Consider the following 56,913-nt stretch of genomic DNA (forward strand, 5'->3'; position numbering starts at 1 on the left):
CTACAGCGTTACACGCTGCTGTCAACACCTCTTTTTCTCCGCTTTCGACCGAGAAGATCGAAACGTTAATAGAGCCAAACAACCCTGCTCTACCAACTCCTTCCAGGCTTCGATGAACTGAAGCAGGTCGCTGTCGAATCTCGTGTAACTCTTTGTTTACCAAGGAGTTTTCCGCTTCAACTGCGCCGGAAGTGGGGCGAATTATAGACGTCCAGGATTTGCCGTCAACCTTTAATTTGGTTTTTCTATCAAACAGCGGAAAACCTCCAAATCCACTCTATATAGAAGGTAGAAAACTGATAATTGAGCAATATATTGCTCAGCGACACACACTTAAGCATCATAGGGCTCTTTGCTACTCAAATATGACCTCGGACGAACACCCCAATGACCACCTCCCCTCGCAGCCTGGCCTCGGCACTGTTTCCTGTCGGCCTGCTGTTGATCGCCATGGCTTCCATCCAGTCCGGCGCTTCGCTGGCCAAGACCATGTTCCCTATCGTCGGCGCTCAAGGCACCACCACGCTGCGCCTGATTTTCGCCAGCATCATCATGTTGCTGATATTGCGCCCATGGCGGGCCACGCTGACGGCCAAATCCCTGCGCACCGTGATTGTTTACGGAATGGCGTTAGGCGGCATGAACTTCCTCTTCTATATGTCGCTGCGCACAGTCCCTCTTGGTATTGCGGTAGCCCTGGAGTTCACCGGGCCGCTCGCCGTCGCCCTCTATGCATCGCGCCGCGCGGTGGACTTTCTGTGGATCGCCCTCGCGGTTGTCGGTCTTCTGCTGTTGATCCCCACGGGAGAAGCCAGCACGGGGATCGACCTGGTCGGTGCGGCTTATGCACTAGGCGCAGGTGTTTGCTGGGCGCTCTACATTCTGTTCGGCCAAAAGGCAGGGAATGACAACGGCGTGCAAACTGCTGCCCTCGGCGTCATGATCGCCGCCTTGTTCGTCGCACCGATCGGCATCGTTCATGCGGGCGCGGCATTGCTGACGCCTGCGCTGATTCCAGTTGCCATCGGCGTCGCCATCCTGTCCACGGCGCTCCCCTACACCCTGGAGATGGTCGCGCTGACTCGCCTGCCCGCCCGTACTTTCGGCACCTTGATGAGCATCGAGCCCGCATTCGGTGCGCTCTCGGGCCTGTTCTTCCTGCAGGAGCATTTGTCGCTCGCACAGTGGCTGGCCATCTCCTGCATTATCCTGGCCTCCGTTGGCGCCACGCTGACCATGCGAAACGAGGCCAAACCTCTAGTACCAGCCGATTAATCATCTTTGACGGTAACTCTGGTATTTGCCGCTCATTTGGGCCATGTTTAGGCCGCAAACAAATGTCATTCATGGAGAGTTTCGACAAGGACAGCGCGAACGCTACAATCGAGAGCGAGTAAAGCCAGCTTCAGGCAATTTTTTCGAAGCGGCTATTAAGGATGGGAATGAAGCGAATTTTGATACTGTTAATGGTCGTGGCCATTGCTGGCTGTGCCGCGACCACCAAGACAGAAGTGAAACGGGGCAAAAAAGGGCTGCATATCAACTGTTCCGGGCTGTCCTCCTCCTGGGACCAGTGCTACACCAGTGCAGTCAACTCATGCGGCGCCAAGGGCTACCGGGTTATCGCCAAGTCCGGTGACAACTCCGAAGAGCCTGGGGACTACCCCTTCGGCCTCAACCCTGCCGGCTACACCAGCCGGAGCATGATCGTCATCTGTAAATAGCGGCCCGAGCAGTCCACTTCCGACTGCTCCGCAGCGCCCACCGAACGCCTCGACCCCGCGCAGCCCTTCGCGACGCTGCGACCGGCCGCCTGCGCGTAAATCACAAGCGGCACTTGCCGAGCAGCGACCGATCAAATAGCCGCGGTGCGTACCTGCAACCACTCCAGCGCAGCGCCACTGAGCAATGGGCTCAAACGCTGACACACCTCGGCATGGTACGCATTGAGCCACTGGCGCTCCTCAGCCGTCAGCAACGACGGTTCCAGACAACGGGTATCGATCGGGCACAAGGTCAGGGTTTCGAACTCGAGGAACTCACCGAACTCGGTCTTGCCCGCTTCGCGATTCAACACCAGGTTCTCGATACGCACGCCCCAACGCCCCGGACGGTAAGTACCCGGTTCAATGGAGGTGATCATGCCCGGCTGCATCGCGGTTTGCGGCGCAGTAGCGGCCTGGTAGGCGATGACCTGCGGACCTTCATGCACATTGAGGAAATAACCTACGCCGTGCCCCGTGCCATGGCCGTAGTCCACACCTTCGGCCCAGATCGGCGCGCGCGCGATGGCATCAAGCAGTGGCGACATAATGCCCTTGGGAAAATGAGCACGGGACAGGGCGATCACCCCCTTGAGCACGCGGGTGCAATCACGCTTCTGTTCATCACTCGGCGCTCCGATAGGCACCATCCGCGTGATATCGGTAGTACCGCCCAAGTACTGGCCACCCGAGTCGATCAGCAGCAGGCCATCGCCTTCGATCAGCGCATGCTCTTCTTCGGTGGCGTGGTAATGCGGCATCGCGCCATTGGCATTGAACGCAGCGATGGTGTTGAAACTCAGCGACACATAACCGGGACGGCGGGTACGTGCGGCAGTCAGGTGTTCGTCGATGGTCAGTTCAGTGATGCGTTCACGGCCCAGCGCACTCTCCAGCCAGGCGAAGAATTCGCACAAGGCCGCGCCATCCTGCTCCATGGCCAGGCGGATATGTTCCGCGTCGGCCAGGCTCTTGCGGGATTTGGCAAGCGTCGTCGGGTTCAGCCCTTCCACCAGCTTGACGCTGGCGTCCAGGTGTTCCAGCAAACCGGCGGTCACGCGTGCCGGATCAACCTGCACACTCGCGCCCGATGGCACCGCGCGCAGGGCATCGGCGACTTCGCTGTAATCGCGCAAGGTCACGCCATCCTGCTCAAGCACCGCCCGCAGCGCGGCATCGACTTTGCTCAGCGCCACAAACAGCGTGGCCTGTTGCGCATTGATCAGGGCGAAGGATACAAACACCGGGTTGAACGATACATCGGCACCGCGCAGGTTAAACAACCAGGCGATGTCATCCAGGGTGGCGATGAAGTGCCAGTCGGCGCCCTTTTCTTTCAAGCTGGCGCGCAGTGCAGCGAGTTTTTCGCCACGGCTGACGGTGGCCTGCGGTGGCAGGTGCTGATAGATCGGCTGATTCGGCAACGCCGGGCGGTCGCTCCAGACTTCATTCAACAGGTCGATATCGGTACGCAGGCGAGCACCGCGCTCCGCCAGTTTACCGCCCAAGGTACGCGCCGACGCCACGGCCATTACCGCACCGTCGACCGCCACCACGGCGCCCTGCGGCGTCTGTTCGGCCAGCCACTCCAGCGGGCCAGGTTGCCCCGGCTGCAGCTTCACCAACTCGATACCGCTGCCCTTGAGTTCCTTGGTCGCTTGTTCCCAGTAGCGGCTGTCGGCCCAGACACCGGCGAAATCCGCGGTGACGATCAGCGTCCCCACCGAGCCGTGGAAGCCCGACAACCATTGACGCCCCTGCCAGTAGCCCGGCAAGTATTCGGACAGGTGCGGGTCAGCGGACGGCACCAGCAAGGCATGAATGCCTTCGCGGCGCATCAATTCACGGGTATGCGCCAGGCGCTGGGGAACCGTTCCATGGGTCAAAGGCTGCGTACTCATTGTGTCTCCTGCTAACCACGAATAATTGTTATGGATTACGAATGAAGAATCAGACCGCCCAGAACGCCGGCGCACTGGCAAGGGAGGCCTTGATCAACTGCACGGCCTGGTCGATATCCTGCTCGGTGGTGAACCGCCCCAGGCTCAAGCGAATGGTTCGACCGGCGCTGCGGGCATCATGCCCCAGCGCCAGCAGCACATGGGAGGGCGCATTGCTCGCCGAATTGCAGGCCGAGGTGGCGGAAAAAGCAATGCCCGCACTCAAGGCCGCGGCGTTGAACTCGCCTTCACCGAAGGTGAGGCTGAGGGTGTGGGGAATGCGCTGGGTGGCGCTGCCATTGAGACGCACACCGGCGACCGACGCCAGTTGATCGAGCAAACGCTGGCGCAAGGCCACGATCGCCGCCTGCTCTTCACTGAACGCCTGCGCCGCCAAGGCGAACGCCGCGCCCATGCCCGCAATCTGGTGGGTTGCCAGTGTACCGGAGCGCAAGCCGCCCTCGTGGCCACCGCCGTGAATCTGTGCCAACACCTTCCGCTGCGCCCGCGGCCCGACATACAGCGCGCCGATCCCCTTGGGGCCATACACCTTGTGCGCGGAAAACGACATCAAATCCACCGGCCATTGCGCGAGGTCGATCGCCACCTTGCCCGCACCCTGTGCCGCGTCCACATGCAACAACGCGCCGTGTTCACGCACCCGCGCGCCAATGGCGGGGATGTCGTTGAGGGTGCCCAACTCGTTGTTCACCAACATCAGCGATACCAGGAAGGTGTCCTCACGCAGTGCTTCACTCACCGCCTCGGCACTGATCAACCCATCGGCGTCCGGCGCCAGGTAGGTCACCGCCACTCCGGCCTCCTGCATCTGCCGCGCGGTGTCCAGCGTAGCCTTGTGCTCGATCTGGCTGGTGATGATATGCCCACCCGCCAAGCCCCGCGCTTGAGTCACCCCCTTGATCGCGAGGTTGCTGGACTCCGTCGCGCCGGACGTCCAGACGATCTGCTCCGGCTCGGCACCGACCAACTCGGCCACCTGGCGACGCGCCTGTTCAACCGTTTGCCGGGCCGCTTGGCCGAAGGCGTGGGAACTGGACGCAGGGTTACCGAAATTGGCGTGCAAGCCCAGACACTCGACCATCACCTGGATGACCCGCTCGTCCACCGGGGTGGTGGCGGCGTAGTCGAAATACAACGGACGTTTATTCATAACCTTAGGGACTCGCAGAGCAGGTTCCCGAGAGCAACGTCTCAGGGGCATCGACCGGAACAGAGGTCGTCAGGTTTACCCGATCGAATGCCATTAAAAAAGGACCACTTGACGTAAATGTGCGTAGGAACGCTCCTGAAATTCAGCTTAACAGGCTGACATAGCGCCATGGCAAACAAAAAGCCCGAGGCTTCTTGAGAAACCTCGGGCTTTTTGCCACTGAGCACCGGCTCAACTGGGGCGGCCATGCAGGGTCACATTACGTTCGGCGTTCATTTCGCCCTGGTGAGCAAAACTGAAAGGTTGTTGTGCCTGACCGGTCAGGGCAGCCCGCTGGCGTTGATACTCGTCAAACGACAAGCCGCGACGGCTCAACGCCTCCAGCGCCAGTTCCCGGGTTTCTTGCGCCGTGTAAGGGCGTAATTCAGGCGAAGGATGGGTCGCACAACCGGCAACGACAGAAGTGACGAGTAATAAGGAAACAGCAAAAAATCGGTTCATGGCGACGGCTCTGCGAAGAAGGTCTCAAGTCAATGAACACAGGCTACTCCCGACCCTGGACAGTGAAAAATCACCATCCGTGATAGTCGCTATCACCCGTCGCCACACCCTCATCAGCGCCACCTTTATATTCCTTTAAGATCTATAAATATAGAAATACGTTCATTTACGGAATAACCATAACCCTCTATAAATGGCTCCACGCGAATTCGACACTGTTCGCCAGGCAACTGTTGCGCAGGCAACAGCCATTCAACAAAACACCAGGCAGACAACAGCAACGTTTTTCAGCAGTGAGCCCGCAGCCCAGGCGGATCAAGGCCTGCAGCCGTTGGTACAGCTCTTGCTCAGACCGGCTCACTTCCCCTGCTATGCCACTGTTGAAAAAGGAACTGTTCATGACCCGTCCCCTGAATGTCGTTGCCCTCTCCGGCGGAACCTGGCGCCCGTCCCGTACCCTGGTGTTGACCCAGGCCGTGCTGGCCGAACTGGCGACGTTGTTGCCGATCCAGACGACCCTGATCGAACTCGGTGATATCGCCCGGCCACTGGGCGGCGCACTGTCGCGCGATGAGTTGCCGGCCGAGGTCGAATCCCAACTGTTGGCCATCGAACAGGCCGACTTGCTGATCGTCGCCGCACCGGTCTATCGCGGTTCTTATCCAGGCCTGCTCAAGCATCTGTTCGACCTGGTTGGCCTCAACTCGCTGATCGACACCCCTGTGCTGCTGGCCGCCACCGGCGGCAGCGAACGTCACGCGCTGGTACTCGATCACCAGTTGCGCCCGCTGTTCAGCTTCTTCCAGGCCCTGACCTTGCCGATCGGCGTATACGCCACCGAAGCCGATTTCACCGATTACCAAATCACCAACGAAGCCTTGAAAGGCCGTATTCGCCTTGCGGCAGAACGCGCAGCCCCTTTGTTCGCCGCGCACGCCCCCTCACTGTTGAAAATCGCTTAAGGATTCGTCATGGATGTTTTCTGGTTTCTGCCCACTCATGGCGACGGTCATTACCTGGGCACCACCCAAGGTGCCCGTCCGGTCACCCTCAATTATCTGAAGCAAGTCGCCCAGGCCGCTGACAGCCTTGGCTACTACGGCGTGTTGATTCCTACCGGGCGTTCGTGCGAAGACTCCTGGGTAATCGCCTCGGCGCTGGTGCCGCTGACAGAACGCTTGCGCTACCTGGTGGCAATTCGCCCTGGCATCATCTCGCCCACAGTGTCGGCGCGCATGGCGGCGACCCTGGATCGCCTGTCCAACGGCCGCCTGCTGATCAACGTCGTGACCGGCGGCGACCCCGACGAAAACCGCGGCGACGGCAGCTTCCTCGACCACCGCGAACGCTATGAAGTCTCCGACGAATTCCTCAAGATCTGGCGCCGCGTATTGCAGGGCGAATCGGTGGACTTCGAAGGCAAACACCTGCGTGTGCAGAATGCCAAGGCACTTTACCCACCGGTGCAGAAGCCTTACCCGCCGCTGTACTTCGGCGGTTCCTCCGACGCCGCCCACGACCTCGCCGCCGAACAGGTGGACGTGTACCTGACCTGGGGCGAACCACCCGCCGCCGTCGCCGAAAAGCTCGCGGATGTACGTGAACGGGCCGCGCGCCACGGGCGGACCGTGAAGTTCGGCATCCGCCTGCATGTGATCGTGCGCGAGACCGAAGAGGACGCCTGGAAAGCCGCCGACAAACTGATCGAACACATCAGCGACGAGACCATCGCCGCCGCGCAAAAATCCTTCTCGCGCTTTGATTCCGAAGGCCAGCGCCGCATGGCCGCCTTGCACGACGGGCGCCGCGACAACCTGGAAATCGCCCCCAACCTGTGGGCCGGTGTCGGCCTGGTCCGTGGCGGTGCCGGCACGGCGCTGGTAGGCAACCCGCGGCAAGTGGCCGAGCGGATCAAGGAATACGCGGATTTGGGCATCGAGAGTTTCATCTTTTCCGGCTACCCGCACCTCGAAGAAGCCTATCGCTTCGCCGAGTTGGTGTTCCCGCTATTGCCGGAACCCTACGCCAGCCTGGCCGGGCGCGGTGTCACCAATCTCACCGGACCGTTTGGCGAGATGATTGCCAATGATGTGCTGCCGGCCAAGGCCTGAGAATGCTGAGATCGCACCGTTGATCTGCATTGCCCAATAGACAGCACACGGCATTAGAGCCCTATGAGGAACACCGCGTGACAGCCAACCCCCACAGCGTCCTGCCCTCACCTTTGCAGACCGCCAGACAGCTCGCCGCCGAATTCGCCCTCACCGCCGTCGAACGCGACGAGCGCGGCGGCACGCCAAAAACCGAACGGGATGCCCTGCGCCAAAGCGGTCTGCTGGCCCTGAGCATTCCCACTCAATACGGCGGCCTTGGTGCGCGCTGGAGCGACACCCTGGCCATCGTGCGTGAATTCGCCAAGGTCGACAGCTCCATCGCTCATGTCTTCGGTTTTCACCACCTGATGCTCGCTACGGTGCGCCTGTTTTCGCGGCCGGACCAATGGCAGCCGTGGTTCGAACAGACCGCACGCAAAAACTGGTTCTGGGGCAACGCCCTCAACCCGCTGGACACGCGCACGCAGGTCAAGGATTTCGGCGGTTGGCGTGAGTTCTCCGGCAAGAAGAGCTTCTGCTCCGGCGCCAGCGACTCGGAAATGCTGATCGCCTCGGCGGTGGATGAGAGCGCCGGCGGCAAGTTGCTGATCGCCGCCATCCCCAGCGGGCGCAGCGGCATCACCTTGCACAACGACTGGAACAATATCGGCCAGCGCCAGACCGACAGCGGCAGCGCCAGTTTCGAACGGGTGCGCGTCGAGGAGTCGGAATTGCTGCTCGACCCGGGCCCTCTGAGCACACCGTTCGCCTGCCTGCGCCCACTGATCGCGCAGTTGACCTTCACGCACATGTTCCTCGGCATAGCCGAAGGTGCCTTTGATGAAGCGCGCAACTACACCCTCACCGAAACCCGTGCGTGGCATAAATCCACCGCCGAGGATGTGCGCCAAGACCCTTACGTGCTGCACCACTACGGCGAATTCTGGGTGGCCCTGCAAGGTGTGCGCCTGTTGGTGGAACGCGCCGCCGCGCTGCTCGATCAAGCCTGGGCCCAGGGGCCGAACCTCAGCGAAAACGAACGCGGCCAACTAGCCATCGCCATCGCCACCGCCAAGGTCGCCGCCAGCCGCCAGGGCCTGGAGTTGTGCAGCCGCCTGTTTGAAGTCACCGGCGCGCGCTCCACCCATGCGTCACTGCGCCTGGACCGGCACTGGCGCAACCTGCGCACGCAAAGCCTGCACGACCCGGTGGACTACAAACTCCACGAACTGGGGGACTGGGCGTTGAACCAGTCCCTGCCGACTCCTACGTTCTATTCATAAAGAGGTGCCCATGCAGCTTTTAACCTTACCGCCCTCGCCCGCCCTCGCCACCTCGATCCGCGCCACGGCCCAGGTCTTCGAAGACCCGAAATCCCAGGCACTGCTCGACCATATCCAGCAAGTGGCGCCCAGCGAAGCCAGCGTGTTGATCATCGGCGAAACCGGGACCGGTAAAGAGCTGGTGGCGCGCCACATTCATAACCTCAGCGCACGACGCAACCGGCCCTTCGTGGCGGTGAACTGCGGGGCGTTTTCCGAATCGCTGGTGGAAGCCGAGCTGTTCGGCCATGAAAAAGGCGCCTTCACCGGCGCCCTCAGCGCCAAGGCCGGCTGGTTCGAAGAGGCCGACGGCGGCACCTTGTTCCTCGATGAGATCGGTGATTTGCCGATGGCGATCCAGGTCAAGTTATTGCGCGTACTGCAAGAGCGGGAGGTGGTACGTCTGGGCTCGCGCAAGAGCATTCCCATCGATGTGCGCGTGCTTGCGGCGACCAACGTGCAGCTGGAAAAAGCCATCAACGCCGGGCACTTCCGTGAAGACCTCTACTACCGTCTCGACGTGGTCAGCCTGGAACTCAGCCCGTTGCGCGAGCGTCCCGGCGATATCCTGCCGCTGACCCGACACTTCATCGAAGCCTACAGCCAGCGCCTGGGCTACGGCCCGGTCACCATCAGCCGCGAGGCCGAACACAAGCTGAAAAACTACAGCTGGCCAGGCAATATCCGCGAGCTGGAAAACGTGATTCACCACACCTTGCTGATCTGCCGCAATGGCGTGATCGAACGCGACGATTTACGCCTGTCGAACCTGCGCATCGAGCGTCAGGACGACAGCCCGCACGGCACCGACAACAGTGCCGAAGCCTTGCTGGAACGGGCCTTTCAAAAGCTGTTCGAGGAACAGGCCGGTGCCCTGCATGAAAAAGTCGAGGACGCGTTGCTGCGTGCCGCCTACCGCTTCAGCCACTACAACCAGGTCCACACCGCCAACCTGCTGGGCCTGAGCCGCAACGTCACACGCACGCGCCTGATCAAGATCGGCGAACTGGCGGTGAACAAGCGCCGCCCGGGGGAAAACGTTCAGGGTGAGCGCATGCTGCACCTATCCATTTAAACGGCAGTGCAACGCATTGTCATGGCTGCGCTCGAAACTGTGCAGCACCTGGAACGAACCGAAGGTCACGGCCGTCGCCTGGTGGGCGCGTATCAGTGTCCAGAAATCTTCCTCGCCGTGCTCAACGCACTGGAAGGCCGCCTCGCCGTCCTCGCGTGAGCGCCATTGCAGATAATTGAGTACCCGCCGCCCGTCATCGCTGACCTGCACACTCGCATTGAGAAAGCCGCCGTGCCCTTGGGCCAGGCGCTCGCTCTGGATGGACAATGCCGCGACCAGGGCGAGCTGTTGCTGGGGCTCGACCTGAAACTCGATCAATTGAGTGAAACTGCGATTCTTCTCTGATACCTGCATGAACACTCCCCTTTCTCTGTAGGCAGAATCTTGTGATTCGATACCACGCAGGGTAAAACCTCTAGTTAAGTCAAGGTCAAGGGTTAATCCGGAGTTTTTCATGGTTACCAAGGAGCTTACTGTTGGCCAACTGTCGGCCCGCAGCGGCGTGGCGGTCACGGCCCTGCATTTCTACGAAACCAAGGGGCTGATCAAAAGCAATCGCAATGCCGGCAACCAGCGGCGCTACCCGCGCGATGTACTGCGCCGGGTGGTGGTGATCAAGATCGCCCAGCGCCTGGGGATTCCGCTGGCGACGATTGGTGAAGCGTTGCAGGCCCTGCCGGATGGACGCACGCCGACGGCTAAAGATTGGCAGCGTTTGTCGGCATCGTGGCGGGCAGACCTGGACGAGCGCATCAACAAGCTGATGCTCCTGCGCGACAAGCTCAATGGCTGTATTGGCTGTGGATGTCTGTCGCTGGAAGCCTGCCCGTTGCGCAATCAGGGCGACCTGCTCGGTGAGCGGGGGCCGGGGGCTCAGTTGTTGGAGCCCAGTTGAAAAACCGCTCCCTGTGGGAAATGTTCACCTTAACCCCCTGGGACAGCGCCGCGCCCTGAAACCCGTGGTGTCGCTGCGGCTGGCGCCCGCCGCAGCACTGATGGCGGAACGATCTGCCGGTTCACTGTTGCCTGGGCAACACCTCGTCGGTTGCCCGCAAGCCACGGCTGGCGTGGCCTATAGTGAAAGGGCCGTCCCTTCATAAACACAATTCAGGGAGAATGATATGAGCGTAAAACCAATCCCCGAGGGCTATCACAGCATCACGCCCTACCTGGGCGTCGAAAAAGCCGCCGAAGCCATCGAGTTCTACAAAAAAGCCTTCAACGCCACGCAAGTCATGCGCCTGGACATGCCCGATGGCAAGGTCGGCCACGCTGAACTGCGTATCGGAGACTCGGCGATCATGCTCGCCTCGCCCTGCGGTGAAATGGCCTTCGGCAGCCCGCGCGATGGCCACACCAGCGTCGGCCTGCATTTATATGTGGACGATGTCGACGCGCAGTATCGACAAGCGGTCGCAGCCGGCGGCCTGTCCATTTCCGAACCCAAGGACCAGTTCTACGGCGACCGCTCCGCCACGCTGAGAGATCCGTTCGGTCATGTGTGGTTCCTCGCCTCCCGCAAGGAGAATCTGAACGAAGCACAAATCCGCCAGCGCGCCGAAGCGCTGTTCAAGCAAGGCTGAGCCTGGGACCGGGCTTGCTCGCGATGGCGGGGTGTCAGGCGGTGCCTGACCGAGCGCCATCGCGGGCAGGCCCGCTGCCACTGTTTGATCGAGGGTCGGCTTGAGACGGGGGCTGCCCAGCACCGAGGCCTCAGCGCCACGAATGTGAATCTGAAACATTTGCTTTCATATCTGGGTTAGGGATTTCTCATTCTCATCCGTCTTAACTTAGATACAGCCTGTCGCGTCAGCAAAAGCTACGACTGGCCTTTTCCGGGCCCTCATTGCCCCCTCCGATCAAGACTCCCATTCACATGTCGAAGAAGTCGCGCTCAAAACTCTGGTTTCTCGTACACAGCTGGCTGGCATTACCCATCTGGTTTTTTGTACTGATCGTCTGCGTCACCGGCACCCTGGCGGTGGTCAGCCAGGAAATCGTCTGGCTGGCCAACCCGGAAATCCGCGCCAGCAAGCCGTCGGACGACGCAGAACCGCTGAGCTATGACCAGGTGATCAACGCCATCAAACGCGCCGAGCCCCTGGTGATCGTGCAATCCATCATCCGCCCGGACGAGTCGCACTTCGCCCTGAGTGTCACCCTCAGCTACCCCGACGGGCGCTCGGTGGAGGTCTATGTCAACCCTTACACAGGGGCGATCCAGGGCATCAGCCCGGCGTTCGACTTCAAACAATTCACCCGCGCCCTGCACGGTTGGTGGCTGGTGCCATTCACCAATGGGTTCAGTTGGGGCTGGTACCTGGTCTCCGCGCTCGGCCTGCCGTTGCTGGCGTCGTTGATCACCGGGCTGGTGGTGTACAAGCGCTTCTGGAAGGGCTTTTTGCGCCCGACCCTGCGCATCCGCCATGGCGCGCGGATCTTCTGGGGCGACTTCCACCGCCTGAGCGGTATCTGGTCGATCTGGTTCATCGCGGTCATTTCCATCACCGGCACCTGGTTCCTGATTCAGGCGATCCTGGGGGATAACCAGATTTCCATCTCCAGCGAGCCCATCGTGCCGGTGATCGCCCGGGAGAACGTGCCGACGTCCGCCCCCGGCGTGCCGGCGCCGATGATTGCCCTGGACGACGCGATCGAAATCGCCAGCCAACGGATTCCGGGGCTGGAGACCAGCTTCGTGTTCCTGCCACTCAATGCCTACAGCCATCTGCAGATCGGCGGGCGGGGCTGGTACCCGTTGATGTTCCAGACCGCGCAGATCAACCCCTACACCGGCGAAGTGGCGGTTTCGCACCTGCTGTCCAACCGCTCGACGCTGGAGTTCGTCACCGAGTCCATGCGCCCGCTGCACACCGGCGACTTTGGCGGGCTGTGGATCAAGCTGATCTGGGCATTCTTCGGCCTGGTGTTGAGCATGATGGTGTTGAGCGGCCTGCTGATCTGGACCAAACGCACGGCCCTGGCCACCCTCCATGCCCTCAAGCGCAGCCACAAGGCGCCGCGCCAGGCGGCAGCGGTCGCGGCCCTGCAGGCTGAAATGACGGAGGGCAACCAATGAGCAAGGTCGCTGCCGCAACGCCTTCGCCACTGCGCGCCGTGTGGCTGAAATGGCGGTTCCACCTTAACGTCCTGCTGTTGCTGGTGCCCCTGGGCTTCATGCCCAAGTACTTAGCCGACGCCGCGCTGTTTCGCGGTGACAGCGGCATCGGCGAGCGGGTGGCCGGCGAGGTGCAGGTCGGGCCCTGGAGCCTGACCCTCGCCGAGTTCCGCAACGAAGGCCCGCGCCCGGACCCGGCCGGCCCGATGAAATTTTTCAATGCCGCCCTGTGCGCCAACTGCGCCGAGCAGGTCAAGGCAACCTACCTGCGTATCGGCAAACCGCGCAGCCTGCGCGCCGCCGGGGTGATCTTCTTCGGCACGCCGTACCGCATGGGCGCGCTGCTGCCGGTGCCCGAGCGCACGCCGGCCGACGCCGAACTGTGGGTCACCATGGAAGGCTGGGACGGCACGATGCACCAGGGTTCCATTGCGCTGAGCCAGGCCTCGCCTGCCACCATTGCCTGGCTGAACAAGCAAGGAGTCAAACCATGACATTGATACGCCTGAGCCGCGCCTGCGCCACGTTGTTGCTGTGCGCCGGTTTCTGTCCCACAGCCGTGGCCCACAACCCGATGTGCGAATGCAAGGAAATCCCCGGCGAACAGATCCAATGCACCGGCGGTTTTTCCGACGGCAGCGGCGCCCCCGGCGTGACCCTGGATGTGATCGGCTACGACGAAACCATCCTCGTGCCCGGCAAGCTCGGCGCGGACTCGACCCTGACCTTCAAGAAGCCCTCAGCCGAGTTCTACGTGCTGTTCGATGCCGGCCCCGGTCACGTCGTTGAAATCGACCAAGCGGATATCCCGTCCCAATGAGTACGACACAGGTGGTACGCCCAGCCGGGGCCGGGCACGAAACCCTCTATGTCCTGCTGCTGTGCCTGATCATCCTGGCGGTGGCCGGTACGGTGGTGGCCCTGCACGGTGAAACCCAGGCCGTGGTTGCCGTGCCCAGCCACCAGTTGGACGCGCGCCGCGACCTCAGCGCCGCCGAGCAAGGCATCTACGCCGACCTGCGCGTGACCCTGGATGAAATCCACTGGCTGCAGCAGGCACACAGCGTGCTGCCGACGCCCGCGCAACTGGCCGAAGAAGGCTTTGCGCCCTTTGCCCAGGACGCCAGCTCGGTCAGCCGTGGCGATCATCGCTGGCAGTTGCTGGCGCCGTCGGCCTACCTCGGCGTGAGCCAGGCGCCGGCCACCAGCGGCTCGCTGCTGATGCGGGTAACGGGCGCCGAGCCGGACATCTGGCTCAACCGCCGCCCAGACCTGGCCGCCCCCGCCGACCTCACCGACCAGGCGCTGATCGCGGCCGGCTGGCAGCAAGTGGTCGCGCAATTCGACGCCGGCGTGACCCGCCAGCACCGTCACTGACCGAGAAGACCGATTGCCCATGTCTATTTCATCGCCCCTTGTACGCCTGCTGCTGGTCAGCCTGATCAGCCTGCTGCTCGCTCCGCTGGCCAACGCCGAGGCAGCCAAGCGCCTGCGGATCGGCATCACCCTGCATCCTTACTACAGCTACGTCGCCAACATCGTCGGCGACAAGGCCGAGGTGGTGCCGCTGATTCCGGCCGGTTTCAACCCACATGCCTACGAGCCGCGCGCCGACGACATCAAGCGCATCGGCACCCTGGATGTGATCGTGCTCAACGGGGTCGGCCACGACGATTTCGCCGACCGCATGATCGCCACCAGCGAGCGGCCGGACATCCCGGTGATCGAAGCCAACGCCAACGTGCCGCTGCTGGCCGCCACCGGCAACGCCGCGCGCGGCGCCGGCAAGGTGGTCAACCCGCACACCTTCCTGTCGATCAGTGCCTCGATTGCCCAGGTCAACAACATCGCCCGCGAACTGGGCAAGCTCGACCCGGACAACGCCAAAACCTACACCCAGAACGCCCGCGCCTACGGCAAGCGCCTGCGGCAGATGCGCGCCGAGGCCCTGGCCAAGCTGACCCGCGCACCCAACCCGGACCTGCGCGTGGCCACGGTCCACGCAGCCTACGACTACCTGCTGCGCGAGTTCGGCCTGGAAGTCACCGCCGTGGTCGAGCCGGCCCACGGCATCGAACCCAGCCCGAGCCAGTTGAAGAAAACCATCGATGAATTGCGCGCCCTGGATGTGAAAGTGATCTTCTCGGAGATGGATTTCCCGTCCACCTACGTCGAGACCATCCAGCGTGAATCCGGGGTCCGGCTGTACCCGCTGTCGCATATCTCCTACGGCGAATACAGCGCTGAAAAGTACGAAGTGGAAATGACCGGCAACCTCAACACGGTGGTGCGGGCGATTCAGGAGTCAGGGGCATGACGGCGGCGCAACGCTTGAGCATGGTCAGCGTCGGCCCGACGATCGACTTCGACAAGGTGTCGCTGACCCTGGGCCGCACCGTGATCCTCGATGACGTGAGCTTCCAGGTGCAGCCAGGCAGCATCCATGCACTGGTGGGCCCGAACGGCGGCGGGAAAAGCTCGCTGATCAAAACGCTGCTGGGGCAAACGCCGCACCAGGGGCAACTGCGCCTGACGTGGCCGGACACGCCCGGCACCATTGGTTATGTGCCCCAGGCGTTGGAGTTCGACCGCGGCCTGCCGATGACCGTGGATGACTTCATGGCGGCGATGTGTCAGCGGCGCCCGGCGTTTCTCGGGCTGTCCAGGCATTACGCCGGCGCCATCGGCGAGGCCCTGGAGCGGGTCGGCCTGCAGGACAAACGCAAACGGCGCATGGGCGCGTTGTCGGGCGGTGAACGTCAGCGCGTGCTGCTCGCCCAGGGGCTGATCCCGGCCCCGCAATTGCTGGTGTTGGATGAGCCGATGTCGGCCCTCGATGAAGCCGGTATCCAGGTGTTCGAACGTCTGCTCGATGACTGGCGCCGCGCCGGGATCACCGTGCTGTGGATCGAGCACGACCTGGACGCCGTGGGCCGCCTCGCCGACCGCGTCACCGGCCTGAACCGCCGCGTGCTGTTCGACGCCACACCCAAAGCGGCACTGACCCCGGATCGCCTGCTGACCCTGTTCTCCACCCATCCTCGGAGCCTGGCGCCATGAGTTATGAAGCGTTTCGCCTGATGGTCCAGGGCTGGGCCTCTTCCGGTTACCTGCCGGAGGCGCTGGCCTATGGTTTTGTGGTCAACGCCCTGCTCGCCGGCCTGCTGATCGGCCCGGTGCTGGGCGGCCTGGGGACGCTGGTGGTGGTCAAACGCTTTGCGTTTTTCTCCGAAGCGGTCGGCCATGCCGCGCTGACCGGCGTGGCCGTGGGCATTCTGCTCGGCGAACCCTACACCGGGCCCTATGGCGCGCTGTTCGGCTACTGCCTGCTGTTCGGCATCCTGCTCAATTACCTGCGCAACCGCACCGGCCTGGCGCCGGATACCTTGATCGGGGTGTTCCTCTCGGTGTCCCTGGCGTTGGGCGCAAGCCTGCTGTTGATACTGGCGGGCAAGATCAACGTTCACATCCTGGAAAACGTGCTGTTCGGTTCGGTGTTGACGGTCAATGGCAACGACCTGCTGGTGCTGGCGATTGTCGGTTCGCTGGTGATGGCCCTCGCCCTGCCGCTGTACAACCGCATCATGCTCGCCAGCTTCAACCCGCAATTGGCGGCGGTACGCGGGGTGGCGGTGAAGACCCTGGATTACCTGTTCGTGATCCTGGTGACGTTGATCACCGTCGCAGCGGTCAAGGTCATCGGGGCGATCCTGGTGGGCGCGCTGCTGGTGATTCCGGCAGCGGCGGCACGCTTGCTGAGCCAGTCGCTCAAAGGCTTCTTCTGGGTCTCCGTGGCGATTGCCACCGTCAGCACGTTGTGCGGCATCCTGCTGCCGATCATCTTCGACCTGCCCATCCCCTCCGGCGCCGCGATCATCCTGGTCGCCGGTATCGCCTTCGCCCTCGCCGCCATCGCGCGCGGCACCGTGCCCAGCCTCAAAGGGAATCTTGGATAATGCACCCTGTCTTTCGCTCACTGGCCTTGGCCATCGCTTGCCTGACCAGCGCGTCGGCGCTGGCCGTCGACGGTTTTGATCCGAAGAGTTTCAAAGTCAACCAAGGCCTGGGCCACGCCGCGCTGACCAAAGCGAAAAAACCTGTGAAGGTCCTCGCCTCGTTGCCCATTACCTATGGCCTGGCGGAGCTGCTGCTTAAAGGCAGCGACGTACAGCTCGAACGCGCCGCGCCGGCCAACCTGCCCGGTTCGCGGCAGGTGTCCTACTTCACCGGTCGTGGCGCGCCGGCCTTGAGCACGTTGGCGATGGATGCCGATGCCGTCATCGGCTTGCGTTCGCTGTGGGCCGATGACCCGCTGTACCCGGTGGCGCGACGCAGCAATATCCGCATCGTCGAAGTGGACGCCGCGCGCCCGGTGGACGGTGGCCTGCCGGGGATCGCGGTGCAACCGGGCGTCAGCGATGGCTTGAACAGCCAGCCGTGGCAATCGAGCAACAATATGGGGCGCATGGCCGATGTGATGGCCGCCGACCTGAGCCGCCTGGCACCGGGCGCGAAGGCGCAAATCGACGCGAACCTGGCCGCCCTCAAGCTGCGCCTGCTCAAGCTCACCGCCGACAGCGAAGCACGGCTGGCCCAGGCGGATAACCTGAGCGTGGTCAGCCTGAGTGATCACTTTGCGTATCTGCTCGGCAGCTTGAACCTGGAAGTGCTCGACACCGACGCACGCCCAGATGCCGACTGGACGCCCGAGGCCTTACAGCAACTGAGCAGCCGCCTGAAGGACCACGAGGTGGCCGTGGTGCTGCACCATCGCCCGCCAAGCGCGGCGGTGCAAACCGCGGTGACGGCCGGCGGCGCGCAACTGCTGGTCTTGAACGTCGACGGCGCCGACCCGGTGACGGCGTTGGAAAGCAATGTGGATCAACTGATCAAGACGCTGAGCCCATGACATCCACGCCCACGTGGATGGCATCATGCCGCCAGAACTCCAGGTCGCAGTCGATCAAACGCTGATGCTGGTCATAGTTGACCCGGGCGATACGCAAGCCCGGGCTGCCCACCGACACGCGCAACGCGGCGGCGGCTTCCACCGGCAGTGAGGTCGGCACAATCTCGAAGCGTACCCGCCCGTAGTGCAAATCGTACTTGCGCGCGTACAGCTCGGTCATCGACTGGTTCAGGTCGCAGGCCAGAATCCCGGGGAAATACTGCGGGTTCAGGTAGTGCTCCACATACAACACCAGGCGCTCATCGATCCTGCGCCGGCGGCAGATCTGGATCACGCTGGATAGCGCCGGCAATTGCAGCCACGCACACACCGCCGCCGATGCCGGTTGCAGCCGCGCGCTGATCACCTCGGTCGACGCCACGCGGCCCTGGTCGTTGACCATTGCGTGAAAGTGGCTGCGCTGCATCAGGTTGTAGGCCAGGCGCGGCGGCGAGACAAACCAGCCACGGCGCTCCTCGCGATAGATCTGGCCTTGGGCCTCCAGTTGTAACAAGGCTTCCCGCACCGTAATCCGGGTGGTACCAAACAACTCGCTGAGCTTGCGCTCGGCGGGCAGTTTGCTGGCTGGCGGCAAAAGGCCATGGTCGATCTGCTCTTGCAGCGCCAGGCCGATGGATGTCACCGCCTTGATTGCCTCATCACGCATCAACGTTACCTATCTGGACTAGACCAGCACCGTTCAGGTGCATAAACCGCTCAATAAATGGGCTTGTATCACTGCATGCCAGCCTAGGCATTGCAGATGACCGACAGATGACAACCCCGGTCGAGCCTCGTGACAAACCTTGCAATCCGTCGGCCAAGTCCAAGGCCTGCGGGCGCTTGGGCATGGTCTACGCTAAACCTGCGCCGAGCGACATCGGCGCTTCAAAAACGACATCGACATGAAACTGTCATCCATCCCGCCTAGATTGGCTCAGGTATTGCTGACCTAGACCAACACCACCGCTAACGTTCATATAAAACGCCGCGTTGAAAACGCCCAAAGGAGCTTCGGATGAAACAGCTTTTCCTGGCATCACTGTTAGGCTCGACCATTGCCATGTGCACCGCCGCCATGGCCGCTGATACCGATCTAAAAACGCTCGAAGCCGCCGCAAAAGCGGAAGGCGCCGTCAACAGCGTCGGCATGCCCGATGACTGGGCCAACTGGAAAGGCACCTGGGATGACCTGGCCAAGACCTACGGCCTCAAGCACATCGACACCGACATGAGCTCGGCCCAGGAAATCGCCAAGTTCGCCGCCGAGAAAGACAACGCCAGTGCCGATATCGGCGACGTCGGCGCGGCCTTCGGCCCGATCGCGGTGAAACAGGGCGTGGTCCAGCCTTACAAACCAAGCACCTGGGCCCAGGTCCCGGATTGGGCGAAAGATAAAGACGGCAACTGGGCGCTGGCCTACACCGGCACCATCGCCTTTATCGTCAACAAAAAGCTGCTGCACGGCTCGGACGTACCAACCAGCTGGGCTGACTTGAAGAGCGGCAAATACAAGGTCTCCATCGGTGACGTGAGCACCGCCGCCCAAGCCGCCAACGGTGTGCTGGCCGCCGCCATCGCCAACAAGGGCGACGAGAAAAACCTGCAGCCGGCCCTGCTGATGTTCGCCGACATCGCCAAGCAAGGTCGCCTGTCCCTCGCCAACCCGACCATCGCCACCATGGAAAAGGGCGAAGTGGAAGTCGGCGTAGTCTGGGATTTCAACGGTTTGAGCTACAGAGCCAAGATGGCCAACCCGGATGACTACGTGGTGCTGATCCCATCGGACGGTTCGGTGATTTCCGGCTACACCACCATCATCAATAAATACGCCAAGCACCCGAACGCCGCCAAACTGGCCCGCGAATACATCTTCAGCGACGCCGGCCAGATCAACCTGGCCAAGGGCAATGCGCGGCCGATTCGCGCCGAACACCTGACGTTGCCGAAGGAAGTGCAGGACAAGCTGCTGCCGAACGAGCAATACAAGCACGTCACCCCGATCAAGGATGCCGACGCCTGGGAGAAGAGCTCCAAGGCACTGCCGCAGAAGTGGCAGGAAGAAGTCATCATCAATATGCAGTAATGCCTGAGCTGTAGATGCGGTCAGTGTGGGAGCAGGCTTGCCTGCTCCCACATTTGTTCCGGTCCCAACCGCAAACCCGATCCAAACCCATCTGTTGCGGAGCGTCTCCCCCTATGAAGCACAACGTCATCCTTGTGGTGCTCGACGGCCTGAACTTCGAGGTTGCCCGTCATGCCATGGGGCATCTGCAAGCCTACGTCGGCGCAGGACGCGCAGCCCTCTACAAACTCGAATGTGAACTGCCGTCACTCTCCCGGCCGCTCTACGAATGCATCTTCACTGGCGTGCCGCCGATCGACAGCGGCATCACCCACAACCATGTGTCGCGCCTGTCCAACCAGCGCAGCCTGTTCCATTACGCCCGCGACGCCGGTCTCACCACCGCCGCGGCGGCCTATCACTGGGTCAGCGAGTTGTATAACCGCACGCCCTTTATCGCCGCCCGTGACCGGCATACCGACGACAAGACCCTGGCGATCCAGCACGGGCACTTCTACTGGCAGGACCACTACCCGGATTCGCACCTGTTCGCCGACGCCGAAAGCCTGCGCTGCAGACACGCGCCGAACCTGCTGGTCGTCCACCCGATGAACATCGACGACGCCGGTCACAAGCACGGCCTCGACAGCGCGCAATACCGCAACAGCGCACGCTCGGCCGACATCCTCCTGGCCGACTACCTGCAAGGCTGGCTCGACGCCGGCTATCAGGTGCTGGTGACCGCCGACCACGGCATGAACAACGACCGCTCCCACAACGGCCTGCTGCCGGAAGAACGCGAAGTGCCGCTGTTCGTGATCGGCTCGGCCTTCACCTTCGATCCCGACGCCACGCCCAGGCAAACCGAGCTGTGCGGCACCGTCTGCGCGTTGCTGGGCGTGCCCCACGACAAACCTGTCTGCCGGGAGCTGTTGAAGTGAGTGCCATGACCCGCAGCAAATGGCTGGCAATCCTCTGCCTGATGCCTTTCGCGCTGTTCTTCATCGTGTTTGAAATTGCCCCGCTGGCGTGGGTGATGATCAACAGCCTGCAATCGGAAGAGTTCGGCTGGGGCCTGGCCAACTTCAGCAAAATCTTCAGTTCGAAGTTCTACCTGCAGGCGATCCAGTACAGCCTGGAGATCAGCTTCTACTCCAGCGTGTTCGGCATCATCATTTCGGTGCTCGGCAGCTACTCGTTGCGCCGCGTGGACTCGCCGCTGCGCAACTTCGTCACCGCCTTCGCCAACATGACCAGCAACTTCGCCGGCGTGCCCCTGGCCTTTGCCTTCATCATCCTGCTCGGTTTCAACGGCAGCATCACCATCATGCTCAAGCAGGCCGGGATCATTCAGGACTTCAACCTGTACTCCAAGACCGGCCTGATCATTCTCTACACCTACTTCCAGATCCCGCTGGGCGTGCTGCTGCTCTACCCGGCCTTCGATGCGTTGCGCGAAGACTGGCGCGAGTCCGCCGCCCTGCTGGGCGCCAACGGCTGGCAGTTCTGGCGCCACATCGGCCTGCCGGTGCTGACCCCCGCGCTGCTCGGCACCTTCGTGATCCTGCTGGCCAACGCCCTCGGCGCCTACGCCACGGTCTACGCGCTGACCACCGGCAATTTCAACGTATTGCCGATCCGGATCGCAGCGATGGTGTCCGGCGACATCTCCCTGGACCCGAACATGGCCAGCGCCCTGGCCGTGGTGCTGGTGGCGCTGATGACCGTGGTCACCGTGGTCCATCAATTGCTGCTCAAGAGGAGCTACCATGTCTCGCGCTGAAGCCGGCCCGGCCTCTCTCTACCACCGGGTGGTGGTGTACCTGTTATTCGCGATCCTGGTGCTGCCGCTGATCGGCACCTTTGTCTACTCCATTGCCAGCAGCTGGTCGGCGACGATCTTGCCGGCCGGCTTTACCGTGAAGTGGTACGTGCAACTGTGGAGCGACCCGCGCTTTCTGATGGCTTTCGGCCAGTCCCTGCTGGTGTGCGTGGGCGCGTTGATTTTGTCGGTGGTGCTGATCCTGCCGCTGCTGTTCGTGGTGCATTACCACTTCCCCAGGCTCGACGCGTTGATGAACATCCTGATCCTGCTGCCGTTCGCGGTGCCGCCGGTGGTGTCGTCGGTGGGCCTGCTGCAACTCTATGGCTCCGGGCCGCTGGCGATGGTGGGGACGCCGTGGATTCTGATCGGCTGCTACTTCACCGTGGCGCTGCCGTTCATGTACCGCGCGATCACCAACAACCTGCAAGCCATCAACCTGCGCGACCTGATGGACGCCGCGCAACTGCTCGGCGCCAGCACCTGGCAGGCAGCGATCCTGGTGGTGCTGCCCAACCTGCGCAAGGGCCTGATGGTGGCGTTGCTGCTGTCGTTTTCGTTCCTGTTCGGTGAGTTCGTGTTCGCCAATATCCTCGTCGGCACGCGCTACGAAACCCTGCAGGTGTACCTGAACAACATGCGCAACAGCAGCGGCCACTTCACCAGTGCCGTGGTCATTTCCTATTTCTTCTTTGTGCTGGTGCTGACCTGGGCCGCCAACATCTTGAACAAGGACAAAAGCCAATGAGCTTCGTCAGCGTCCAACACCTGCAAAAAGGCTACGCCGGCACCCCGGTGTTCAGTGACATCAACTGCGAGATCGCCAAGGGCGAATTCGTCACCCTGCTCGGCCCGTCCGGCTGCGGCAAGTCCACCTTGCTGCGCTGCATCGCCGGCCTGACCTCGGTCGACAGTGGCCAGATCCTCCTCGACGGCCACGACATCGTGCCCTTGAGCCCGCAGAAACGGCAGATCGGCATGGTGTTCCAGAGCTATGCGCTGTTCCCCAACATGACCGTGGAACAAAACGTCGCCTTCGGCCTGCGCATGCAAAAGGTCAACGCCGACGACAGCCACAAACGCGTGCAGGACGTGCTGCAACTGGTGGAGCTCAAGGAGCTGGCCGGGCGCTACCCGCACCAGATGTCCGGCGGCCAGTGCCAGCGCGTGGCCCTCGCCCGCTCCCTGGTGACCCGCCCGCGCCTGTTGCTGCTGGATGAACCGCTGTCGGCGCTGGATGCGCGCATCCGCAAGCACCTGCGCGAGCAGATCCGCCAGATCCAGCGCGAGTTGGGCCTGACCACGATTTTCGTGACCCATGACCAGGAAGAAGCGCTGACCATGTCCGATCGGATCTTCCTGATGAACCAGGGCAAGATCGTGCAAAGCGGCGATGCCGAAACCCTCTACACCGCGCCGGTGGATGTGTTTGCCGCCGGGTTCATCGGCAACTACAACCTGCTCGACGCGGACAAGGCCAGCCAACTGCTGCAACGGCCGATCAGCGGGCGCATCGCGATTCGCCCGGAAGCCATCGAACTGAGCCGCAGCGGCGAACTCGACGCCCTGGTGCGCAGCCACAGCCTGCTGGGCAACGTGATTCGCTACCGTATCGAAGCGCGCGGCGTGGAATTGGTGGTGGACGTGCTCAACCGCTCGGCGGACGATCTGCACCCCGACGGCCAGCGCCTGGCACTTTCCATCGACCCGAGCGCACTGTGTGAAGTAGCCTGAGCAGCAGTGATTTTTTAAGAGAGTGTGACGGATGGCATTGGTAATTTTTGATTTGGACGACACCCTGATCCACGGCGACTGCGCCACCCTGTGGAGCGAGCAGATGGGCCGCCTGGCCTGGGTCGACCCCGAGTCGTTCATGCGCAAGAACAACGAACTGATGGACGCCTACAGCCAGGGCAAGCTGGCCATGGAAGAGTTCATGGACTTCAGCCTGGAGCCGATGATCGGCCGCACGCCGGAGGAGATCGAGCACCTGGTGGAGCCCTGGGTCGAGGACGTGATCGAACCGCTGATCTACAGCGACGCCACCCGCACCATCGCCCGCCACCGCGCGAACGGCGACCGGGTGCTGGTGATTTCCGCGTCGGGCACCCACCTGGTCACGCCGATTGCGGCGCGTATCGGCATCGACGAAGTGTTGGGGATCGAGCTGGATGTCAGCCACGGCGTGTACAGCGGCCGTACTGTCGGCGTCCTGACCTACCGCGAAGGCAAGATCACCCGTTTGCTCGAATGGCTGGAGCAGGAAGGAGAAACCCTGGAAGGCGCGTACTTCTATTCGGATTCGCGCAATGATCTGCCGCTGCTGCTGAAGGTGGATAACCCGCAGGTGGTGAACCCCGACCCGGTATTGCGCGAGCACGCCGAAAAAGCCGGCTGGCCGGTCCACCGCTGGGCCTGATTCGACCAAGATCCAAATGTGGGAGGGGGCTTGCCCCCGATGGCGGTGTGTCAGTGAAGAATATTTCATCTGATACACCGCCATCGGGGGCAAGCCCCCTCCCACATTGACCACATTCCAATTCGGGATCAGGTCAGGCTGTCGTCGATCACCAACACCAACTTGCCGGAAATCTGGTTGGTCGCCAGCTCCGCAAACGCCGCCTCGGCATCGTTGATCGGGAAGGTCTTGGCCAGTTGCGGGCTCAAGCGGCCTTCGGCAAACAACGGCCAGACATGCTGGCTCAGGTCACTGAACAGGTCGGCCTTGAACTGATCGTCACGGCTGCGCAGGGTCGAGCCCAGCAGTTGCACTCGCTTGCCCAGCACCTGCGCCAGGTCCAGTTGCGCCTCGCGCCCGCCCATCAGGCCGATCAGCACCCAACGACCGTCCAGGGCCAGCAACTTGAGGTCCAGCGCCGCGTAGCTGGCGCCGACCGGGTCGAGGATGACGTCGAACGGCCCGAAATCCCGCAGCCCTTCGATACCGTCCGTGCGGACCACGCCGCCCTGGGCGCCGAGGGCTTCACAGTAGGCCAACCGATCCGCCGAGCCGACACTGACCCAGCACGGGCTGCCGAATGCCTTGCACAACTGGATCGCCGCCGAACCCACGCCACTGGCGCCGGCATGCAGCAACACCTTCTCGCCGGGCTTGACGCCCGCCAGTTGGAACAGGTTCAACCACGCGGTGCTATACACCTCGGGCAATGCCGCCGCTTCGATCAACGACAGGCCTTCCGGCACCGGCAGCACGTGACGGGCGTCCACCACCACTTCCTCGGCCATGCCGCCGCCGGCCAGCAGCGCGCAGACGCGGTCGCCGACCTGCCAGGACGAACCCGCGCCGACCTCGCTGATCACCCCGGAACACTCCAGGCCCAACACCTTGCTGACGCCCGGCGGCGGCGGATACAGCCCCGCACGCTGCAATAAATCGGCACGATTGAGGCCCGCAGCCGCCACCCGAATGCGAACCTGACCTACATCGCATGTAGGACTTGGCTCTTCCAACCACTCCACATGACCTTCAACGCCTTGCAATGCTTTCACAGTGCCTCCATAGTGAGTCTGGACTGAGCCCGTAGCTGTATCGCCGGGCTTTTTGCATTATGCGACCGGCCCAAATGGAACCGGCGACTTCAAAGACGGCCTAATATGCGTTATCAATTGCCCCCGCGTCGAATCAGCATGAAGCATTTGTTCCCAAGCACCGCCCTAGCTCTTTTCATTGGTCTCGGCTTGTCGTCGATGTCGACCAATACGTTCGCAGCCAACAGCTGGGACAATCTTCAGCCTGATCGCGATGAGGTGATTGCCAGCCTTAACGTCGTCGAGTTGCTCAAGCGTCATCACTACAGCAAGCCGCCGCTGGACGACGCTCGCTCGGTGATCATCTATGACAGCTACCTCAAGCTGCTGGACCCGTCGCGCAGCTACTTCCTGGCCAGCGACATCGCTGAGTTCGACAAGTGGAAGACCCAGTTCGACGACTTCCTCAAGAGCGGCGACCTGCAGCCCGGGTTCACCATCTACAAGCGTTACCTGGACCGCGTCAAAGCGCGTCTGGACTTCGCCCTGGGTGAATTGGACAAAGGCATCGACAAGTTCGACTTCACCGAGAAGGAAAGCCTTCTGGTGGATCGCAAGGACGCCCCTTGGCTGACCAGCACCGCCGCCCTGGATGACCTGTGGCGCAAACGCGTCAAGGACGAAGTGCTGCGCCTGAAGATCGCCGGCAAAGAGCCAAAGGCCATTCAAGAGCTGTTGACCAAGCGCTACAAGAATCAGCTGGCACGTCTGGACCAGACCCGTGCCGAAGATATCTTCCAGGCCTACATCAACACCTTCGCGATGTCCTACGATCCGCACACCAATTATCTGTCGCCGGATAACGCGGAAAATTTCGATATCAACATGAGTCTGTCGCTGGAAGGCATCGGTGCCGTCCTGCAAAGCGACAATGACCAGGTGAAAATCGTGCGTCTGGTACCGGCCGGTCCGGCAGACAAGACCAAGCAGGTCGCCCCTGCCGACAAGATCATCGGCGTGGCCCAGGCCGACAAAGAGATGGTCGATGTGGTCGGCTGGCGCCTGGACGAAGTGGTCAAGCTGATCCGTGGGCCGAAAGGCAGCGTGGTGCGCCTGGAAGTGATTCCGCACACCAATGCGCCGAACGACCAGACCAGCAAGATCGTGTCCATCACTCGTGAAGCGGTGAAACTCGAAGACCAGGCCGTGCAGAAGAAAGTCCTCAACCTCAAGCAGGATGGCAAGGACTACAAGCTGGGCGTGATTGAAATCCCGGCCTTCTACCTGGACTTCAAGGCCTTCCGGGCCGGCGATCCGGACTACAAGAGCACCACGCGCGACGTTAAGAAGATCCTGACCGAGCTGCAGAAAGAAAAAGTCGACGGCGTGGTCATCGACCTGCGCAACAACGGCGGCGGCTCCCTGCAGGAAGCCACCGAGCTGACCAGCCTGTTTATCGACAAGGGTCCGACCGTGTTGGTGCGCAACGCTGACGGCCGTGTCGACGTGCTTGAAGACGAGAACCCGGGCGCCTTCTACAAAGGCCCGATGGCGTTGCTGGTCAACCGCCTGTCGGCCTCGGCCTCGGAGATTTTCGCCGGCGCCATGCAGGACTATCACCGCGCCTTGATCATCGGCGGCCAGACCTTCGGCAAAGGCACCGTGCAGACTATCCAGCCGCTGAACCATGGCGAGCTGAAACTGACCCTGGCCAAGTTCTACCGGGTTTCCGGGCAGAGCACCCAGCATCAGGGCGTGCTGCCGGACATCGACTTCCCGTCGATCATCGACACCAAGGAAATCGGCGAGAGCGCCCTGCCCGAGGCCATGCCGTGGGACACCATCCGTCCTGCGATCAAGCCCGCGTCGGACCCGTTCAAGCCATTCCTGGCGCAGTTGAAGGCTGACCACGACACCCGCTCCGCCAAGGATGCCGAGTTCGTGTTCATCCGCGACAAGCTGGCCCTGGCCAAGAAGCTGATGGAAGAAAAATCCGTCAGCCTCAATGAAGTGGATCGTCGCAAGCAGCACGCCGACATCGAGAATCAGCAACTGGTGCTGGAAAACGTCCGCCGCAAGGCCAAGGGCGAAGACCCACTCAAGGAACTGAAGAAAGAAGATGAAGACGCGCTGCCGGCCGAGGCGGATAAAACCAAGCCGGAAGACGACGCCTACCTGGCCGAGACAGGCCGGATTCTGCTGGACTACCTGAAAGTGACCAAACAGGTGGCCAAGCAGTAAATGATGGCTATTTAATGTGATCGCTCCGCAGAGTGTCATCATATAGACATCATTCTGTCGTGAAATAAAGGACCGTCGGCTCACCGCCTGCGGTCCTTTTTTTTCGATCGAGATCGCCATGACCATGACCGAACAGCTGAATGCATTGGGCTCTATCCTGGCTCAAGGCAGTTTGCACAGCCTGTTCCAACCGATCATCTGTCTGTCCGAGCGGCGTATCCTCGGCTACGAAGCCCTCAGCCGTGGCCCGTCCAACAGCCCGCTGCACTCCCCGGTCGCCCTGTTTGCCGTGGCCGGCCATGCCGGGCGCCTCAGCGAACTGGAAATAGCCTGCCGCGAAAGCGCATGCCGACGCTTCAGCGAGCAGAAGTTGCCGGGCAAGCTGTTTCTCAATATCTCGCCGGAATCCCTGATGGAAACCGCGCACCAACCGGGCCGCACCCTGCAACTGCTGCGGGACTTCGGCATCCCCCCCAGCCAAGTGGTGATCGAACTCACCGAGCAGTCGCCCACCGACGATTTCGACCTGCTGCAAACCGCCCTGCATCACTACCGCGACATGGGTTTCGCCATCGCACTCGACGACTTGGGCGCAGGGTATTCCAGCCTGCGCTTGTGGTCGGAACTGCGTCCGGATTACGTGAAGATCGATCGGCACTTTATCGACGGCATCCACCAGGACGCGCTCAAGCGCGAATTTGTCGGTTCTATCCTGCAGATCGCCCGGGCGTCGCGCGCCCAGGTGATTGCCGAAGGCATCGAGCTGCCGGAAGAGCTGGCGGTGCTGACCGAGATGGGGGTCGACCTGGTCCAGGGTTATTTGCTCTGTCGTCCCCAAGAACACCCGCCGCAGGAAGCGCGCCTGATGCTACCCAAACCCGATAACGCCAACATTGCCCTCAGCGAAGAAGGCAGTGACCTCAGCGCCCTGCTCAACGAGCAGCCGGCAGTGAATCAGGACACCGCCACCGCCCAGGTGCTGGAGTCCTTCCGCCGCCAGGCCAACCTCAACTCCCTGGCGGTGCTGGATGGGCGCGACCGGCCGGTCGGGATTGTGCATCGCCATTCGTTGTCCGACGCCCTGCTCAAACCGTTCGCCACCGACCTATTCGCGCGCAAGCCGATCAGCCGCCTGATGAGCGATGATTTTCTCGCGGTGGAGTTGAGCCAGTCCCTGCAACAGGTCAGCCGGCTGCTGACCAGCCGCGCCCGCCAACGCATCGAGGAAGACTTCATCATCACGCTGAACGGCGACTACCTCGGCCTGGGCCGGGTGATCGATGTGCTCAAGCTGATCACCGAGCTGAAGATCCAGCAGGCGCGCTACGCCAACCCGTTGACCCTGCTACCGGGCAACGTGCCGATCCAGCAGTGCCTGACACGACTGTTGCAGCAGCAACGCGAGTCGGTGATTTGCTACGTGGATATCGACAGCTTCAAGCCGTTCAATGACATCTATGGCTACGGGCGTGGTGATGAAGTGCTGCTGTGCCTGGCGCAATGCCTGAATGACCGGGTCGACCCCAGCCGCGACTTTGTCGGGCATATCGGCGGCGATGACTTTTTGCTGGTGCTCGGGCCGCAGGATTGGCGCAAACGGCTCAATCAACTGCTGGACGATTTCCACACCCAATGCCGACGCTTCTATCGCGCCGAACATCTGGACGCCGGCTGCTTTGTGGCCTTGAACCGCCAGGGTGTGCGCCAGGAATATGCTCTGTTGTCGCTGTCCATCGGCGTGGTGCATTTGTATCCACAGGCCTGTGGACAACTCGATGCCAGCCAGTTGGCGGAGCTGGCGTCCCAGGCCAAACACCATGCCAAGGACATCGCCGGTTACAGCATCCACGTGATCGACAGCCTGGACATGCTGCCCCTGCCGGTTTAAGCCTCGGCGGATTCCGGGTACTCGTATTCGAACACGCGCACCACCTCCGAAGCGTGCCAGGACGCGGCGGCCACGCCATCGGAAGGCCCGCAAAAACGCCCCAGGCGCTCCACGCATTCAAAAAAACCGGTACGCGGCAGGCGGCTGGCACCCTGGCTGATCACCAGGGAACTGCGCAATGGCTGCTCGGCCTTGGCATCCAGCGCCGCCAGATGTTCCAGGGCGGCGGTGAGGGTCTGCATCGCCGGCGTGGGAAATTGCAGGCGCTCCAGCAGCGCACGGTAAGTCAGCAAGTGGCGCTGGCGGCGCGCCTGGTCCAGTTCGTGGAGTAACCCATCCCAGTGTTGACGGCTGATACGTAGGCTCAAGATTCATCCCTCCAACCTGCCACGCCCAATTCCCAGGCCAGACTGCGGCGGATCGCGGCATCCGGCTGGCGTTCACCACTTTCGATCAATCCGAGGTACGAGGGGCTGATCCCCACGGTACGGGCCAGGGCTTCAATAGCCAGGCCCTTGGCTTCGCGCAAGCCGCGCAGGTCTGCAAGCGGGTGCAGGTCCTGGGCTGGCGCGGCGTGGGCAGTAGAAGAAGGTGCTGGTGCGGGTTGCTGCTGACCGGCGGCTTTTAGCAGCGCCTGGTACTGATCCCATGGCAACACCGCATATTCGGGTTCGCCATCCCGTGAAATTATCTGAATATCCATGACAGCCCCGTAGGATAACAACACTTACTAAGTAAGCACTTTCCTTAAGCGCTTTCCTAAGGAGTGTAATCCTAACAGCCACAAAGGTCGCAGGGGGATCGCCGTATCATGGGGTTTTTTGCCGGTTTTCCTGGGCCAGCAGCGCGGGCGTCGCAGGCAGGCGCTCAACCACGGCGAGCTTTTCCGGACGCTGCGCCTCACGCCAGGCGCGAAAGGCGCTCAGTTCGGCGCTCAGGCTCTTCATGACCCAGGCCAGCACGGCGATGTCGTCGAGCATGCCGAACATGGGAATAAAGTCCGGTATCGCATCGATCGGACTGAGGAAATACATCAGTCCTGCGACGACCGACACCAGCGCCTTCGGGCTGATCGCGCGGTACTCGCCCCGCCAGTAGGCCAGGCACAGGGCCTGGAGCAACTTGAGGTCATCCTTGAGCTTACCGAGGCGGTTGCCCTGGCTTGCGCCCTTGGCCGCCACGGCGAACAACAGCGTCGGCAAACGCCCACGCCCCAGCAAGCGCGCGGCCATGGGCAGAAAACGGGCGAAATTGAAGGGTGGTTTCATTCGGCACTCCAGTTCCATGGGACAGAGAAGGTTATCCACACAAATTGTGGATAACCTTGTGAACAGAGCCGGTTTTCACCGCTGAGAGCCACGGTTTACAAGGCCTTCAGTCAGATCGGGCGTTTTTTGCGCACATCAAAAAAACCCAAGAATTCATTGACTTGGCGCTTGCGTCCGGCTACCTGCACTCGAGTCTTGATCAGACTGCCGCACCTTACGGACGTTCGTTTGGGTTTGCACAGGCTTGAGTGTGCAAGCGTGCGGCAGAAACAACAACGCCCCGTCGAGACGGGGCGTTGGGTGTTCAGGCGCCGATTACTTCTTGGCGGCTGGTGCGTCAGGAGCTTCAGCCTTGGCCGGGTCCTTGATACCCAGCAGTTCCAGGTCGAATACCAGCACGGAGTTGGCCGGAATCGCCGGGCTCGGGCTCTGGGCACCGTAAGCCAGGTCGGACGGGATGTACAACTCGACCTTCTCGCCGACGTGCATCAGTTGCAGGCCTTCGACCCAACCCGGAATCACGCCGCTGACCGGCAGGTCAATCGGGCTGCCGCGATCCACGGAGCTGTCAAAGGTGGTGCCGTTGGTGAGCTTGCCGGTGTAGTGAACAGTCACTACGTCGGTCGGCTTAGGCTGAGGACCGTCGGCTTTCTTGGTGATCTTGTACTGCAGGCCGGAAGCCGTGGTGACTACACCGTCTTTCTTGGCGTTGTCTTCGAGAAATTTCTTGCCGGCGGCTGCCGACTCTTCGCTCATTTTGGCCATGCGTTCTTCAGCACGCTTTTGCAGTGCGGCAAACGCTTCAACCAGTTCGTCGTCTTTCAGCTTCTGCTCTTTCTTGCCGACGGCATCTTCAATGCCCTGGGCTACCGCTTTGGAATCCAGGTCATCCATGCCTTCTTGGGCAAGGCTTTTGCCCATGTTCAGGCCGATACCGTAGGAAGCTTTCTGCGCCGGGGTTTTCAGCTCTACGCTGGTCTGCGAATCACAACCCGCAAGTACCAGGCTAACCAGGGCCACCGCCGCCGCCAACCGATGCTGTTTCATGCTATTTCCTTGTTCATGCGCCAAAAGGGCAATCGAATAAAGTCGCGAGCTTATCAGGCGGCCACGACCAATGGCTACCGGCATCTGAGCAGGAAACTTCTGATAAGTTCACGTGTTTAAACGCATTTTCATTCATGATGGGCGCCCGCGACGGATCGCGGGACTGCCTGTCAGCAGGACCATGGCCACTTGCCGCACCTGTGGCGTAGTGGCATAACAACGCAATCACTCGACAAGGATAGTTATCTTGCGCATTTTTTCCCGTGTTTTATTGCTGATTCTCGCCCTGCTGGGCCTGATCCTGGCGGTGGTGCTCTATTACACCGTCAACCCCAGGCTGCCGGACTACGTGCCCGTGGAACAGGTACGCTACCAGGACCAATGGAGTGCCGCCGACCGCCAGACCTATTACTTCACGCCCCAGGGCACCCAGGTAAAAGGCCTGCATTACGACTGGTTCACCGCGCTGGAACTGCCGTTTTCCGAACAGCGCTTCGCCGCCCCGGAGTACCTGGCACGCTTCGGCTTCCTGGTCGACCCCAAGCAAGTGCCCAGCACACAAAACCCCGGCAACCTGCCGGTCGGCTTCGCTCGGCACAAGAATGCCGGCAACAATACCGAATACCTGGACATCACCTGCGCCGCCTGCCACACCGGCGAACTGCATTTCAACGGCCAGGCCCTGCGCATCGACGGCGGTTCGGCCCAGCACGTGCTGCCGTCCAGCGTGCCGACCTTGCGCGGCGGCAGTTTCGGCCAGGCCCTGGTGGCCAGCCTTGCCGCGACGTATTACAACCCCTGGAAATTCGAGCGCTTCGCCCGCAAGGTGCTTGGCCACGATTACGACACTCACAATGAACAACTGCTGCGCCAGGACTTCAAACAGTCGCTGAACCAGTTCCTCAAAGTCGCCTGGAACGACACCCATCGCGGCCTCTACCCCACCGAAGAAGGCCCGGGGCGCACCGATGCCTTCGGCCGCATCGCCAACGCCAGCTTCGGCGACGCGATTTCGCCGGACAATTACCGCGTTGCCAACGCGCCTGTGGACTACCCGCAACTGTGGGATATCTGGACGTTCGACTGGGTGCAATGGAACGGTTCAGCGCAACAACCGATGGCGCGCAATATCGGCGAAGCCCTCGGCGTGGGAGCCACCCTGGGCTTCTTCGACAACGCCGGCCAACCGCTTCAGGGCGACGCGCGCTACCCGTCGAGCGTGCGGGTGCGCGACCTGAACCTGATCGAAGAAACCCTGCAGCGCCTCAAGCCGCCGACCTGGCCGGAAGACCTGTTCGGCGCCATCGACAAGCCCCTCGCCGCCCAGGGCCGCGCACTGTTCGCCGAAAACTGCGCCGGCTGCCATGTGCCGGCCGTCACCCAGCAAAATGGCCGCCCGGTACAACAACTGAAGATGCTCCCGGTGGACGCCATCGGCACCGACCCTGGCGCCGCCAACAACATTGCCGACCAGCGCTATGACCTCAGCGCCTTGAAATGGGACCCGGCGGAGCTGGCCAAACTGAATGTCGAGTTGCACCCCACGCCCACCGAACCGCTGGACCTGAAAAAAATCTCCGTGGCCAAGGGCCTGGCCTACGTCACCGCCTTCGTTGAGGACCACGCCTACCGCGCCGCCGGCGTCACCCCGGCCGAGCGCCCACGCCTGGACGGTTACGGCCTGCCCATCGGCGTGCGCGAATTGCGCGCCTACAAAGCGCGGCCGCTGGCCGGCGTGTGGGCCACCCCGCCGTTCTTGCACAACGGCTCGGTGCCGACGATCTACCAGTTGCTCTCGCCCCAGGACGAGCGCGCCACCACCTTCTATAAAGGCACCTTCGACTACGACCCGCGCCACCTGGGCTTTCAGACCGACGCGTTCAAAAATGCCTTCCTGTTCGATACGCGCATCACCGGCAACCACAACAGCGGCCATGAATTCCGTGCCGGCCAGCGTGGCAACGGGGTCATCGGCCGCGGCCTGCTGCCCCAGGAACGCTGGGCGCTGCTCGAATACCTCAAAGTCCTCGGCGGCCCGCTGGAGCAACAACTGCCATGATTATCCACTCGCACAACCAGCAACCGTCCATGCTCGCGCGCCTGTGGCTGCGCCTCGGCGCCGTGCTCGGCAAAACCCTGGCATGGCTGCTGGCCCTTGGCCTGCTCGGCTGGCTGGCCGCCACCGCCTGGTACGCCTGGCAGTACAGCGGTCCGGTGTCGCCGGATGAGCAGATCCCGTCCGGTGAAGCGGCAATGACCCAAGGCATTATCCAGACGGCAGTGCGTATCGTTGACCAACACCGCGAAGGCACGCGCTACCTGCGCGACGCCCACGCCAAGGCCCACGGTTGCGTGAAGGCCGAAGTCAGTGTGCTGGCCGACCTCGATCCGGCGTTACGCCAAGGTGTGTTCGCCGAACCGGGCAAGACCTGGCACGCCATGATGCGACTGTCCAACGGCAACGCCTACCCGCAATTCGACAGCATCCGCGATGCGCGCGGCATGGCCATCAAGCTGCTCGACGTGCCGGGCAAACAGCTGCTCGCCGACCAGCAAGCGCGGGCCGAGCAGGACTTCGTGATGTTCAGCCACCCGAACTTCTTTGTCAGCGACGTGGCCGAATACGCGCAGAACATCGGGGCCCAGGCAGACGGCAAGAAGGTCCTGGCATTTTTTCCCAAGCTCGACCCGCGCAGTTGGCAGGTGCGCCACCTGTTCATCGCCCTGGCGACCCTGGCCCCCGCGCCAGCCAGCCCGACCCAGACCACGTACTTTTCCGTCTCGCCCTACAAGTTCGGCGCGGCCAACGCCAAGTTCCGCGTCGCACCCGACCCGCAAAGCTGCCCGGATTACGTGCCGCCCAAACAGAACCAGGACCTGCCGAACTTCCTGCGCAGTGCGCTGAACCAGCAACTGTCCACCGACCGCGTGCCGGCGTGTTTCGTGTTGCAGATCCAGCGGCAGAACCCGCAGAAGTTCATGCCGATCGAAGACACCAGCATCGAATGGAAGGAAAGCGATGCGCCCTATGAAACCGTGGCCAAGGTGACGATCCCCGCCCAGGATTTCGACACGCCGGCGCTGAACCTGGCGTGCGACAACCAGTCGTTCAACCCGTGGTTCGGGCTGGAGGCGCATCGCCCCATCGGCGGGATCAACCGGTTGCGTAAAGCGGTGTACGAAGCCGTCAGCGACTATCGGCATAGCCGCAACTTGTAAGGTTGGGGGCTGTGTGGGAGGGGGCTTGCTGCCTCCCACATTTAGATCTCATTACAATAAGCAGATGTTGTGTCGTTCTGCTTTTCGTAAAGAATGCGTATAGATTGCCAATTCGCCATAACGATTACGTCGCCTCTATTGAGTCACTAAGCGCGAACGTTCTACCGTCACTTCCTACCCCCAAACATCCGTAGGAAGTCATCGTGGAAAGTTCAACTTTAGGCATGGTCGTCCTCTCAATGATTGCACTCTTCGGCACCGCCGCGTTTTGCTTCGAGCACCTCGCCACGCGCAGCGAGAAGAAAAAGAAAGCCAAATAAACAGCGCGTCAACATCAGCAGAACCCCAGTTTTTCAAGGGATACCCGGGCGGCGGGCTATCCCTTTTTTTCGTTCGCCTCGCATAACGTCGTCTCTATACCGTCTTAATACCGCCGCCGCTAATCAGTGCCTGGGCTTGATACCCCAGCGATTAACCTCCCCGCGTCCGCCATTGCGGCTTATTTATTCAGGGGAGTTACACCGTGCTCACACTCACGTTCATTTATATCGCCAGCGGCTTATGCGCCGTGGGGCTGTTCGCTTACTTGGGCTACGCACTTATTCGCGCAGAAAAATTCTAGGGAGTTCGCCATGTACGACCTGATGTTTATTGGCCTCTCCCTGGTGTTTTTTGTTGCGACTGCCATGGCCATTGTCGCCATGGGCAAGATTTGAACGGAGCCACGACATGTTAAGCACGCTGCTGGAATTTGCGCTGGTCCTGGGGTTGATGACGGGACTCGCGGTACTGATGGGCAAATGGCTGACCCGGGTGTTCACCGGGACTTACCATGCCTGGCCGGAACGTTGTACCTATCGCCTGCTGGGCATCGACCCGCAGGAAAACATGGGCTGGGCCCGCTACGGTTCGGCGCTGTTGCTGTCGAACGCGGCGATGATGCTGCTGGGCTATCTGGTCCTGCGCCTGCAGGCGGTGATGCCGATCAACCCACTGGGGCTGGCCGCGCAAACGCCGGACCTGGCGTTCAACACCACGGTGTCCTTTATTACCAACACCAACTGGCAGGCGTACTCGGGCGAGACCAGCCTGTCGAACTTCAGCCAGATGGCGGTCATCACCTTTCTGATGTGCGTCGGCGCCACCTCCGGCGTGGTCGCGGCGGCCGGTTTCATTCGCGGCTTGAGCCGCTCCAGCTCGGGCGACCTAGGCAACTTCTGGGTCGACTTCACCCGCACGCTCTACCGCGTAATGCTGCCGCTGTGCCTGGGCATGGCGCTGGTGTATGTCTGGCAGGGCATGCCGCAGACCTTCGCTTCCCAGGCGCTGGTCACCACGCTGGAAGGCGCGCAGCAGCAGCTGATTGTCGGCGCGGTGGCCAGCTTTGAGTCGATCAAGCACATCGGCACCAACGGCGGCGGTTTCTTCAGCATGAACGCGGCGCACCCGTTCGAAAACCCGACGCCGCTGACCAACATCCTACACATCCTCAGCATGTTGCTGATCCCGTCGGCATTGACCTACACCTTTGGCAGCATGCTGGTGCAGCGTCGTCAGGGTTGGGTGTTTTTCGGCACCTTCCTGGTGATGTTCATCGGCTTCCTCGCCCTGGTCTACGGCGCCGAGCAAAACGGCAACCCGCTGCTGACCCAGGCCGGCGCCAACCAGAGCCTGTCGCTGGAACAAAGCGGCGGCAACATGGAAGGCAAGGAACTGCGCTTCGGCATCGCCGACAGCAGCCTGTTCATCGCCACCACCACCGCCGCGACCACCGGCTCGGTCAACACCATGCACGACTCGCTGACCCCCATGGGCGGTTTCGTGCCCTTGGCGCAGATGATGCTCAACTGCGTGTTCGGCGGCGACGGCGTGGGCTTTATCAACCTGATCCAGTACGCCCTGCTGACGGTGTTCCTGGTGGGCATGATGATCGGCCGCAGCCCCGAGTTCCTCGGCAAGAAAATCGAGGCGCGGGAGATGAAACTGGTGATGCTCTCGGTGCTCGCGCACCCCATCAGCATCCTCGGCTTCACCGCCCTCGCCGCCCTGTGGCCCGACACCCTGGCCAGCCTGAACAACCTCGGCCCCCACGGTTTCAGCGAGGTGCTCTACGCCTATACCTCCGGCACCGCCAACAACGGCTCGGCCTTCGCCGGCTTGAACGCGAACACGCCGTTTTTCAACACCACCATCGGCCTGGCGATGTTGATCGGGCGCTTCTTCACCATGCTGCCGATGCTCGCCGTGGCGGGTTCCCTGGCAATGAAGAAAACCGTGCCTGCCGGTGCCGGCACCATTCCCACCGCGACCCCGCTGTTCATGTTGCTGGTGGTGTTCGTGGTGCTGGTGGTCGGTGGCCTGACCTTTTTGCCGGCGCTCGCGCTCGGCCCGCTGGTGGAGCAACTGCAGTTGCTGTCCGGCCAAACGTACAACTGAGGACACGTGGATGACGACTCAATCGATATTCAAAGGGCTGTTGCGCCCGGTGCTGGTTTCGGCGGTGTTTTTCATGCTGTTGACGGGGTTCGCCTACCCGGCGCTCACCACCGTGACCGCCCAACTGGTGTTCCCGTTCCAGGCCCGCGGCTCGCTGATTGAACGCGACGGCCTGGTCATGGGCTCGGCCCTGATCGGCCAGCACTTCACCCGGCCGGAGTACTTTCACGGCCGCCCGAGCATGACCCTCGGCGCCGACCCGCAAGACCCGAGCAAAAGCGTGTCGCAGCCATACAACGCCGGCTCCAGCGGCGCCAGCAACCTGGGGCCGACCAGCCAGAAGCTGGTGGACCAGGTGGCCGCACGCGCCCACGCCTATCGCCAGGACAACGGCCTGGCCGCCGATGCCCTGGTTCCGGTGGACGCGGTCACCGCTTCCGCTTCAGGCCTCGATCCGCATATCTCGCTGGCCAATGCGCGACTGCAACTGCCACGGGTGGCGCGCCTGCGGCAGATCCCCGAAACCGAGCTGCTGCAACTGGTCAACCAATACACCAGCGCGCGCACCCTCGGCCTGCTCGGCGAACCACGGGTCAATGTGCTGCAACTCAACCTTGCGCTGGACGCCCGCCTGCCATCGCGTCAGCCCCCTATTGCGGCCAGTGAGTAAGAGATTTCCCTCATGAAGAATGCTCGTTTACCTCTGTTTGATCGCGCCATCGTCCTCACCGCGTGTGGGGATGCGCTGAAGAAACTGCAGCCCCAGGCGCAATGGAAAAACCCGGTGATGTTCGTGGTCTACCTGGGCAGCATCCTCACCACCCTGCTGTGGTTCCAGTCCCTGGGCGGCCAGGGTGAAGCGCCCAGCGGCTTTATCCTCAGCATCACCTTGTGGCTGTGGTTCACCGTGCTGTTCGCCAACTTCGCCGAGGCCCTGGCCGAAGGACGCAGCCGCGCCCAGGCCGCGAGCCTGCGCGGCATGAAACGCCAGACCCTGGCCAAGTTGCTGCAACAGCCCAAGCACGGCGCGGCGTGGCTGCCAACGGAAGCGACGCTGCTGCGCAAAGATCAGGTGGTGCTGATCGAAGCCGGCGACCTGGTGCCGCTGGACGGCATCGTGATTGAAGGCGTGGCGTCGGTGGACGAAAGCGCGATCACTGGCGAATCGGCACCGGTGATTCGCGAGGCCGGCGGCGACTTTTCCTCGGTCACCGGCGGCACCCGTGTGCTGTCGGACTGGCTGGTGGTGCGTATCAGCGTCAACCCCGGCGAGTCGTTTCTGGACCGCATGATCTCGATGGTCGAATCGGCCAAGCGCCAGAAGACCCCGAACGAAGTGGCGCTGACCATCCTGCTGGTGGGCCTGACCCTGTTGTTTCTGCTGGTGATCGCCACGCTGAGCCCTTACTCGATCTTCGCCGTGGTCATGAGCGGCAGCGGCAGCGTGGTCAGCGCCACGGTGCTGGTGGCCTTGCTGGTGTGCCTGATCCCCACCACCATCGGCGGCCTGCTCTCGGCCATCGGCGTGGCGGGCATGAGCCGGATGATGTCGGCCAATGTCATCGCCACTTCCGGGCGGGCAGTCGAAGCGGCGGGCGACATCGACGTGTTGCTGCTGGACAAAACCGGCACCATCACCCTGGGCAACCGTCAGGCCAGCAGCTTTTTGCCGGCGCCGGGGATAAAAGAGGCCGAGTTGGCGGACGCCGCGCAACTGGCGTCCCTGGCCGATGAAACCCCGGAAGGCCGCAGCATCGTGGTACTGGCCAAACAGAAGTTCGACATTCGCGCGCGGGACGTTCACCAGTTGGGCGCCAGCTTTGTCCACTTCACCGCGCAAACCCGCATGAGCGGGGTCGACCTGCCCGAAGGCCGGGCGATTCGCAAAGGTGCGGCGGACGCGATTCGCAGCCATATCGAGGCGTTGGGCGGCAGTTTTCCGACAAGCTTGCAGGCCAAGGTCGATGAAGTCGCGCGGCGTGGCAGCACGCCGCTGGTGGTCAGCGACGGTGCCAAGGCGCTGGGCGTGGTCGAACTCAAGGACGTGGTCAAGGGCGGCATCAAGGAACGCTTCGCCGAGTTGCGGCGCATGGGCATCAAGACCGTGATGATCACCGGCGACAACCGCCTGACCGCTGCCGCCATTGCGGTGGAGGCCGGCGTGGATGACTTCCTCGCCGAAGCCCGCCCGGAAGACAAGCTGCAATTGATCCGCGACTACCAGGCCCAGGGCAAGCTCGTGGCGATGACCGGCGACGGCACCAACGATGCGCCGGCGCTGGCCCAGGCCGACGTGGCGGTGGCGATGAACAGCGGCACCCAAGCCGCCAAAGAGGCCGGCAACATGGTCGACCTCGACAGCAACCCGACCAAGCTGATCGAAGTGGTCGAGGTCGGCAAACAGATGCTGATGACCCGCGGCGCCCTCACCACCTTCAGCGTGGCGAATGACGTGGCGAAGTACTTTGCAATCATCCCGGCGGCATTTGTCGCGACCTATCCACAGCTCGGCGCATTGAATGTGATGCACCTGGCCAGCCCCAACTCGGCGATTCTCAGCGCGGTGATTTTCAACGCGCTGATCATTGTCGCGCTGATTCCCCTGGCCCTGCGCGGTGTGACCTACCGCTCGATCGGCGCGGCGGCGTTGCTCAACCGCAACCTGCTGATCTACGGCCTGGGCGGGGTGCTGGTGCCGTTTGCCGGGATCAAGCTGATCGACCTGCTGCTGACGGGGTTGGGCCTCGTATAGCGCCCCATCCACTGTAGGAGCGAGCTTGCTCGCGAAGGGCGTTAACGATAACGCGGGAAACCTGACACCCAGCGGCACCCTCAGGTTTTTCGCGAGCAAGCTCGCTCCTACAGACAACCAGAGGAATGACATGCCCGCCTTAAACGACGAACGCCCCGACCCCGACGCCCTGCTGGCGCGGGTACAACAAGAAGAACAGGCCGCCTTACGCGGCAAATTGCGTATCTACTTCGGCTCCAACGCAGGGGTGGGCAAGACCTGCGCCATGCTCGCCGCGGCGCAACGCGAAGTTGCCCTGGGCCGCGACGTACTGGCCGGGGTGGTGGAAACCCATGGCCGCGCGGAAACCGCCGAGTGGCTCCATGGCCTGGAACAACTGCCCCGCGCCGCGCTGCAGCATGGCGAGTTCGCGCTCAGCGAATTCGACCTCGACGCCGCCCTGCGCCGCCATCCCGCCGTGGTGTTGGTGGATGAACTGGCCCATAGCAACGTGCCCGGCTCGCGCCACCCCAAACGCTGGCAAGACGTGGAAGAGCTGCTCAGCGCCGGCATCGATGTCTGGACCACCCTCAACGTGCAGCACCTGGAAAGCCTGAATGACCTGGTCAGCGGGATCATCGGCATCCGCGTGCGCGAAACCGTGCCCGACCATGTGTTCGATAACGCCCACGACGTGGTGGTGATCGACCTGCCGCCGGACGATCTGTTGCAACGCCTCAAGGACGGCAAAGTGTACCTGGGCCCGGCGGCGTCGCGTGCGTCGCAACATTTTTTCCGCAAGGGCAACCTGCTGGCGCTGCGCGAACTGGCACTGCGGCGTACAGCCGACCGGGTCGACACGCAAATGCGCGTGTACCGCCGCGAACAGTCGATCAAGGCCCTGTGGCCGGCCCGCGAACGGCTGCTGGTCGGCGTGGCCGGTGACGCTGGCGATGAACGCCTGGTGCGTGAAGCGGCGCGCCTGGCGCAGAAGCTGGAAGCGGACTGGATTGTGGTCCACGTCGCGTCGGCCCAGGGACGCGGCGCCCAGCGCTACCTGAGCGCGATGAAGACCCTGGCCCTGGCCGGCGAATTCGGCGCCGACACGGCCACACTGCCGGGCATGGACGTCGCCGAAGCCCTGGTCGCCTGCGCCCGCGAGCACAATGCCAATCGCCTGGTGCTCGGCCATCATCCGCGCCGCCGGTGGCGGTTCTGGCATCAGTCGGTCAGCGACCGGATCAGCCGCCATCACCCGCAAATCGATCAGATCGTGATTGCCCACGGCCTGCTGCCGGGCAAGCCCGTCGTGCACGAAAAACCCGCGGCGCTGCCCGGCACTCGACTGGCCTACCTCTGGGCCAGCCTCGCCTGTTTCGCCGCCAGCGCCGGCGCCGCCCTGCTCTTGCAGGTGTTCGACCTGGCCAACGTGGTCATGCTGTTTTTGCTCACCGTCGTGTTGGTGGCGCTGCGCTATGGACGCGGCCCCGGCGTGTGGGCCGCGATGCTCGCGGTGCTGTGTTTCGACTTCTTTTTCGTACAGCCGCGCTATTCATTCACCGTCAACGACACCCAATATTTCTTCACCTTTGCGTTGATGCTCGGCATCGCCCTGATCACCGGCCAACTCACCGCGCGCCTGCGCCACGAAGCGCGCACCGCTGCCGCGCGCGAACGCCGCGCAACCTCCCTGGCGCGCCTGGCCCGCGACCTGTCGGCCGCGCTGACCGTGGAGCACATCAGCGAAGTCGCGCTGCGCACCTTCAGCGGCGTCTTCGAAGCCCGGGTCGGCCTGGCCCTGCCGGATGCCGCCGATGGCGTACACAGCGTCAGCGCGGGCGGGCTACCGATCGACGACAGCATCGCCCAATGGGCTTACGACCACGGCCACCCCGCTGGCCACGGCACCGACACCCTGTCGGCGGCCAAGGGCTGCTACTTGCCGCTCAAAGCGCCGATGCGCGTGCGCGGCGTGCTGGTGCTGGAACTGGCGCAGAGCGAGCGCCTGAACGACCCACAGGAACGCCGCCTGCTCGAAGCCTGCATGAGCCAGCTGGCGATTGCCCTGGAGCGCGTGCATTTCGTCGAGGTGGCGCAAAGCACCCTGGTGCAGATGGAAGGCGAGAAAATGCGCAACACCCTGCTCGCGGCGATTTCCCACGACCTGCGCACGCCCTTGACCACGCTGATCGGCGCCGCCGACACCGCCCTGCCCCACGCCCCGCCGGGGCCGCTGACCGATCTGCTGCACGGCATCCACGAACAAGCCACGTCCATGCAGCGCCTGATCGAAAACCTGCTGGACATGGCACGCATGCAAGAACGCGGCGTGCGCCTGAACCGCCAATGGCACTCGCTGGAAGAAATCGTCGGCAGCGCCCTGCGCCAATTGCGCGAACCGTTGGCGCGGCACCCTGTCCACACCACGCTCGACGCGCACTTGCCGCTGGTTGAAGTCGACGCGCTGCTGATCGAGCGGGTGCTGGTCAACCTGCTGGACAACGCCGCCAAGTACACCCCGCCGGGCACCGCTATCCGCGTGGCCGCGAGCCAGGTCGGCGAGGGCATTGTGCTGGAGGTCAGCGACACCGGCCCCGGCCATGCGCCGGCGAATCTGTTCGAACCCTTCACCCGCGGCCAGCAGGAATCGTCCGTCGCCGGCATCGGCCTGGGCCTGGCGCTGGCCAAACGCATCGTCGAGGCCCACGGCGGGCGCATCGACGCCAACCCCGGCCGCGCGTGCGGCATGCATTTCATCATCACGCTACCGGCGGGCACCCCGCCCGTCATGGACCCCTTATGAGCACTGCACGCATTCTGATTGTTGAAGACGAGGCCAACATCCGCCGCTTTGTCGGCATTGCCCTGCAAGATGAAGGTTTTCAGGTGTTCGAGGCCGACAGCGTCAAACGCGCGCTGATCCATGCCGCCAGCCGTCAGCCGGACCTGGTGATCGTCGACCTCGGCCTGCCGGACGGCGATGGCAAACAACTGATCAGCGAACTGCGCGGTTGGCTGGCGGTGCCGATCCTGGTGTTGTCGGCGCGTGACCGCGAAGAAGAAAAAGTCGCCGCCCTGGACGCCGGCGCCGATGACTACCTGACCAAGCCGTTCGGCGTGCCCGAACTGCTCGCACGCATCCGCGCCCAACTGCGCCGGCACGGGCAGACCGGCAGCGTGGTGGCGACCAGCAAGGTGGCGTTCGGCGAGATCGAGGTCGACCTGGCCACCCATGAAGTGTCGCGCTCGGGCCAGCCGGTCCACCTGACGCCCATCGAGTACCGCTTGCTCTGTGCGATGATTCGCGGCCAGAGCCGGGTGCTGACTCACCGGCAACTGCTGCTGGACGTGTGGGGCCTGGACTACGTCGACCGCGCCCACTACCTACGTGTACACATGGCGCATTTGCGGCAAAAACTCGAGGCCGACCCGGCGCAGCCGCAGTACTTCATTACCGAGTTGCAGGTGGGCTACCGGTTGGTCGGGTTGTGAACAGGCGCGCGGCGGCGAAGTCCACGAACACGCGGATTTTCGGCGAGAGATGGCGACTGGACGGCCACAACGCCCAGAACTGGCCCTCGTCCTCGCAGTGGCCCTCCAACACGGTGTCCAACTGCCCTTGGGCGAGCGCTTCGCGGGCGAGAAAGTCCGGCACGTAGGCAATGCCGTGGCCGTCGACGGCGGCGCTGAGCATGGCTTCCATATTGTTCAACGTCAGCGCCGTGGGCAGGCGCAACGCCGTGATCGCGGGGTTGGCGGACAACGTCCAGTCCATGATCTTGCCGGTGGTGGCAAACCGATAACGCAGGCATGGGTGGCGCTCAAGATCGGCGAGGGTTGCCGGCCGCCCGTGCTCGCGCAGATACGCGGGCGATGCACACAGCACAAACCTGAACGGCCCCAGCTTGCGGGCCATCAAGCTCGAATCGGCCAGGCCGCCGCTGCGGATCACCACGTCGAAGCCCTCCTCGATCACATCCACCAGGTGGTCGTTGAAATCCAGTTCCAGCTCGATCTCCGGGTAGGTCTGCCTGAACGCGAGCATATGCGGAAAGAGAAAGCGGTAGCCGATGGTCGGCAGGCTGACGCGCAATTTGCCACGGGGCGCTTGTATGGCATGGGAAAGCATGGCGCGGGCGTCGTGCAGGTCGTCGAGAATTTTCCGACAGCGCTCGTAGAACAATTGACCTTCGGCGGTCAGGCCGACTTTGCGCGTGCTGCGGTGCAGCAGGCGCACATTCAGCGAGGCTTCGAGTTTGGCGACATTCTTGCCCACCGCCGAGGCGGAAACCCCCAGTGCCCGCGCTGCCCCCACGAAGCTGAGGGCTTCTGCCGTTTTGACGAAGGCGATCACGCCGCTGAGATTATCCGTCACGCCATTACATCCATTCAGTCCGTTATGAGTGGAATGTAAGGCTGTTTATCGATGATTGCATCCTGTCTAGAGTCTTTGTCTTCATAAAACAGCCGGAATGCCCCCCATGCACACCACCACCGAGACCCTGCCCGCCCCGGGCCGCCATGCCATCCTGGCCGCGATTTGCCTGGCGGCGTTGGTGTTGCCCATGAGCTTTACCGGCGGCGCTGTCGCCACGCCATTTATCGGCCAGACATTCGCCGCCCACCCCACGCAACTGGCGTGGATCACCAACGCGTTCATGCTCAGCTTCGGCAGCTTGTTGATGGCCGCCGGCACCCTCGCCGACCGCTATGGGCGCAAGCGCCTGTTTTTATGGGGCATGGCACTGTTTACTGGCGCCTCCCTGTGGCTGACGGTGGCACCGGGCATGCTCTGGCTGGATGCCTTGCGCGCACTGCAGGGCGTCGCGGCGGCCATCGCGCTGGCCAGCGGTTGTGCGGCGCTGGCCCAGGAATTTGACGGGCATGCGCGCACGCGCGCCTTCAGCCTGCTGGGCACCACCTTCGGCGCGGGGCTGGCGTTTGGCCCGCTGTTGTCGGGGCTGCTGATCGAACAGTGGGGCTGGCGCGCGATTTTCCTCGGCACGGCCGTGCTGGCAGGCCTCTCGCTCATGCTCGCCGCGCCGACCCTGCGGGAAAGCCGCGATCCCCGGGCACTGCGCCTGGACACGGCCGGCGTGCTGACGTTTTCGGCCATGCTGGTGAGCTTGACCACAGCGGTCATCCTCGCGCCGGAACAGGGTTGGGGCGCGGCGAGCACGCGGTACCTGCTGGCGATGGCCGCCGTGTTGCTGCTGGTGTTTATCCTCGTTGAACATCGCGTCCGCCACCCGATGCTCGACCTGCAGCTGTTTCGCTTTGCGCGCTTCCTTGGCGTGCAACTGCTGCCGATCGGCACCTGTTACTGCTACATCGTCCTGATCGTGTTGCTGCCGCTGCGCTTTATCGGCGTCGAAGGCCACGGCGCGTCCGAGGCAGGCTTGATGATGCTCGCACTGTCGGCGCCCATGCTGGGGGTGCCGATGCTCGCGGCGACGCTCACGCGCTGGCTGTCGGCGGGCGTGCTGTGCGCCATTGGCCTGCTGATCGCGGCGGCGGGCTTGTATGCGCTGAGCCTGGTTCAGGTCGGCCAGCCGTGGCAGACAGTGGTCGCGATGCTGATCATCGGCATCGGCACCGGGTTGCCATGGGGCTTGATGGACGGGCTGGCGATCAGCGTGGTTCCCAAAGAACGTGCGGGCATGGCGGCGGGGATTTTCAATACCACACGCGTGGCCAGTGAGGGCGTGGCGCTGGCGGTTACCCTGGCGGTGTTGAGCGCCCTGGTTGCGCGTCATCTGCCGCAGCACACGGCGCTGGACGTTTCCGTCATTGCGCAGAGCCTGGTCATGGGCAATGTGCAGCACGCCAGTGCGAGCCTGCCCGTGGCGGTGTTGCGCACGGCCTATATCGCCGGCTTCAACAACTTGTTGCAACTGCTGGCGGGCTTCACCCTGCTGACGGCGGCGGCGGTGTTGATTTTCCTCGGTCGACGCCCCATCGCGCCCCTCCACGCCGAGGCCGCACAGGGAGCGCCGAGCTGAATGGCAGGCACAAAAAAAGCCCGCTCGATGAGCGGGCTTTCTGTGGTGACCTGGCGTTCAGCGTTCCAGGTTACCGAATATGGCGCAGCGGACGGGACTCGAACCCGCGACCCCCGGCGTGACAGGCCGGTATTCTAACCGACTGAACTACCGCTGCGCGTAACACTTGAAGCGAATGGTGGGTGATGACGGGATCGAACCGCCGACCCTCTGCTTGTAAGGCAGATGCTCTCCCAGCTGAGCTAATCACCCTTCACTTTCGGTGTGGGCCGCATCATATACGAAAAATCCGCAATGTGTTGATTTAAATGCAATTTATTTTAAATATTTTTCAATGAGCGGCGCGCCCCGGTAAAAACGGGCCTCTTCTGGGCCAAACGCGGCGCTATAGCGTTTAACCGATGGCCCGTTAAGAGGTCACCCCGCACCGGGTTTTCCAAAGCCCAGACCGCAAAAAGCCCGCTCAATGAGCGGGCTTGCCGTGCCCCACCTCCGTCAGAAGTCGAAGAACACTGTTTCTTCTTCGCCCTGTATGCGGATATCGAAACGATAAGCCAACTTGCCATCAACCGTGCAACGCTTGGCGACCAGCGTCTCCCGACGTTGAGGCTGCTCGATCAGATTCAACACCGGATCGACCGCATTGGCCTGGGCTTCGTCGTCGAAGTACACCCGGGTCTGCAAGTGAATATTGATGCCCCGCGCGAACAGCGAAACATTGACGTGCGGCGCCATCGGCACACCTGCAGCGTTCTTCACGGTGCCCGGCTTGACGGTATGGATCTGCCACTCGCCAGTATCCGTGGTCGCCGTGCGGCCAAAACCGTTGAAGGGCTTTTCCAGGTTGTAGTCGCTGTCGTAAACGCCTTCGTGGTCAGCCTGCCAACATTCCAGGAACGCATCGCGGATCAGGTGACCGTTGCCGTCATAGACATGGCCCAGTAACAGGATGTGCTCCCCCGGCGCACCAGGCTTGGCCATTTCGTTCCAGATTTCCTGCTCGCGGGGCGGGTTGCCTGCCGCCTCCAGCGCCAGGCCGATATGCACGTAAGGACCGGCGGTTTGCGACGGGGTTTCAGGCAGAAGTTCAACGGGCATGGACGTGCCTCCTCAACGGTTTTCGAAGTGGGTCTTGCGCTGACCGCGCAGAACGATATCAAAGCGATAAGCCAGGCAATCCATGGGATTGGCCATGCTCATATCAAGCCTTGCGATCAGGCTCTGCACCGCATCCGGATTGGCGATCGACTTGACGATCGGGCACATCGGGATGAGCGGGTCACCTTCGAAATACAGCTGGGTGATCAATCGCGTGGCAATCGACGGGCCACTGATGGAGAAGTGAATATGCGCCGGACGCCAGTCATTGGGACCATTGCGCCACGGATACGGGCCGGGCTTGACCGTGCGGAAACTGTAGTTGCCGTCGCGGTCGGTCAAGGCACGGCCGACGCCGCCGAAGTTAGGGTCGATGGGGGCCAGATAGCTGTCTTTCTTGTGTCGATAGCGACCACCGGCATTGGCTTGCCACATCTCCACCAGGGTATGGGGAATCGGCTTGCCATACTGGTCACAGACCCGACCGGCGACGATGATGCGCTCACCGATGGGCAAGCCCCCGTGGTTGAAGTTCAGCAGCAGATCGTTATCGTGCTGCCCCATCTTCAGGTGGGAAAAGTCCGGGCCGCTGGTTTCCGAGCGGGATAGGGGGATGCTCACCAAGGCTTGACGCGGGGAACGCAGGATCGAGGTTTTGTAGTCAGGCGTCAGGGCTTTGGGGTGCCAATTACGATCACGAATGACGAAACGGCTATTGTCCGCATCAGACATGTCGGTTTCCTTTTTGTTATGGATGAAAATCAGGGGTGAACGCTGGGTAACCGGCAATCACCGCCCCAGTCTCGCCTGATCAGGCGCCCTCCAACACTGAAAAAACCGACCCTATCCATATCCAGATGGTTATGGATAGCAGCCTTCGCGATATTCCTCGCCCACCTCGCGCAACACCTCCACGCACCATTGAGCCGCCATGGACATCGTCAGCGCGGGATTGCTGCACAGCCCCACAGAACCACCGGGTTCACGAATACCCAGTTCCAACTCAAACAGATCACCTCGATTCAGGTCCTGCCTGACCGCATCAAAAGGCGCGACCCAGATCGCCTGACTGCCCTGCACATAACGCCGACTCAAGATCAACGACAGGGTTTCCAGACGCTGGCGCGGCGGGCTGATGCCGTGCTGCACAAACAGGCTGTCGGCGTATTTGCGGATCGTCGTCCCCGCCAGCGGCAACACCAGCGGATAATTTTCGATATGTTCATGCGCCTGCGGGTCAGCCAATAGCGGATGGCCGTTACGCACCACCAGGGTCATGGATTCGCTGTACAGATGCTCGAACATCAGCCCCAGGATCTGCGGACTATCGGTCATGCGTCCGACCACCAGGTCCAACTCCCCTACACGCAATTGCGACAACAGGTACGCGCTCGGCCCGGTCACCACGCTCACGACCAACGCGGGATGTCGGGCATGCAAACGACAGACGACCTCGGGCACCAGCAAACTTTCCACGGTGGACAGCACGCCGAGCCTGGCGGTGAAGGGTTCGTGCTCGCCGGCACGCAGGCTATTCACCCCTTCTCGCAGCGCTTGTACGCTCGGCCCGGCATAACGCAAAAAAGCCACTCCGGCTTCAGTCAACGCCGCGCCACTTTTGCTGCGCACGAATAAAGTGGCGGTCAGCAGGGTTTCGAGTTCTTTGAGGGTCTTGGACAGCGCCGGCTGGCTGATCGCCAATTTTTCCGAGGCGCGCGCCAGACTGCCCTGGCGCGCCACTTCGAGAAAGCACACCAGATGGCGGAATTTGATGCGGGTATCGATATTCACCGTATGTTGCCGCCTTCGAGGTGTCCCCTGCCGCGCGTGAAAAAGCGCGAGAAGTAAGCTGGTTCGGAAGATTACCCGCGAAAGTGTACCGCCGATCGATCTCACCACACAGCGAACGCAGGTTGGGCGGCGTCGCCAGGGCGCCGAATCCCGGGCACAAAAAAGCCCGCTCGATGAGCGGGCTTTCTGTGGTGACCTGGCGTTCAGCGTTCCAGGTTACCGAATATGGCGCAGCGGACGGGACTCGAACCCGCGACCCCCGGCGTGACAGGCCGGTATTCTAACCGACTGAACTACCGCTGCGCGTAACACTTGAAGCGAATGGTGGGTGATGACGGGATCGAACCGCCGACCCTCTGCTTGTAAGGCAGATGCTCTCCCAGCTGAGCTAATCACCCTTCGTTTCGGTGTGGCGCGCATTCTACGGAGCGACCCAAGGTCTGGCAAGCACTTTCTTAAATCTTTTTTTTCAGCCCTTCCAATGGCTTAGGCAGGGTTGGCCTCAGCCGCTATCAAGACAATAATGCCCCCCTTTGTATAAAGGAGAGACTCACCCCATGTGGTTCAAGAACCTGCTTATCTATCGCCTGACCCAAGATCTGCCTGTTGATGCCGAGGCGTTGGAAACTGCAATGGCCACCAAACTGGCGCGCCCTTGTGCAAGCCAGGAGTTGACCACTTACGGTTTCGTCGCGCCTTTCGGTAAAGGTGAAGACGCTCCCCTGGTTCACGTCAGCGGTGATTTCCTGCTGATCGCTGCGCGCAAGGAAGAACGCATCCTGCCGGGTAGCGTGGTGCGTGACGCCGTGAAAGAGAAGGTCGAAGAGATCGAAGCCGAGCAAATGCGCAAGGTCTATAAAAAGGAACGGGACCAGATCAAGGATGAAATCATCCAGGCCTTCCTGCCGCGCGCGTTTATCCGTCGCTCGTCGACCTTCGCCGCGATAGCGCCGAAACAGGGTCTGATCCTGGTCAACTCGGCCAGCCCGAAACGCGCCGAAGACCTGCTGTCGACCCTGCGTGAAGTGATCGGCACCCTGCCGGTGCGCCCACTCACCGTGAAAACCGCGCCAACCGCGGTCATGACCGACTGGGTCACCACCCAGAAACCGGCCGATGACTTCTTCGTCCTCGACGAATGCGAACTGCGCGACACCCACGAAGACGGCGGCATCGTGCGCTGCAAGCGCCAGGACCTGACCAGCGAAGAAATCCAGCTGCACCTGAGCACCGGCAAAGTGGTGACCCAACTGTCGCTGGCCTGGCAGGACAAGCTGTCCTTCATGCTCGACGACAAGATGACCGTCAAGCGCCTGAAGTTCGAAGACCTGCTGCAGGACCAGGCCGAACAGGACGGTGGCGACGAAGCCCTGGGCCAACTGGATGCCAGCTTTACCCTGATGATGCTGACCTTCGGCGAATTCCTGCCGGCGCTGATCGAAGCACTGGGCGGCGAAGAGACCCCACAGGGTATCTAAGCGCACTATCGCCTTACTGTAGGAGCGAGCTTGCTCGCGAAAAACCTGAGCGCGCCGCGTGCATTCAAAATGCCCGCGTCATCGTTGACGATTTTCGCGAGCAAGCTCGCTCCTACAATGGTTTTTCCGTACACCTAATAATAAGGACTTCCCCATGCGCGCACTCGCCGCCTTGAGTCGCTTCGTCGGCAATACCTTCGCCTACTGGGTGTTGATCTTTGCTGTGCTGGCCTTCGTCGAACCCGGCTGGTTCATCGGCTTGAAAAGCGCCATCGTCCCGCTGCTGGGCCTGGTGATGTTCGGCATGGGGCTGACCCTCAAACTCGAAGACTTCGCCGAAGTCGCCCGCCATCCGTGGCGCGTGGCCCTGGGCGTGGTCGCGCACTTTGTGATCATGCCGGGCGTGGCCTGGTTGCTGTGCCGGGCCTTCAACCTGCCGCCCGAAATCGCCGTCGGCGTGATCCTCGTCGGCTGCTGCCCAAGCGGCACCTCGTCCAACGTGATGACCTGGCTGGCCCGTGGCGACCTGGCGTTGTCGGTGGCGATCGCCGCCGTCACCACCCTCCTCGCGCCACTGCTGACCCCGGCGCTGATCTGGCTGCTGGCTTCGGCCTGGCTGCCGGTGTCGTTCATGGAATTATTCTGGTCGATCCTGCAAGTGGTGCTGTTGCCGATCGTGCTTGGCGTGGTGGCGCAACGTGTGCTCGGCGAGCGGGTCCGCCATGCGGTGGAGGTGCTGCCGCTGGTATCGGTGGTGAGCATCGTGATCATCGTCGCCGCCGTGGTGGCCGCCAGCCAGGCCAAGATCGCCGAGTCGGGCCTGCTGATCATGGCCGTGGTGATGCTGCACAACAGCTTCGGTTACGTGCTGGGCTATTTCACCGGCCGCCTGTTCAAGCTGCCGTTGGCGCAACGCAAGTCGCTGGCATTGGAAGTGGGCATGCAGAACTCCGGGCTGGGTGCCGCGCTGGCCAGCGCGCATTTTTCGCCGCTGGCCGCGGTGCCGAGTGCGCTGTTCAGTGTCTGGCACAATATTTCCGGGGCGCTGCTGTCGACGTACTTCCGCCGCATGAGCGAAAAGGAAGACCGCCGCACCCTGGAAGCCACTGCGAAAACTTGATCGTTTGATCAATCTTCGGCACTCTACCGAACGCCGCGGGGACGACCCCGCGACGCTATCGCGTACACATCAGGGGACGACCCCGCTTTTATAGAGGGAGGTCATCATGTCCTGGATCATTCTGGTTTTCGCCGGGCTGTTCGAAGTCGGCTGGGCCGTCGGCTTGAAATACACCGACGGCTTCAGCAAGCCGCTGCCCACCGCCCTGACGATTGCCGCCATGGCCATCAGCCTCGGCCTGCTGGGGCTGGCCATGAAGGAATTGCCGCTGGGCACCGCCTACGCCATCTGGACCGGTGTGGGTGCAGTGGGCACGGTGATCGCCGGGATTATCCTGTTCGGGGAATCCATGGCGCTGTTCCGACTGGCCAGTGTGGCGTTGATCATCGCCGGGTTGGTGGGGCTCAAGATCAGCGCGTAGCCTCTGCCGGCACGCAGTCTCGCCCCCCACCTACATAATTCCCCCCGCAGCAACGATCGACGCATGGTTACGTATAGCGTTGGCGTAATGGCAAACCAAGCTCGTAGAGCAGCGCGTTTTCGGTGAAGGGCCAGACGTTGTAGGTGGAGGCCGGCAGATTCGGGTCGAATTTATAGGGGGCGTGGCTGGTGAAGAGTCCGACCGCCTGGCGCTCAAAATTATCCTCGTACACCGGCATAAACCGGGGTCGGCCATTTGAGTCGTAGCCCACCATTTTGGTGCCTGAAAAAGTCGTACCTGTCAGCGCAGAGCCTTCACCAAAATTGATCGCATGGGCGAGCTCATGTTGCAGAACAACGATCGGAGGCCGTTGGTCCCCCGGCACAATGAAGTTAGGTTGATACGTCAGGACCGGATCTGTTGCAGGTATGCCCGCAACGCCGTCTTTGACAAAACCGTCGCCATAATCAGCACGGCGGCCTTCATCGCTGCGCGTAACTCCGAGACCTGGATCACTGTAGTCATAGAAACTACCATCGGCCCCTTGTCGGATCTTGACAGGCGCTTCAAGCGAATCGATTTTTGCAAGCACCCTCTGCCCCACCGGCGAACCTCTGAGAAACTCAAGGTCATCATTTACACGCTGGCGGAACTCCGGGCTTCCTTCGACTTTGATCCCTTGATGACCGACGTCAAGGGGGGCGACTTCCCGAAAGCCTGACTGGGAACGGAGCTGGCTCAGATCGTCGACCCCTCGCCGTCCGAAGACACGATCATTTTCATTGGTTGTCTGAACAGTATCCCGCCCCCTCCCGGTATAAATAGTATTGCTGTCTCCCCCGACGATATGGTCATCGCCCGGTCCGCCATGCAGAATGTTGTGCCCCCTTCCGCCATAAATCAGATCGTTATCCTCCCCGCCATCCACGTAGTTGGTTTTGGTATCTGGCCCTCCGCCTGCACGCAATTCATCGCTGCCTTTGCCACCGTAAATCACAGCATTGCCACTGCCCCCGGTGATAAAGTCATTTCCATCATTACCTTCGGCGTAGCTTTCACCGCTGCCCAGGTTAATCACGTCAGAACCCTCCCCGCCGAACACATTCGTCTTGCCCGACCCGGCGTAAACCGTATCGTTACCCGCGCCGGCATAGATAAACGTTTCCCGACTCCCCCCGTAACCGATGCTGACGCCATCATTCCCCCCGCCGGTTTCGACCACAACGCCCTGTTTGATTGCGGGATTTTCATGATGTTGAATGTCGTAGGATTTCCCATTGATCTGCGCGAGGAGCCCACCGTCCCGGCTTTCTTCGATATGGATAGAATCATCACCATTGCCGGTTTTGATGCGAAGGGTCTCATGGTTCCGTTGTGCACGAGACGAGGTGCCACGTTCGCGAGTAATGCTGACATTGCCATCATGGTATCCCCGACTCGGGTCGACCTTGGTCGGCGCAGACGGTGATGAAGGGCCGCCAAAATCAATACTGCCTTGCCGGCCCTCGGCTTTGGCGCGAACCTGTTCACGACTGGGCGCGCTCTGGAAGTATGAATCGGCCGGCGCAGCATCAGATTGCCTTGCACGCCGCTGGAGATCGGAGTCACTGCCATAAGTCACCGGGCCAGCCTCGACTGAACCAATCTCCACCCTGGATGGCCCATGAGTATTGTTGTACATAAACGGCACATTGGCAGTGATCGGAGCCGCATGGGCGGCCTGTCTGACGGGATCACTCGCCGCGCGATAGGCCGAGTTGGCTTTTTGATCTTCGCCGGAGTAAGCCAGCTGCGGCTGCGGTGAAGCAGCAGAAGCAGAAGTAGAAGTTGAGTCCATCGTTAGCTCCCGTCATACGCAGAGGAAGACGATAACTCTGTGGCGTGCTGACCGAAAACGTTCCTCCAATAGAGTGAAAAATTACCGGACTGGGCATGAAGGAGCCGCGTCACGCCGGAACATCCTGGCGCCACACCGCTCGCCAGCAGCACGCATGCCGAGTAAACCCGGCTCGCTACTTCACCGCCCCCCGCAGTTCCCCGACCAAACCCTGCAAGTGCGACGGTGTCGCTACCTGCGCCGTTACCGGCTGGCCGACCACCAGTGTCACGCGCGACCAAATGCGATGAAAGAAGCCCTTGTTAGGGTCGCGGCTGAAAAAACTCCCCCACAAGCCCTGCAACGCCAATGGAATCACCGGCACCGGCGTCTCTTCCAGAATGCGCGTCACACCACCGCGGAACTCGTTCATCTCGCCATCACTGGTCAACTTGCCTTCCGGGAAGATGCACACCAACTCGCCGTCCTTCAGGTACTGCGCAATTCGTGTGAAGGCTTTTTCGTAGATCTGGATGTCTTCATTACGCCCGGCAATCGGAATCGTCCCGGCGGTGCGAAAGATGAAGTTGAGCACCGGCAAACGGTAGATCTTGTAGTACATGACAAAGCGAATCGGCCGACGCACCGCGCCACCAATCAACAGCGCATCGACGAACGAGACGTGGTTGCACACCAGCAAGGCCGCGCCTTCGTCCGGGATCAGTTCCAGGTTGCGATGCTCGACGCGGTACATGGAATGGCTGAGCAGCCAGATCATGAAACGCATGGTGAACTCGGGGACGATCTTGAAGATGTAGGCGTTGACCGCCACGTTGAGCAGCGACACCACCAGGAACAGCTCGGGGATCGACAGCTTGGCCACGCTCAGCAGCAGGATCGACACAATCGCCGAGACCACCATGAACAGCGCGTTGAGGATGTTGTTGGCGGCGATCACCCGCGCCCGTTCGTTCTCGGCGGTGCGCGACTGGATCAGTGCGTACAACGGCACGATATAGAAGCCGCCGAACACACCCAGGCCGAGGATATCGAACAACACCCACCAGGCCTGGCCGTACCCGAGCACCGCCAGCCAGTCGTTAGCCTGCACGTTCTGCGGCATGCCGCCGGAATGCCACCACAGCAGCAGGCCGAACACCGTCAGGCCGAAGGAGCCAAACGGCACCAGGCCGATTTCCACTTTACGCCCGGAGAGTTTTTCGCAGAGCATCGAGCCCAGCGCGATGCCCACCGAGAACACCGTGAGGATCAGGGTCACCACGGTTTCGTCGCCGTACAACCATTCCTTGGCGTAGGCCGGGATCTGCGTCAGGTAGATCGCGCCGACAAACCAGAACCACGAGTTGCCGACGATCGAGCGCGACACCGCCGGGGTCTGCCCCAGGCCCAGGCGCAAGGTGGCCCAGGACTGGCTGAAGATGTTCCAGTCCAGCCGCAGTTGCGGCGAAGACGCCGCCGCCCGCGGAATGCCGCGGCTGGCCAGGTAACCCAGCAGCGCCACGCCGACAATCGCCACCGCCACCACCGGCGCGTAATGGGCGGACGACATCATGATCCCGGCGCCGATGGTGCCGGCCAGGATCGCCAGGAACGTGCCCATTTCCACCAGGCCGTTGCCACCCACCAGCTCATCCTCGCGCAGGGCCTGAGGCATGATCGAGTACTTCACCGGGCCGAACAGCGCGGAATGGGTACCCATGGCAAACAACGCCAGCAGCATCAATTCCAGATGATTGAACAAAAAGCCGGTGGCGCCGACGGCCATGATCACGATCTCGCCGACCTTGATCGCGCGGATCAACGCGTCCTTGTTGAATTTCTCGCCAAACTGCCCGGCCAGCGCCGAGAACAGGAAGAACGGCAGGATAAACAACAAAGCGCACAGGTTGACCCAGATGGCGCGGTCACCGTCGATGCTCAACTTGTAGAGAATCGCCAGGATCAGCGATTGCTTGAAGATGTTGTCGTTGAAGGCACCCAGTAATTGGGTAATGAAGAACGGCAGAAAGCGCCGTGTGCGCAGCAAGGTGAATTGTGAGGGGTGGCTCATCGTCCGTGTTCCTGCGTGGCCTGGTTTTTTTTCAGGCCACGACTTTACCTAATCCCGCTTACTTATTCCCTAATCCTGCAATACACGGCGAAACAAAAAGCTCACCTTTATAGGCCCCCTGCACGGTGCGCTTGGCGACGACCAGCCACATCAGCGCCAACGCCAGCACCAGCATGCCGCCCACTACGCTGAAGAACCCCAGGTGCAACACATTCGCCAGCTTCAACGTGGCCAGGGCGTAGACCCCCAACGGAAAGGTGAAGCCCCACCAGCCCAGGTTGAACGGGATACCGGCGCGCAGGTAACGCAGGGTGATCAGCACTGCGATCAGCATCCACCACAAACCGAAGCCCCACAGGGTAATCCCGGCGATCAGGCCCAGGCCGTAGGCGATTTCACCGACAGTGGGCAAGCCATTGGCGGCGAAGATCGCCGGTGCATCGCCGCCCAGCAGCAGCATACCGAGGGCGCCGGTGCCGATCGGGCCAAGTGCCAGCCAGCTCGACGCGGCCATGTTGGCGTGGGGCAGCTTATGCAGGGCCATGCGCAGCATCAGGATGGTCAGAATGCTGAACGCCACCGGCAGGGAAAATGCCCACAGCACGTAGCTGGTCACCAGCATCACCAGTTGCCCGTGGGCATCCGCCAGGTGCGTCGCCAACAAGCCACCGCTGGCAGCGGCGACTTCAGCGGCGACCACCGGCAACAGCCAGACGGCGGTCATCTGGTCGATGCTGTGTTCCTGGCGCGTGAACATCATGAACGGAATCAGCACACCGCAGGCCACTGCCATCGCCACGTCCAGCCACCACAGCGCTTCGGCCAGCGGCACCACGCCAGCACCCCAGCGCGGCAGGCCGAACAGCAGCAAACCGTTGAGCAGCGTAGCCAGGCCCATGGGAATGGTGCCGAAGAACATCGATACCGTGGAGTGCCCGAAGATCCGTCGCGCTTCGTCGAAAAACATCACCCAGCGCGC

General features: G+C 62.1%; 53 protein-coding genes and 4 tRNA genes (1 of these 57 only partly in view). 36 read left to right on the top strand and 21 right to left on the bottom strand.

Annotated elements, in window-relative coordinates; all coding sequences use genetic code 11:
* Nucleotides 1-387 precede the first annotated feature (387 nt).
* On the top strand, nt 388-1,275 hold the full coding sequence (gene rhtA / locus TU80_RS27340) for a threonine/homoserine exporter RhtA (RefSeq protein WP_057005828.1): 888 nt from the start codon (nt 388-390) through the stop codon (nt 1,273-1,275).
* Nucleotides 1,276-1,442: 167 nt separating this feature from the next.
* Nucleotides 1,443-1,724 (top strand): hypothetical protein, encoded by a 282-nt coding sequence (locus TU80_RS27345; RefSeq protein ID WP_017846914.1) that lies wholly within the window; start codon nt 1,443-1,445, stop codon nt 1,722-1,724.
* A 131-nt stretch (nt 1,725-1,855) separates the two neighbouring features.
* Here the strand turns inward: TU80_RS27345 and TU80_RS27350 are convergent, their stop codons facing one another.
* From TU80_RS27350 to TU80_RS27360, 3 genes are all read right to left on the bottom strand, one after another.
* Nucleotides 1,856-3,664 carry an aminopeptidase P family protein gene (locus TU80_RS27350; RefSeq protein ID WP_017846913.1) on the bottom strand — a complete coding sequence of 603 codons (1,809 nt, stop codon included), beginning with the start codon at nt 3,662-3,664 and terminating at the stop codon, nt 1,856-1,858.
* Nucleotides 3,665-3,713: 49 nt separating this feature from the next.
* Nucleotides 3,714-4,874 carry a cysteine desulfurase family protein gene (locus tag TU80_RS27355; RefSeq protein WP_057005829.1) on the bottom strand — a complete coding sequence of 387 codons (1,161 nt, stop codon included), beginning with the start codon at nt 4,872-4,874 and terminating at the stop codon, nt 3,714-3,716.
* A gap of 231 nt (nt 4,875-5,105) precedes the next feature.
* Nucleotides 5,106-5,375, bottom strand: a complete 270-nt coding sequence (locus TU80_RS27360) for a hypothetical protein (protein WP_046384132.1) — start codon at nt 5,373-5,375, stop codon at nt 5,106-5,108.
* 398 nt (nt 5,376-5,773) lie between these two features.
* Here TU80_RS27360 and msuE point away from each other — a divergent pair, with 398 nt between their 5' ends.
* The 4 genes from msuE (at nt 5,774) to TU80_RS27380 (ending at nt 9,865) form a co-directional block, all read left to right on the top strand.
* Nucleotides 5,774-6,337, top strand: a complete 564-nt coding sequence (gene msuE / locus TU80_RS27365) for an FMN reductase (protein WP_057005851.1) — start codon at nt 5,774-5,776, stop codon at nt 6,335-6,337.
* A gap of 9 nt (nt 6,338-6,346) precedes the next feature.
* Complete coding sequence (ssuD, locus tag TU80_RS27370; RefSeq protein ID WP_046384133.1) at nt 6,347-7,486, top strand: FMNH2-dependent alkanesulfonate monooxygenase; 1,140 nt, start codon at nt 6,347-6,349, stop codon at nt 7,484-7,486.
* A 77-nt stretch (nt 7,487-7,563) separates the two neighbouring features.
* Nucleotides 7,564-8,751, top strand: a complete 1,188-nt coding sequence (locus TU80_RS27375; protein WP_057005830.1) for an acyl-CoA dehydrogenase family protein — start codon at nt 7,564-7,566, stop codon at nt 8,749-8,751.
* 10 nt (nt 8,752-8,761) lie between these two features.
* Nucleotides 8,762-9,865 carry a sigma-54 interaction domain-containing protein gene (locus TU80_RS27380; RefSeq protein WP_046384135.1) on the top strand — a complete coding sequence of 368 codons (1,104 nt, stop codon included), beginning with the start codon at nt 8,762-8,764 and terminating at the stop codon, nt 9,863-9,865.
* Here the strand turns inward: TU80_RS27380 and TU80_RS27385 are convergent.
* Entirely contained in the window at nt 9,854-10,219 is a 366-nt protein-coding gene (locus TU80_RS27385; RefSeq protein ID WP_017846906.1) for an antibiotic biosynthesis monooxygenase, read from the bottom strand. The genes TU80_RS27380 and TU80_RS27385 overlap by 12 nt on opposite strands.
* A gap of 100 nt (nt 10,220-10,319) precedes the next feature.
* On the opposite strand from TU80_RS27385, the gene soxR reads away from it, so the two are divergent.
* The 10 genes from soxR to TU80_RS27435 all read left to right on the top strand — a co-directional run bounded on the left by soxR (nt 10,320) and on the right by TU80_RS27435 (nt 17,892).
* On the top strand, nt 10,320-10,760 hold the full coding sequence (gene soxR, locus TU80_RS27390) for a redox-sensitive transcriptional activator SoxR (RefSeq protein WP_017846905.1): 441 nt from the start codon (nt 10,320-10,322) through the stop codon (nt 10,758-10,760).
* Between the two features lie 226 nt (nt 10,761-10,986).
* Nucleotides 10,987-11,448, top strand: coding sequence for a VOC family protein (locus TU80_RS27395; RefSeq protein ID WP_017846904.1), 462 nt, complete (start codon nt 10,987-10,989; stop codon nt 11,446-11,448).
* A gap of 293 nt (nt 11,449-11,741) precedes the next feature.
* A complete protein-coding gene (locus tag TU80_RS27400; RefSeq protein ID WP_057005831.1) occupies nt 11,742-12,944 on the top strand; it encodes a PepSY-associated TM helix domain-containing protein in 1,203 nt (400 codons plus the stop codon).
* Nucleotides 12,941-13,477, top strand: coding sequence for a hypothetical protein (locus TU80_RS27405; protein WP_057005832.1), 537 nt, complete (start codon nt 12,941-12,943; stop codon nt 13,475-13,477). The genes TU80_RS27400 and TU80_RS27405 overlap by 4 nt, the downstream gene beginning before the upstream one ends.
* Nucleotides 13,474-13,803, top strand: coding sequence for a hypothetical protein (locus TU80_RS27410; protein WP_017846901.1), 330 nt, complete (start codon nt 13,474-13,476; stop codon nt 13,801-13,803). The genes TU80_RS27405 and TU80_RS27410 overlap by 4 nt, the downstream gene beginning before the upstream one ends.
* A complete protein-coding gene (locus TU80_RS27415) occupies nt 13,800-14,360 on the top strand; it encodes a DUF6162 family protein (RefSeq protein ID WP_057005833.1) in 561 nt (186 codons plus the stop codon). The genes TU80_RS27410 and TU80_RS27415 overlap by 4 nt, the downstream gene beginning before the upstream one ends.
* Nucleotides 14,361-14,379: 19 nt before the next feature.
* The gene (locus tag TU80_RS27420; RefSeq protein ID WP_017846899.1) at nt 14,380-15,300 is read left to right on the top strand and encodes a metal ABC transporter substrate-binding protein; all 921 of its coding nucleotides are present in this window, start codon (nt 14,380-14,382) and stop codon (nt 15,298-15,300) included.
* Nucleotides 15,297-16,043, top strand: a complete 747-nt coding sequence (locus tag TU80_RS27425; protein ID WP_057005834.1) for a metal ABC transporter ATP-binding protein — start codon at nt 15,297-15,299, stop codon at nt 16,041-16,043. Before TU80_RS27420 ends, TU80_RS27425 begins: the two co-directional genes overlap by 4 nt.
* Entirely contained in the window at nt 16,040-16,939 is a 900-nt protein-coding gene (locus TU80_RS27430) for a metal ABC transporter permease (RefSeq protein ID WP_017846897.1), read from the top strand. The genes TU80_RS27425 and TU80_RS27430 overlap by 4 nt, the downstream gene beginning before the upstream one ends.
* On the top strand, nt 16,939-17,892 hold the full coding sequence (locus tag TU80_RS27435) for a metal ABC transporter solute-binding protein, Zn/Mn family (RefSeq protein WP_057005835.1): 954 nt from the start codon (nt 16,939-16,941) through the stop codon (nt 17,890-17,892). Before TU80_RS27430 ends, TU80_RS27435 begins: the two co-directional genes overlap by 1 nt.
* On the opposite strand, the gene TU80_RS27440 is transcribed toward TU80_RS27435, so the two are convergent.
* The gene (locus TU80_RS27440; protein WP_017846895.1) at nt 17,873-18,598 is read right to left on the bottom strand and encodes a UTRA domain-containing protein; all 726 of its coding nucleotides are present in this window, start codon (nt 18,596-18,598) and stop codon (nt 17,873-17,875) included. The genes TU80_RS27435 and TU80_RS27440 overlap by 20 nt on opposite strands.
* Nucleotides 18,599-18,949: 351 nt before the next feature.
* On the opposite strand from TU80_RS27440, the gene TU80_RS27445 reads away from it, so the two are divergent.
* From TU80_RS27445 to TU80_RS27470, 6 genes are all read left to right on the top strand, one after another.
* Nucleotides 18,950-20,017 (top strand): ABC transporter substrate-binding protein, encoded by a 1,068-nt coding sequence (locus tag TU80_RS27445; RefSeq protein ID WP_046491055.1) that lies wholly within the window; start codon nt 18,950-18,952, stop codon nt 20,015-20,017.
* 113 nt (nt 20,018-20,130) lie between these two features.
* The gene (locus TU80_RS27450; protein WP_057005836.1) at nt 20,131-20,937 is read left to right on the top strand and encodes an alkaline phosphatase family protein; all 807 of its coding nucleotides are present in this window, start codon (nt 20,131-20,133) and stop codon (nt 20,935-20,937) included.
* Between the two features lie 5 nt (nt 20,938-20,942).
* On the top strand, nt 20,943-21,779 hold the full coding sequence (locus tag TU80_RS27455; RefSeq protein ID WP_164887057.1) for an ABC transporter permease: 837 nt from the start codon (nt 20,943-20,945) through the stop codon (nt 21,777-21,779).
* Nucleotides 21,766-22,566 carry an ABC transporter permease gene (locus TU80_RS27460; RefSeq protein WP_017846891.1) on the top strand — a complete coding sequence of 267 codons (801 nt, stop codon included), beginning with the start codon at nt 21,766-21,768 and terminating at the stop codon, nt 22,564-22,566. Before TU80_RS27455 ends, TU80_RS27460 begins: the two co-directional genes overlap by 14 nt.
* Nucleotides 22,563-23,552, top strand: coding sequence for an ABC transporter ATP-binding protein (locus TU80_RS27465; protein ID WP_057005837.1), 990 nt, complete (start codon nt 22,563-22,565; stop codon nt 23,550-23,552). Before TU80_RS27460 ends, TU80_RS27465 begins: the two co-directional genes overlap by 4 nt.
* A gap of 31 nt (nt 23,553-23,583) precedes the next feature.
* Complete coding sequence (locus TU80_RS27470) at nt 23,584-24,237, top strand: HAD family hydrolase (RefSeq protein ID WP_017846889.1); 654 nt, start codon at nt 23,584-23,586, stop codon at nt 24,235-24,237.
* A 128-nt stretch (nt 24,238-24,365) separates the two neighbouring features.
* Here the strand turns inward: TU80_RS27470 and TU80_RS27475 are convergent, their stop codons facing one another.
* A complete protein-coding gene (locus tag TU80_RS27475) occupies nt 24,366-25,328 on the bottom strand; it encodes a zinc-binding dehydrogenase (RefSeq protein WP_026140008.1) in 963 nt (320 codons plus the stop codon).
* 138 nt (nt 25,329-25,466) lie between these two features.
* Between TU80_RS27475 and TU80_RS27480 the strand changes: the two genes are divergently transcribed.
* On the top strand, nt 25,467-27,548 hold the full coding sequence (locus TU80_RS27480; RefSeq protein ID WP_169850794.1) for a carboxy terminal-processing peptidase: 2,082 nt from the start codon (nt 25,467-25,469) through the stop codon (nt 27,546-27,548).
* 118 nt (nt 27,549-27,666) lie between these two features.
* Nucleotides 27,667-29,436, top strand: a complete 1,770-nt coding sequence (locus TU80_RS27485) for a bifunctional diguanylate cyclase/phosphodiesterase (RefSeq protein ID WP_057005839.1) — start codon at nt 27,667-27,669, stop codon at nt 29,434-29,436.
* Here TU80_RS27485 and TU80_RS27490 read toward each other — a convergent pair.
* The 4 genes from TU80_RS27490 to bamJ form a co-directional block, all read right to left on the bottom strand.
* Nucleotides 29,433-29,804 carry a hypothetical protein gene (locus TU80_RS27490; protein WP_017846885.1) on the bottom strand — a complete coding sequence of 124 codons (372 nt, stop codon included), beginning with the start codon at nt 29,802-29,804 and terminating at the stop codon, nt 29,433-29,435. The two genes, TU80_RS27485 and TU80_RS27490, sit on opposite strands and share 4 nt — an antisense overlap.
* Complete coding sequence (locus TU80_RS27495; protein ID WP_046385332.1) at nt 29,801-30,139, bottom strand: helix-turn-helix domain-containing protein; 339 nt, start codon at nt 30,137-30,139, stop codon at nt 29,801-29,803. Before TU80_RS27495 ends, TU80_RS27490 begins: the two co-directional genes overlap by 4 nt.
* 106 nt (nt 30,140-30,245) lie before the next feature.
* On the bottom strand, nt 30,246-30,704 hold the full coding sequence (locus tag TU80_RS27500) for a YkvA family protein (protein ID WP_017846883.1): 459 nt from the start codon (nt 30,702-30,704) through the stop codon (nt 30,246-30,248).
* A gap of 315 nt (nt 30,705-31,019) precedes the next feature.
* Nucleotides 31,020-31,751 (bottom strand): BamJ family beta-barrel-assembly machinery protein, encoded by a 732-nt coding sequence (gene bamJ, locus TU80_RS27505; protein WP_017846882.1) that lies wholly within the window; start codon nt 31,749-31,751, stop codon nt 31,020-31,022.
* Nucleotides 31,752-31,998: 247 nt separating this feature from the next.
* On the opposite strand from bamJ, the gene TU80_RS27510 reads away from it, so the two are divergent.
* The 8 genes from TU80_RS27510 (at nt 31,999) to TU80_RS27540 (ending at nt 43,629) form a co-directional block, all read left to right on the top strand.
* Nucleotides 31,999-33,810: a di-heme-cytochrome C peroxidase gene (locus TU80_RS27510; RefSeq protein ID WP_046491068.1), complete on the top strand. Its 1,812-nt coding sequence runs from the start codon at nt 31,999-32,001 to the stop codon at nt 33,808-33,810.
* A 29-nt stretch (nt 33,811-33,839) separates the two neighbouring features.
* Complete coding sequence (locus tag TU80_RS27515) at nt 33,840-34,970, top strand: catalase family protein (RefSeq protein WP_371920074.1); 1,131 nt, start codon at nt 33,840-33,842, stop codon at nt 34,968-34,970.
* A 523-nt stretch (nt 34,971-35,493) separates the two neighbouring features.
* Entirely contained in the window at nt 35,494-35,592 is a 99-nt protein-coding gene (kdpF, locus tag TU80_RS33755; protein WP_074851717.1) for a K(+)-transporting ATPase subunit F, read from the top strand.
* A gap of 107 nt (nt 35,593-35,699) precedes the next feature.
* Nucleotides 35,700-37,406, top strand: coding sequence for a potassium-transporting ATPase subunit KdpA (gene kdpA / locus TU80_RS27520; protein WP_046384148.1), 1,707 nt, complete (start codon nt 35,700-35,702; stop codon nt 37,404-37,406).
* A 10-nt stretch (nt 37,407-37,416) separates the two neighbouring features.
* Nucleotides 37,417-38,076 carry a K(+)-transporting ATPase subunit C gene (kdpC, locus tag TU80_RS27525; protein ID WP_057005840.1) on the top strand — a complete coding sequence of 220 codons (660 nt, stop codon included), beginning with the start codon at nt 37,417-37,419 and terminating at the stop codon, nt 38,074-38,076.
* A gap of 12 nt (nt 38,077-38,088) precedes the next feature.
* Nucleotides 38,089-40,158 carry a potassium-transporting ATPase subunit KdpB gene (gene kdpB, locus TU80_RS27530; protein ID WP_057005841.1) on the top strand — a complete coding sequence of 690 codons (2,070 nt, stop codon included), beginning with the start codon at nt 38,089-38,091 and terminating at the stop codon, nt 40,156-40,158.
* A 130-nt stretch (nt 40,159-40,288) separates the two neighbouring features.
* Nucleotides 40,289-42,940, top strand: coding sequence for a sensor histidine kinase (locus TU80_RS27535; RefSeq protein ID WP_057005842.1), 2,652 nt, complete (start codon nt 40,289-40,291; stop codon nt 42,938-42,940).
* A complete protein-coding gene (locus tag TU80_RS27540) occupies nt 42,937-43,629 on the top strand; it encodes a response regulator (RefSeq protein ID WP_046384152.1) in 693 nt (230 codons plus the stop codon). Before TU80_RS27535 ends, TU80_RS27540 begins: the two co-directional genes overlap by 4 nt.
* Here the strand turns inward: TU80_RS27540 and TU80_RS27545 are convergent.
* Entirely contained in the window at nt 43,589-44,512 is a 924-nt protein-coding gene (locus tag TU80_RS27545) for a LysR family transcriptional regulator (protein WP_046384153.1), read from the bottom strand. The genes TU80_RS27540 and TU80_RS27545 overlap by 41 nt on opposite strands.
* 106 nt (nt 44,513-44,618) lie before the next feature.
* Here TU80_RS27545 and TU80_RS27550 point away from each other — a divergent pair, with 106 nt between their 5' ends.
* Nucleotides 44,619-46,139 carry an MFS transporter gene (locus TU80_RS27550; RefSeq protein WP_057005843.1) on the top strand — a complete coding sequence of 507 codons (1,521 nt, stop codon included), beginning with the start codon at nt 44,619-44,621 and terminating at the stop codon, nt 46,137-46,139.
* Nucleotides 46,140-46,219: 80 nt separating this feature from the next.
* On the opposite strand, the gene TU80_RS27555 is transcribed toward TU80_RS27550, so the two are convergent.
* The 7 genes from TU80_RS27555 to TU80_RS27585 all read right to left on the bottom strand — a co-directional run bounded on the left by TU80_RS27555 (nt 46,220) and on the right by TU80_RS27585 (nt 49,426).
* Nucleotides 46,220-46,296 (bottom strand) — tRNA-Asp (locus TU80_RS27555).
* Nucleotides 46,297-46,315: 19 nt separating this feature from the next.
* A tRNA-Val gene (locus tag TU80_RS27560) sits at nt 46,316-46,391 on the bottom strand.
* Between the two features lie 243 nt (nt 46,392-46,634).
* Nucleotides 46,635-47,237, bottom strand: a complete 603-nt coding sequence (pcaG, locus tag TU80_RS27565) for a protocatechuate 3,4-dioxygenase subunit alpha (RefSeq protein ID WP_057005844.1) — start codon at nt 47,235-47,237, stop codon at nt 46,635-46,637.
* 12 nt (nt 47,238-47,249) lie between these two features.
* Nucleotides 47,250-47,969 carry a protocatechuate 3,4-dioxygenase subunit beta gene (pcaH, locus tag TU80_RS27570; protein WP_017846846.1) on the bottom strand — a complete coding sequence of 240 codons (720 nt, stop codon included), beginning with the start codon at nt 47,967-47,969 and terminating at the stop codon, nt 47,250-47,252.
* Nucleotides 47,970-48,098: 129 nt separating this feature from the next.
* Entirely contained in the window at nt 48,099-49,028 is a 930-nt protein-coding gene (gene pcaQ / locus TU80_RS27575) for a pca operon transcription factor PcaQ (RefSeq protein ID WP_017846845.1), read from the bottom strand.
* 226 nt (nt 49,029-49,254) lie between these two features.
* Nucleotides 49,255-49,331 (bottom strand) — tRNA-Asp (locus tag TU80_RS27580).
* 19 nt (nt 49,332-49,350) lie between these two features.
* Nucleotides 49,351-49,426 (bottom strand) — tRNA-Val (locus TU80_RS27585).
* Nucleotides 49,427-49,585: 159 nt separating this feature from the next.
* Here TU80_RS27585 and rdgC point away from each other — a divergent pair.
* The 3 genes from rdgC (at nt 49,586) to sugE (ending at nt 52,047) form a co-directional block, all read left to right on the top strand.
* Nucleotides 49,586-50,506: a recombination-associated protein RdgC gene (rdgC, locus tag TU80_RS27590; RefSeq protein WP_017846844.1), complete on the top strand. Its 921-nt coding sequence runs from the start codon at nt 49,586-49,588 to the stop codon at nt 50,504-50,506.
* A gap of 154 nt (nt 50,507-50,660) precedes the next feature.
* Nucleotides 50,661-51,626 carry a bile acid:sodium symporter family protein gene (locus TU80_RS27595; RefSeq protein WP_017846843.1) on the top strand — a complete coding sequence of 322 codons (966 nt, stop codon included), beginning with the start codon at nt 50,661-50,663 and terminating at the stop codon, nt 51,624-51,626.
* Between the two features lie 106 nt (nt 51,627-51,732).
* Nucleotides 51,733-52,047, top strand: a complete 315-nt coding sequence (sugE, locus tag TU80_RS27600; protein ID WP_017846842.1) for a quaternary ammonium compound efflux SMR transporter SugE — start codon at nt 51,733-51,735, stop codon at nt 52,045-52,047.
* A 67-nt stretch (nt 52,048-52,114) separates the two neighbouring features.
* Here the strand turns inward: sugE and TU80_RS27605 are convergent, their stop codons facing one another.
* The 3 genes from TU80_RS27605 to TU80_RS27615 form a co-directional block, all read right to left on the bottom strand.
* A complete protein-coding gene (locus tag TU80_RS27605; RefSeq protein WP_057005845.1) occupies nt 52,115-53,884 on the bottom strand; it encodes a M91 family zinc metallopeptidase in 1,770 nt (589 codons plus the stop codon).
* 175 nt (nt 53,885-54,059) lie between these two features.
* Nucleotides 54,060-55,934 (bottom strand): MFS transporter, encoded by a 1,875-nt coding sequence (locus TU80_RS27610; protein WP_057005846.1) that lies wholly within the window; start codon nt 55,932-55,934, stop codon nt 54,060-54,062.
* A 58-nt stretch (nt 55,935-55,992) separates the two neighbouring features.
* Nucleotides 55,993-56,913: the 3' portion of a TDT family transporter gene (locus TU80_RS27615; protein ID WP_057005847.1), read on the bottom strand. Its footprint extends 228 nt past the window's final position; 921 of the gene's 1,149 nt are visible here — the last part of the coding sequence; its start codon lies beyond the right edge, outside the window; it ends in the stop codon at nt 55,993-55,995.

Origin of the sequence: Pseudomonas veronii (assembly GCF_001439695.1) — a bacterium.
Lineage (GTDB): Bacteria > Pseudomonadota > Gammaproteobacteria > Pseudomonadales > Pseudomonadaceae > Aquipseudomonas > Aquipseudomonas veronii.

Excerpts from the sequence above, each read along its gene's own strand:
- rhtA (WP_057005828.1), top strand. The coding sequence starts at position 388 with ATGACCACCTCCCCTCGCAGCCTGGCCTCGGCACTGTTTCCTGTCGGC.
- TU80_RS27345 (WP_017846914.1), top strand. The coding sequence starts at position 1,443 with ATGAAGCGAATTTTGATACTGTTAATGGTCGTGGCCATTGCTGGCTGT.
- TU80_RS27350 (WP_017846913.1), bottom strand. The coding sequence starts at position 3,664 with ATGAGTACGCAGCCTTTGACCCATGGAACGGTTCCCCAGCGCCTGGCG.
- TU80_RS27355 (WP_057005829.1), bottom strand. The coding sequence starts at position 4,874 with ATGAATAAACGTCCGTTGTATTTCGACTACGCCGCCACCACCCCGGTG.
- TU80_RS27360 (WP_046384132.1), bottom strand. The coding sequence starts at position 5,375 with ATGAACCGATTTTTTGCTGTTTCCTTATTACTCGTCACTTCTGTCGTT.
- msuE (WP_057005851.1), top strand. The coding sequence starts at position 5,774 with ATGACCCGTCCCCTGAATGTCGTTGCCCTCTCCGGCGGAACCTGGCGC.
- ssuD (WP_046384133.1), top strand. The coding sequence starts at position 6,347 with ATGGATGTTTTCTGGTTTCTGCCCACTCATGGCGACGGTCATTACCTG.
- TU80_RS27380 (WP_046384135.1), top strand. The coding sequence starts at position 8,762 with ATGCAGCTTTTAACCTTACCGCCCTCGCCCGCCCTCGCCACCTCGATC.
- TU80_RS27385 (WP_017846906.1), bottom strand. The coding sequence starts at position 10,219 with ATGCAGGTATCAGAGAAGAATCGCAGTTTCACTCAATTGATCGAGTTT.
- soxR (WP_017846905.1), top strand. The coding sequence starts at position 10,320 with ATGGTTACCAAGGAGCTTACTGTTGGCCAACTGTCGGCCCGCAGCGGC.
- TU80_RS27395 (WP_017846904.1), top strand. The coding sequence starts at position 10,987 with ATGAGCGTAAAACCAATCCCCGAGGGCTATCACAGCATCACGCCCTAC.
- TU80_RS27400 (WP_057005831.1), top strand. The coding sequence starts at position 11,742 with ATGTCGAAGAAGTCGCGCTCAAAACTCTGGTTTCTCGTACACAGCTGG.
- TU80_RS27405 (WP_057005832.1), top strand. The coding sequence starts at position 12,941 with ATGAGCAAGGTCGCTGCCGCAACGCCTTCGCCACTGCGCGCCGTGTGG.
- TU80_RS27410 (WP_017846901.1), top strand. The coding sequence starts at position 13,474 with ATGACATTGATACGCCTGAGCCGCGCCTGCGCCACGTTGTTGCTGTGC.
- TU80_RS27415 (WP_057005833.1), top strand. The coding sequence starts at position 13,800 with ATGAGTACGACACAGGTGGTACGCCCAGCCGGGGCCGGGCACGAAACC.
- TU80_RS27420 (WP_017846899.1), top strand. The coding sequence starts at position 14,380 with ATGTCTATTTCATCGCCCCTTGTACGCCTGCTGCTGGTCAGCCTGATC.
- TU80_RS27425 (WP_057005834.1), top strand. The coding sequence starts at position 15,297 with ATGACGGCGGCGCAACGCTTGAGCATGGTCAGCGTCGGCCCGACGATC.
- TU80_RS27430 (WP_017846897.1), top strand. The coding sequence starts at position 16,040 with ATGAGTTATGAAGCGTTTCGCCTGATGGTCCAGGGCTGGGCCTCTTCC.
- TU80_RS27435 (WP_057005835.1), top strand. The coding sequence starts at position 16,939 with ATGCACCCTGTCTTTCGCTCACTGGCCTTGGCCATCGCTTGCCTGACC.
- TU80_RS27440 (WP_017846895.1), bottom strand. The coding sequence starts at position 18,598 with ATGCGTGATGAGGCAATCAAGGCGGTGACATCCATCGGCCTGGCGCTG.
- TU80_RS27445 (WP_046491055.1), top strand. The coding sequence starts at position 18,950 with ATGAAACAGCTTTTCCTGGCATCACTGTTAGGCTCGACCATTGCCATG.
- TU80_RS27450 (WP_057005836.1), top strand. The coding sequence starts at position 20,131 with ATGAAGCACAACGTCATCCTTGTGGTGCTCGACGGCCTGAACTTCGAG.
- TU80_RS27455 (WP_164887057.1), top strand. The coding sequence starts at position 20,943 with ATGACCCGCAGCAAATGGCTGGCAATCCTCTGCCTGATGCCTTTCGCG.
- TU80_RS27460 (WP_017846891.1), top strand. The coding sequence starts at position 21,766 with ATGTCTCGCGCTGAAGCCGGCCCGGCCTCTCTCTACCACCGGGTGGTG.
- TU80_RS27465 (WP_057005837.1), top strand. The coding sequence starts at position 22,563 with ATGAGCTTCGTCAGCGTCCAACACCTGCAAAAAGGCTACGCCGGCACC.
- TU80_RS27470 (WP_017846889.1), top strand. The coding sequence starts at position 23,584 with ATGGCATTGGTAATTTTTGATTTGGACGACACCCTGATCCACGGCGAC.
- TU80_RS27480 (WP_169850794.1), top strand. The coding sequence starts at position 25,467 with ATGAAGCATTTGTTCCCAAGCACCGCCCTAGCTCTTTTCATTGGTCTC.
- TU80_RS27485 (WP_057005839.1), top strand. The coding sequence starts at position 27,667 with ATGACCATGACCGAACAGCTGAATGCATTGGGCTCTATCCTGGCTCAA.
- TU80_RS27495 (WP_046385332.1), bottom strand. The coding sequence starts at position 30,139 with ATGGATATTCAGATAATTTCACGGGATGGCGAACCCGAATATGCGGTG.
- TU80_RS27500 (WP_017846883.1), bottom strand. The coding sequence starts at position 30,704 with ATGAAACCACCCTTCAATTTCGCCCGTTTTCTGCCCATGGCCGCGCGC.
- bamJ (WP_017846882.1), bottom strand. The coding sequence starts at position 31,751 with ATGAAACAGCATCGGTTGGCGGCGGCGGTGGCCCTGGTTAGCCTGGTA.
- TU80_RS27515 (WP_371920074.1), top strand. The coding sequence starts at position 33,840 with ATGCTCGCGCGCCTGTGGCTGCGCCTCGGCGCCGTGCTCGGCAAAACC.
- kdpA (WP_046384148.1), top strand. The coding sequence starts at position 35,700 with ATGTTAAGCACGCTGCTGGAATTTGCGCTGGTCCTGGGGTTGATGACG.
- kdpC (WP_057005840.1), top strand. The coding sequence starts at position 37,417 with ATGACGACTCAATCGATATTCAAAGGGCTGTTGCGCCCGGTGCTGGTT.
- kdpB (WP_057005841.1), top strand. The coding sequence starts at position 38,089 with ATGAAGAATGCTCGTTTACCTCTGTTTGATCGCGCCATCGTCCTCACC.
- TU80_RS27535 (WP_057005842.1), top strand. The coding sequence starts at position 40,289 with ATGCCCGCCTTAAACGACGAACGCCCCGACCCCGACGCCCTGCTGGCG.
- TU80_RS27540 (WP_046384152.1), top strand. The coding sequence starts at position 42,937 with ATGAGCACTGCACGCATTCTGATTGTTGAAGACGAGGCCAACATCCGC.
- TU80_RS27550 (WP_057005843.1), top strand. The coding sequence starts at position 44,619 with ATGCACACCACCACCGAGACCCTGCCCGCCCCGGGCCGCCATGCCATC.
- pcaG (WP_057005844.1), bottom strand. The coding sequence starts at position 47,237 with ATGCCCGTTGAACTTCTGCCTGAAACCCCGTCGCAAACCGCCGGTCCT.
- pcaH (WP_017846846.1), bottom strand. The coding sequence starts at position 47,969 with ATGTCTGATGCGGACAATAGCCGTTTCGTCATTCGTGATCGTAATTGG.
- rdgC (WP_017846844.1), top strand. The coding sequence starts at position 49,586 with ATGTGGTTCAAGAACCTGCTTATCTATCGCCTGACCCAAGATCTGCCT.
- TU80_RS27595 (WP_017846843.1), top strand. The coding sequence starts at position 50,661 with ATGCGCGCACTCGCCGCCTTGAGTCGCTTCGTCGGCAATACCTTCGCC.
- sugE (WP_017846842.1), top strand. The coding sequence starts at position 51,733 with ATGTCCTGGATCATTCTGGTTTTCGCCGGGCTGTTCGAAGTCGGCTGG.
- TU80_RS27605 (WP_057005845.1), bottom strand. The coding sequence starts at position 53,884 with ATGGACTCAACTTCTACTTCTGCTTCTGCTGCTTCACCGCAGCCGCAG.
- TU80_RS27610 (WP_057005846.1), bottom strand. The coding sequence starts at position 55,934 with ATGAGCCACCCCTCACAATTCACCTTGCTGCGCACACGGCGCTTTCTG.